45 protein-coding genes and 1 pseudogene (2 of these 46 running past the window's edge) are annotated in these 57671 nt (G+C 51.7%); 24 read left to right on the top strand and 22 right to left on the bottom strand.

Features of this window, described 5'->3' with window-relative positions:
- The 8 genes and pseudogenes from folM to B4923_RS09970 form a co-directional block, all read left to right on the top strand.
- Positions 1-101 carry the end of a dihydromonapterin reductase gene (gene folM, locus B4923_RS09935; RefSeq protein ID WP_425428612.1) on the top strand. It extends 625 nt beyond the left edge of the window, so the window shows 101 of its 726 coding nt (coding positions 626-726); the start codon falls outside the window, past its left edge; its stop codon occupies positions 99-101.
- A gap of 151 nt (positions 102-252) precedes the next feature.
- Positions 253-987 carry a two-component system response regulator RstA gene (gene rstA / locus B4923_RS09940; protein WP_109054258.1) on the top strand — a complete coding sequence of 245 codons (735 nt, stop codon included), beginning with the start codon at positions 253-255 and terminating at the stop codon, positions 985-987.
- Positions 984-2294 carry a two-component system sensor histidine kinase RstB gene (gene rstB / locus B4923_RS09945; RefSeq protein ID WP_109054187.1) on the top strand — a complete coding sequence of 437 codons (1311 nt, stop codon included), beginning with the start codon at positions 984-986 and terminating at the stop codon, positions 2292-2294. The genes rstA and rstB overlap by 4 nt, the downstream gene beginning before the upstream one ends.
- A gap of 197 nt (positions 2295-2491) precedes the next feature.
- A pseudogene (gene asr / locus B4923_RS09950) lies at positions 2492-2740 on the top strand (acid resistance repetitive basic protein Asr); the annotation flags it as partial.
- 368 nt (positions 2741-3108) lie between these two features.
- On the top strand, positions 3109-3936 hold the full coding sequence (locus B4923_RS09955; RefSeq protein WP_109054189.1) for a trypsin-like serine peptidase: 828 nt from the start codon (positions 3109-3111) through the stop codon (positions 3934-3936).
- Between the two features lie 163 nt (positions 3937-4099).
- Entirely contained in the window at positions 4100-5869 is a 1770-nt protein-coding gene (locus B4923_RS09960; RefSeq protein WP_109054190.1) for a sensor domain-containing phosphodiesterase, read from the top strand.
- A gap of 59 nt (positions 5870-5928) precedes the next feature.
- The gene (locus B4923_RS09965) at positions 5929-6756 is read left to right on the top strand and encodes an EcsC family protein (RefSeq protein ID WP_109054191.1); all 828 of its coding nucleotides are present in this window, start codon (positions 5929-5931) and stop codon (positions 6754-6756) included.
- A gap of 118 nt (positions 6757-6874) precedes the next feature.
- Positions 6875-7354 (top strand): Hcp family type VI secretion system effector, encoded by a 480-nt coding sequence (locus B4923_RS09970; RefSeq protein ID WP_109054192.1) that lies wholly within the window; start codon positions 6875-6877, stop codon positions 7352-7354.
- On the opposite strand, the gene B4923_RS09975 is transcribed toward B4923_RS09970, so the two are convergent.
- The 3 genes from B4923_RS09975 to hrpA form a co-directional block, all read right to left on the bottom strand.
- On the bottom strand, positions 7351-7764 hold the full coding sequence (locus B4923_RS09975; RefSeq protein ID WP_109054193.1) for a hypothetical protein: 414 nt from the start codon (positions 7762-7764) through the stop codon (positions 7351-7353). The genes B4923_RS09970 and B4923_RS09975 overlap by 4 nt on opposite strands.
- A gap of 10 nt (positions 7765-7774) precedes the next feature.
- Positions 7775-8482, bottom strand: a complete 708-nt coding sequence (locus B4923_RS09980; protein WP_109054194.1) for a hypothetical protein — start codon at positions 8480-8482, stop codon at positions 7775-7777.
- A 176-nt stretch (positions 8483-8658) separates the two neighbouring features.
- On the bottom strand, positions 8659-12543 hold the full coding sequence (hrpA, locus tag B4923_RS09985) for an ATP-dependent RNA helicase HrpA (RefSeq protein WP_109054195.1): 3885 nt from the start codon (positions 12541-12543) through the stop codon (positions 8659-8661).
- A 280-nt stretch (positions 12544-12823) separates the two neighbouring features.
- Here hrpA and B4923_RS09990 point away from each other — a divergent pair, with 280 nt between their 5' ends.
- Positions 12824-13429 carry an FMN-dependent NADH-azoreductase gene (locus tag B4923_RS09990; protein ID WP_109054196.1) on the top strand — a complete coding sequence of 202 codons (606 nt, stop codon included), beginning with the start codon at positions 12824-12826 and terminating at the stop codon, positions 13427-13429.
- A gap of 67 nt (positions 13430-13496) precedes the next feature.
- Here B4923_RS09990 and B4923_RS09995 read toward each other — a convergent pair whose 3' ends face one another.
- Both B4923_RS09995 and B4923_RS10000 read right to left on the bottom strand, forming a co-directional pair.
- Positions 13497-13730, bottom strand: coding sequence for a YnbE family lipoprotein (locus tag B4923_RS09995; RefSeq protein WP_245929543.1), 234 nt, complete (start codon positions 13728-13730; stop codon positions 13497-13499).
- Between the two features lie 15 nt (positions 13731-13745).
- Positions 13746-16334, bottom strand: a complete 2589-nt coding sequence (locus tag B4923_RS10000; RefSeq protein ID WP_109054197.1) for a YdbH family protein — start codon at positions 16332-16334, stop codon at positions 13746-13748.
- 357 nt (positions 16335-16691) lie between these two features.
- On the opposite strand from B4923_RS10000, the gene B4923_RS10005 reads away from it, so the two are divergent.
- The 3 genes from B4923_RS10005 (at position 16692) to B4923_RS10015 (ending at position 21282) form a co-directional block, all read left to right on the top strand.
- Positions 16692-18245 (top strand): methyl-accepting chemotaxis protein, encoded by a 1554-nt coding sequence (locus B4923_RS10005; RefSeq protein ID WP_109054198.1) that lies wholly within the window; start codon positions 16692-16694, stop codon positions 18243-18245.
- Between the two features lie 387 nt (positions 18246-18632).
- Positions 18633-20186, top strand: a complete 1554-nt coding sequence (locus B4923_RS10010) for a methyl-accepting chemotaxis protein (RefSeq protein WP_109054199.1) — start codon at positions 18633-18635, stop codon at positions 20184-20186.
- Positions 20187-20289: 103 nt separating this feature from the next.
- Complete coding sequence (locus tag B4923_RS10015; protein ID WP_109054200.1) at positions 20290-21282, top strand: 2-hydroxyacid dehydrogenase; 993 nt, start codon at positions 20290-20292, stop codon at positions 21280-21282.
- A gap of 125 nt (positions 21283-21407) precedes the next feature.
- On the opposite strand, the gene B4923_RS10020 is transcribed toward B4923_RS10015, so the two are convergent.
- On the bottom strand, positions 21408-21701 hold the full coding sequence (locus B4923_RS10020) for a putative hemolysin (RefSeq protein ID WP_109054201.1): 294 nt from the start codon (positions 21699-21701) through the stop codon (positions 21408-21410).
- Between the two features lie 315 nt (positions 21702-22016).
- Here B4923_RS10020 and ttcA point away from each other — a divergent pair, with 315 nt between their 5' ends.
- Positions 22017-22952, top strand: a complete 936-nt coding sequence (gene ttcA, locus B4923_RS10025; RefSeq protein WP_109054202.1) for a tRNA 2-thiocytidine(32) synthetase TtcA — start codon at positions 22017-22019, stop codon at positions 22950-22952.
- 280 nt (positions 22953-23232) lie between these two features.
- Here the strand turns inward: ttcA and zntB are convergent, their stop codons facing one another.
- Together zntB and B4923_RS10040 are read right to left on the bottom strand one after the other, a co-directional pair.
- On the bottom strand, positions 23233-24216 hold the full coding sequence (gene zntB, locus B4923_RS10035; protein WP_109054204.1) for a zinc transporter ZntB: 984 nt from the start codon (positions 24214-24216) through the stop codon (positions 23233-23235).
- Positions 24217-24223: 7 nt separating this feature from the next.
- Positions 24224-25840: a peptide ABC transporter substrate-binding protein gene (locus B4923_RS10040; protein WP_109054205.1), complete on the bottom strand. Its 1617-nt coding sequence runs from the start codon at positions 25838-25840 to the stop codon at positions 24224-24226.
- 236 nt (positions 25841-26076) lie between these two features.
- Between B4923_RS10040 and mpaA the strand changes: the two genes are divergently transcribed.
- Complete coding sequence (gene mpaA, locus B4923_RS10045) at positions 26077-26796, top strand: murein tripeptide amidase MpaA (RefSeq protein WP_109054206.1); 720 nt, start codon at positions 26077-26079, stop codon at positions 26794-26796.
- Positions 26797-26989: 193 nt separating this feature from the next.
- Positions 26990-27493, top strand: a complete 504-nt coding sequence (tpx, locus tag B4923_RS10050; protein WP_109054207.1) for a thiol peroxidase — start codon at positions 26990-26992, stop codon at positions 27491-27493.
- A gap of 77 nt (positions 27494-27570) precedes the next feature.
- Here tpx and tyrR read toward each other — a convergent pair whose 3' ends face one another.
- The 7 genes from tyrR to pspA all read right to left on the bottom strand — a co-directional run bounded on the left by tyrR (position 27571) and on the right by pspA (position 36135).
- Complete coding sequence (tyrR, locus tag B4923_RS10055) at positions 27571-29139, bottom strand: transcriptional regulator TyrR (protein WP_109054208.1); 1569 nt, start codon at positions 29137-29139, stop codon at positions 27571-27573.
- Between the two features lie 132 nt (positions 29140-29271).
- On the bottom strand, positions 29272-30315 hold the full coding sequence (locus B4923_RS10060) for a YcjF family protein (protein ID WP_109054209.1): 1044 nt from the start codon (positions 30313-30315) through the stop codon (positions 29272-29274).
- Positions 30312-31709 carry a YcjX family GTP-binding protein gene (locus B4923_RS10065; protein WP_109054210.1) on the bottom strand — a complete coding sequence of 466 codons (1398 nt, stop codon included), beginning with the start codon at positions 31707-31709 and terminating at the stop codon, positions 30312-30314. Before B4923_RS10065 ends, B4923_RS10060 begins: the two co-directional genes overlap by 4 nt.
- Positions 31710-31746: 37 nt before the next feature.
- Entirely contained in the window at positions 31747-34554 is a 2808-nt protein-coding gene (locus tag B4923_RS10070) for a DUF2339 domain-containing protein (RefSeq protein ID WP_109054211.1), read from the bottom strand.
- 251 nt (positions 34555-34805) lie between these two features.
- On the bottom strand, positions 34806-35171 hold the full coding sequence (pspC, locus tag B4923_RS10075; protein WP_109054212.1) for an envelope stress response membrane protein PspC: 366 nt from the start codon (positions 35169-35171) through the stop codon (positions 34806-34808).
- Positions 35171-35398, bottom strand: coding sequence for an envelope stress response membrane protein PspB (gene pspB / locus B4923_RS10080; protein WP_109054213.1), 228 nt, complete (start codon positions 35396-35398; stop codon positions 35171-35173). The genes pspC and pspB overlap by 1 nt, the downstream gene beginning before the upstream one ends.
- 71 nt (positions 35399-35469) lie before the next feature.
- On the bottom strand, positions 35470-36135 hold the full coding sequence (gene pspA, locus B4923_RS10085; protein WP_109054214.1) for a phage shock protein PspA: 666 nt from the start codon (positions 36133-36135) through the stop codon (positions 35470-35472).
- Between the two features lie 240 nt (positions 36136-36375).
- On the opposite strand from pspA, the gene pspF reads away from it, so the two are divergent.
- Positions 36376-37377, top strand: coding sequence for a phage shock protein operon transcriptional activator (gene pspF / locus B4923_RS10090; RefSeq protein ID WP_109054215.1), 1002 nt, complete (start codon positions 36376-36378; stop codon positions 37375-37377).
- Between the two features lie 295 nt (positions 37378-37672).
- On the opposite strand, the gene B4923_RS10095 is transcribed toward pspF, so the two are convergent.
- On the bottom strand, positions 37673-38530 hold the full coding sequence (locus B4923_RS10095) for a hypothetical protein (protein ID WP_109054216.1): 858 nt from the start codon (positions 38528-38530) through the stop codon (positions 37673-37675).
- A 232-nt stretch (positions 38531-38762) separates the two neighbouring features.
- Between B4923_RS10095 and sapA the strand changes: the two genes are divergently transcribed.
- From sapA to fabI, 6 genes are all read left to right on the top strand, one after another.
- Positions 38763-40457, top strand: a complete 1695-nt coding sequence (gene sapA, locus B4923_RS10100; RefSeq protein ID WP_109054217.1) for an ABC transporter substrate-binding protein SapA — start codon at positions 38763-38765, stop codon at positions 40455-40457.
- Positions 40454-41419, top strand: coding sequence for a putrescine export ABC transporter permease SapB (gene sapB / locus B4923_RS10105; protein WP_109054218.1), 966 nt, complete (start codon positions 40454-40456; stop codon positions 41417-41419). Before sapA ends, sapB begins: the two co-directional genes overlap by 4 nt.
- Positions 41406-42296: a putrescine export ABC transporter permease SapC gene (sapC, locus tag B4923_RS10110; protein ID WP_109054219.1), complete on the top strand. Its 891-nt coding sequence runs from the start codon at positions 41406-41408 to the stop codon at positions 42294-42296. The genes sapB and sapC overlap by 14 nt, the downstream gene beginning before the upstream one ends.
- A 16-nt stretch (positions 42297-42312) precedes the next feature.
- Positions 42313-43305, top strand: coding sequence for a putrescine export ABC transporter ATP-binding protein SapD (gene sapD, locus B4923_RS10115; RefSeq protein ID WP_109054220.1), 993 nt, complete (start codon positions 42313-42315; stop codon positions 43303-43305).
- Positions 43305-44120, top strand: coding sequence for a putrescine export ABC transporter ATP-binding protein SapF (gene sapF, locus B4923_RS10120; protein ID WP_109054221.1), 816 nt, complete (start codon positions 43305-43307; stop codon positions 44118-44120). Before sapD ends, sapF begins: the two co-directional genes overlap by 1 nt.
- A 144-nt stretch (positions 44121-44264) precedes the next feature.
- On the top strand, positions 44265-45053 hold the full coding sequence (gene fabI / locus B4923_RS10125; RefSeq protein WP_109054222.1) for an enoyl-ACP reductase FabI: 789 nt from the start codon (positions 44265-44267) through the stop codon (positions 45051-45053).
- Between the two features lie 81 nt (positions 45054-45134).
- On the opposite strand, the gene B4923_RS10130 is transcribed toward fabI, so the two are convergent.
- The 4 genes from B4923_RS10130 to B4923_RS10145 all read right to left on the bottom strand — a co-directional run bounded on the left by B4923_RS10130 (position 45135) and on the right by B4923_RS10145 (position 53232).
- The gene (locus tag B4923_RS10130; RefSeq protein ID WP_109054223.1) at positions 45135-46103 is read right to left on the bottom strand and encodes an FAD:protein FMN transferase; all 969 of its coding nucleotides are present in this window, start codon (positions 46101-46103) and stop codon (positions 45135-45137) included.
- Positions 46104-46212: 109 nt separating this feature from the next.
- Positions 46213-49038, bottom strand: coding sequence for a flavocytochrome c (locus tag B4923_RS10135; RefSeq protein WP_109054224.1), 2826 nt, complete (start codon positions 49036-49038; stop codon positions 46213-46215).
- 480 nt (positions 49039-49518) lie between these two features.
- On the bottom strand, positions 49519-51885 hold the full coding sequence (locus tag B4923_RS10140; RefSeq protein WP_109054225.1) for a glycoside hydrolase family 31 protein: 2367 nt from the start codon (positions 51883-51885) through the stop codon (positions 49519-49521).
- Positions 51886-51924: 39 nt separating this feature from the next.
- Positions 51925-53232: an MFS transporter gene (locus B4923_RS10145; protein WP_109054226.1), complete on the bottom strand. Its 1308-nt coding sequence runs from the start codon at positions 53230-53232 to the stop codon at positions 51925-51927.
- Between the two features lie 318 nt (positions 53233-53550).
- Here B4923_RS10145 and B4923_RS10150 point away from each other — a divergent pair, with 318 nt between their 5' ends.
- The gene (locus B4923_RS10150; protein ID WP_109054227.1) at positions 53551-54621 is read left to right on the top strand and encodes a LacI family DNA-binding transcriptional regulator; all 1071 of its coding nucleotides are present in this window, start codon (positions 53551-53553) and stop codon (positions 54619-54621) included.
- Here the strand turns inward: B4923_RS10150 and B4923_RS10155 are convergent.
- Complete coding sequence (locus B4923_RS10155; protein WP_109054228.1) at positions 54612-55526, bottom strand: LysR family transcriptional regulator; 915 nt, start codon at positions 55524-55526, stop codon at positions 54612-54614. The two genes, B4923_RS10150 and B4923_RS10155, sit on opposite strands and share 10 nt — an antisense overlap.
- 142 nt (positions 55527-55668) lie before the next feature.
- Here B4923_RS10155 and B4923_RS10160 point away from each other — a divergent pair, with 142 nt between their 5' ends.
- Positions 55669-56415 carry a GntR family transcriptional regulator gene (locus tag B4923_RS10160; protein WP_211313939.1) on the top strand — a complete coding sequence of 249 codons (747 nt, stop codon included), beginning with the start codon at positions 55669-55671 and terminating at the stop codon, positions 56413-56415.
- A 14-nt stretch (positions 56416-56429) separates the two neighbouring features.
- Here the strand turns inward: B4923_RS10160 and B4923_RS10165 are convergent, their stop codons facing one another.
- Positions 56430-57671, bottom strand: partial view of a 6-phospho-alpha-glucosidase gene (locus B4923_RS10165; protein ID WP_109054230.1) — the 3' portion only. Its footprint extends 84 nt past the window's final position; 1242 of the gene's 1326 nt are visible here — the last part of the coding sequence; the start codon falls outside the window, past its right edge — the gene reads right to left on this strand; the stop codon is at positions 56430-56432.

Here is a 57671-nt window from a genome sequence, read left to right on the forward strand (position 1 = left end):
CCGGCGAAGGTGAAATCGTCCGGTTGGTAAATTACCTGCTTGCCAGCCATTACCTGACCGGAAAGACGATCGGGTTGGATGGGGGGCGATCGCTGCGCTGACAGGGCCGCGGCGGTATTCCCAGAGAACGCAGATGTCTTCCAGAACGGTCAGTTCGCCAACGCCTTAACACCCGTTTACGCTTCCCCGCTAGTGCCAACGGGTTGATGGGATTATGCTGATACGGATTGTATTTATCACGATATGGATACCATGCAGAAGATTGTTTTTGTGGAAGACGATGGGGAAGTCGGCAAGCTGATTGCCGCTTATCTGGGAAAACACGACATTGATGTTCAGGTTGAACCTCGCGGCGATAACGCGCTGGCGTTTATCGCGCGGCAACAGCCCGATCTGGTGTTACTGGATATCATGCTGCCCGGAAAAGATGGCATGACCATTTGCCGGGAATTACGTCCACAATACAGCGGCCCGATCGTTCTGCTCACCTCATTGGACAGTGACATGAACCATATTCTGGCGCTGGAGATGGGCGCTGACGATTATATTCTGAAAACCACGCCCCCCGCTGTTTTACTCGCCCGCCTGCGCTTACACTTCCGTCAGTATGCCGTTACGCCACAGGCCGCTATAGAGAACACGGCTGCACCGTTACAGGTTCACAAACCGTTGCATTTTGGTTTGCTGTGTATCGATCCGGTAAACCGCGAGGTGACGCTGGGTGAAGAAAATATCGCATTGTCCACCGCTGACTTTGATCTGCTCTGGCAGTTGTCCACCCATGCCGGACACATTATGGACCGCGACGCGCTGCTGAAAAACCTGCGTGGCGTCAGCTATGACGGTATGGATCGCAGTATTGACGTTGCCATTTCACGACTGCGGAAAAAATTGTACGACAATCCGCTGGAACCGTTTCGTATCAAGACCGTGCGTAATAAAGGCTACCTGTTTGCCCCCAATACCTGGGAGAGCGCTACACCATGAAAAAGCTGTTTATCCAGTTTTTTCTGTTACTGTTCGCCTGTTTCGTGGTGATGACGTTGCTGGTTGGGCTGGTGTATAAAGTCACGGCAGAGCGTGCGGGACGACAATCCATGGACGACCTGATGAAGAGTTCGCTCTATTTGATCCGCAACGAGTTAAGGACCATTCCCCCCCGCGACTGGCATAAGACCATCGACCAGTTGGATTTGAATCTATCATTCAAGCTGCAAATTGAACCGCTGAATAAATACTCGCTGCTCCCCAAAACCAGGCAACGTCTTAATCAGGGTGAAATCGTGGCGCTCGAAGATGAATATACCTTTATCCAACGCATTCCTCGCAGTCACTATGTGTTGGCCGTCGGTCCCATTCCCTATCTGTTTTTCCTGCACGAAATGCGCCTGCTGGATCTGATGCTGGTGATGCTCATTGGCCTGTCGCTGGCTTTGCCGGTATTTTTGTGGATGCGCCCGCACTGGAAAGCGATGTTGAAGCTGGAAAATGCGGCGCAACGTCTGGGAGACGGTCACCTCGAAGAACGAACCCACTTTGATAATACCTCCAGCCTGTTCCGACTCGGGGTCGCTTTTAATCTGATGGCGGATAACCTGAATCAGCTGATCGCCAGTAAAAAACAGCTGATTGACAATATTGCCCATGAACTGCGTACGCCGCTGGTACGCCTGCGTTATCGGCTTGCGATGAGTGACAATCTGACGGATGAAGAGCAGCAGGCGTTGAATCGGGATATTGGTCAGCTTGAAGCGCTGATTGACGAACTGCTTACCTATGCCCGACTGGACCGTCATCAAGTCACCTTGCATCTCGCCGAGATCGACTTTCCCGTTTGGTTGCAAGCCAAAATTGATGACTTCCGACTGATCCATCCGGATAAAACCATTACGCTGGATATGCCCCTGATGGAAGGCGTTGGCGCGCTTGATCTGCGGCTGATGGAGCGGGTATTGAATAATCTCGTCAATAACGGGTTACGCTTTTGCCACCGCCGGCTGCATATCAGCCTATTGCAGAGCCATGACCAAACGACCTGTTTACAGGTTGAGGATGACGGCCCGGGGATCGCGCCGGAGAGCCGCGATCATATTTTTGAACCTTTTGTTCGTCTTGACGCAGGGATAGAAAACAGCAGCGGCGGTTGCGGATTGGGGCTGGCGATCGTACACGCCATCGCTCGCGCTTATGAGGGCACCATTACGGTTGACGGCAGCCCGCTTGGCGGCGCCCGTTTTCGCTTCTGCTGGCCGAGAAAAACTGTCGCCGCGACGGCGTTGCCGCTCTCCCGCTAATTCCCGGACGGGCGCGCAATCAGTATCACCGTTGCAGGACTGCGAACCGCATCCATATCATGTTGATATCCCTGTTGTACATTTGGTTACATGCCGAAACCAATCACTCACGGAAGCTTTTCACGTTTTTCCTTATGCTCACTTCACCGACCCAAATCCGGGTCACGACATGTGAATGAGATAACGAGGAAATGATGATGAATAAAGTATTAGTGACGATTGCAGGTGCGGCTCTGGGTCTGTCCTCTGTAGCATTTGCAGCTGACACCACAACCAGCGCCCCTGCACAGGCGTCAGCGACGGCAACAACGGCTGCCCACGCCAAAGCTGACCATGCGAAAAAACATGTGAAGAAGGCCAAACCTGCGGTGCAAAAAGCCCAGGCGGCTAAAAAGCATGTGAAGAAAGCTAAGCCTGCGAACCCCGCGACCACCAAGCCGGCTGCCTGATAAAAGATTCGCCGCGTCCCCGCCATAACAGAGAGTCCAACTGATGTAACGAGCGCCAGACTCCCTGTTACCCGGCGAAAAACGAATTGCGTTTCAGATAACAATCAAACACCCGATCTTCCGGGTGTTTATTTTATGGGATATCGGATGATGCTGCGTCGCTACTCATTTGAAATCTTGTTATCCCTCGTGCTTCTCTGTGGATGCATTGCCCTGCTCTTTTTTCTGTAACCCTTTGGGTTAACCCTCGTTTTACCTTGAAAACTACCGTCATACCTCACCGCGTCAAGGCAAAATGCAGCTATAGTTATTTCACTTAACCTGTTTGGCAACTCCCTGACTTTTAACGTAAGGCACAATATTACATGCGCATATCAGTCGGATTGTTATGTTCATTATTCCTTATCGCATCCTCCAGCGGGGCAGAAACCGCCGCCACCGAGGCAGAAAAGCAGCAACAGCTTTTGTTTTTTAATCATGATGATAGAGATCGCGTGACCGATATCTCCCAGTGGCCGTGGCAAGCTATCGGCCAACTGGAAACCGCCAGTGGCAATCTGTGTACCGCAACATTGATCTCTCCCCATCTTGCCCTGACCGCCGGACATTGTGTATTAATCCCCCCCGAGGGACAGCCGGATAAGCCTGTCGCGCTGCGCTTTCTGGCAACAGAGGATGGCTGGCGCTATGAAACCAAAGAAATTGAAGCACTGGTGAATAAGAAACTCAGCAAACAGCTGAAAGTCGATGGTGACGGTTGGATCGTTCCTGATGCCGCTGCGCCATGGGACTATGCGCTGATCCGGTTAAAACAGACACCGCCTGGCATTGTTCCGATCCCCATGTGGCAAGGTAATCGTCAATCGTTGATCGAGGCATTACACCAAAACCGGCAGCGAGTGACGCAGGCGGGTTACCCCGAAGACCATCAGGATGCGCTGTATCGCCATCAGGATTGTCTGGTTACCGGCTGGGTTCAGCCTGCGGTGTTATCACACCAATGTGATACGCTGCCCGGCGACAGCGGTTCTCCGCTCATGCTGCACACGGCGTCCGAATGGATATTAATCGGTATTCAGAGCTCGGCGCCCGCGGCCAGCGATCGTCACCGAGCCGACAACCGCGCCGTCTCAGTGACGGCCATCCGTCAGCAACTGGAAACGCTGGTAAAAGAGACCGGAGCAGCTCGCTGACATCTTATCTCTATGTCGCAACGGAACTATTTCCTCTTTGATTAAGCTTCCCTCTGCGGGGCAATGTCTATTCTCCGCAATCTATTAGGCATCGTTTATCGTTACTGTGCTTAAATATAATGTAATGAGTAGCGCAGGCCATTTTGCGAAATAAAGAGGTGACATGTTAAAACATCTAAGTCGTGATGAAAAAAAACGCATGCAGACTCTCGATGCACTCAATAATCTTGATATATCTCAAGATGATATACTTAATAAAATTACCGCTATGACATGTCAGTTGCTAAAAATGCCAACGGCATTGGTCACGATAAGCGGTACAAAGAAACAGCATATTAAGGCCAAGACTAATTTCGCCTTAACCGAAATGGAAAAAGTCGGGTCGTTCGATCATTTTGCTGTGCAGACCGGCAATATATTGATTTGTGAGGATGCGTTACAGGATGAACGTTTTAAAGACAGCCCTTATGTCACCCGTTCACCACAGATTCGCTTTTACGCGGGAATACCACTCATTACAGAAGAAGGTTATTCCATCGGTACACTTTGCGTAATTGATTACATCCCTCGAAAATTCAGCAAAACACAGCTACACACGCTTAGAGACTTGGCCGCGATTGTTATGGCATTAGTTGAATATCGTAACGCAATCGGGCTGGTTGATGCGGTAACCATGCTGCCAAACCGCCAGCGGCTGATAGAGGATATCAGCCACATGACGGATATCCATGAAAACTACCTGCTGGTACTGATTGATAGCATTGATATTTCTTACGCCTATGAAATGGGGCGATCGCTCGGTATGCCGACCGTAGAAAGCATATTGAGAGATATCGGCATGTTTCTGCGCCTGACCTTTCACACTCATGAGAGCGTTTACTGTGCGGCCGTAGGTCGTTTCGCGTTACTGATAAAAGCCGATATGAAAACACAGGTGCTTGAAGAGCTGGTTTCCTGCGCCACTCGTATTCAGGACAGCATTACCAGTCATGTGCCATTAAAATTAGAACTGTTTGTTGGCTATACCGAGTTCCAGATCCCCGTGGATGATCCACAGCGTATTCTGCGCGAATCCATGAGTGCATTGCATGACGCCATCAATAACAATGTCCATTATCGTGCTTACAATGCAGACAGTGATAAAACCCAGCAATTGGCTTTCACCCTGCTGAACGAATTGTCTGACCTGTTAAAGCATGATAAGCCCGGCTTGTATCTGGTTTATCAACCCAAATTGAATATTGAAAATAATACAGTGGTTGGCGCTGAAGCGTTGCTTCGTTGGCATCATCCCAAGTTCGGTGAAATCTATCCAGATCAATTTATTCCGCTGGCAGAAGGCACCACATTGATGCGTCCGCTGACGGAGTGGGTTATTAAACAGACGGCCAAACAGCTAAAAATCTGGCGTCAGGCAGGAATTTTATTTCCCGTATCGATTAATATTGCCGCCAGTAATTTTGCTGAAGAGAACTTTATTGAACATTTAATGAATACTCTTAATAGCTACGATTTAACTGCGGGTGATATTCAAATTGAATGTGTGGAAACACAAAAAATAATCGAAAGTTCGGAAACGCTTGCCACTATTTTGGCGTTAAAACAGCATGGATTTGTTATTGCTATTGACGACTTTGGCGCGGGTTACAGCAATTTAAATTATCTGAGAAATATTCCGGCAACAATTATCAAACTGGATAAGTTGCTGATAAAAGATATTAAAACCGATGAGAATAGTCGGATTATTGTCGAGTCCATCATCAGTATGCTGCATAAACTCAATTATTCGGTACTGGCTGAAGGTGTTGAGAATAAAGAAACGCTCGATTATCTGTCTCAATTTGGTTGCGATGAAGTTCAGGGCTATTACTTTTCCCGACCCGTTTTACCTAACGCGTTCACCGCCTGGTTAGCGCGCCATGAAACTCGGTAAAGATCGTGTGGTTCATGCCATAAAAATACCGTAGCGACCATCAGGACTTTAAATACATTATGACCATTTTTGATAATCAACAGGACCTGGACGATATTCGGCAAGCCATTGCATTGCTGGAAGCGCCTTCAATCACTATTCAGTTGGCGAATTTAGTGGGAGGGCCAATTGAATGGAGCTTGTCTAAACTTCCTGGATTTGTAAAAAACAAAGTGCAGGATGTGGTTCATGCCGCGCTGCATAAATCGGTCGATGCCGCCTTGTATACGCTGGATGACGCGCCAAAGCGCGCCTCATCGCCGAAGACCCATAAGCTGGCCGCGGCAACATCAGGCGCGGTCAGTGGCTTTTTCGGTGCAGCAGGATTGATGGTCGAATTGCCTGTCAGCACCACGATCATGATGCGATCCGTTGCAGACATCGCCCGCAGCGAAGGTTTCTCGCTGGCCGATTTTTCAGTCAAGGCGGCCTGTGTAGAAGTATTCGCGCTAGGTGGCAAGAGTAAAAACGATGACGCTGCCGACTCAGCCTATTACGCTTCACGCGCGGTTCTTGCCGATATCACGAAACATACCACCCGTGAACTGGTAGATCTCGCCAGCAAGAAAGGCGCGGAAAAAGCCTCGGCAAGGATCACCACGTCACAGGCCGGCAGGACGTTGGCCAAGCTGATCGACGCCGTTGCGACGCGGCTGGGCATTACCATCACGGAAAAAATGGCCGCCCAAATCGTTCCGGTCATCGGCGCCGCCAGCGGCGCGGCAATCAACACCCTGTTCATTCATCATTATCAGAACATGGCGCGAGGCCATTTCATCATCAAACGGCTGGAGCAAAAATATGGTGAAGAAGAGATCAAGTCGGCATATGTGCGGTTAAAAGACTAAAATGGCCAGAGATTATCTCTGGAACCGATTGATTATGTGTTGAAATTGTATAGTATCGGTTTAACAAGCAAGGTAAGTTGATTTTTATTTTTTCTAAAGATGCTATAGAGGGATTAATATGGCTAATATTATTTACATGACGGTAAATGGAAAAAAACAAGGACTAATTTCTGCTGGGTGTTCAACTTTTGACTCAATAGGTAATCGATATCAGATCGGCCATGAAGATGAGATATTTACTCTCGCATTTAGACATACAATAACGAGAGATCAAAATGTAAAACATAATCCAGTTGAAATAATTAAGTTAGTGGATAAATTATCACCATTACTGGGTGTTTCTATATCTGAAAATGAAATACTGGAATGCATTTTTGATTTCTATAGAAGCTCGGCGGAAGGGGCGTTGAAAAAATATTATACAATAAAACTGAACAGTGCGTCTATCGCAAATCTTTCAGTGGATTATCCCCACTCTTTGACTCATGCAGATAAACAACCTCACGAGGTTGTTTTATTTTATTATAAAGATATTATCTGGACAAACCATGCAACAGGAACATCAGGTTATAGTATATGGGAGGATAGAATATATTAATAATTAATCAATTCATGAACAGCATTGATTAAGTTATCCATTGATGGGATATCGATGCCAGATATCCCATGCACATAAACGTCGGAGCGAATATCAGTATATATAGTAAATGTAACATAGTATGTGCCAAGTTCGTTTTTCCCAAATATGAGCTTTAGCATCCCCTCATCTGGAGAAAATAGATATATTGATTCATCGCCACTAGCTTTCAACTTCAACAATTGTGTATGTAATTCAATGAGGTCACATACAAAACACCCCCATTTTGCATTAAAATCAAGCCCCTTTGATTTTATCTCAACATACATATCCAACCAACTATCATATGGTGTATCCTCTGCTCCTTTATTTTTAATTTTTTCAACAGGATATATGCGAAAATCGGTATCATTGTCTTGAATGTGAATCATAAATCCTCCATCATTTATATAAAAAATGGGTTATTGTCCAGTTGCTTTCATCAACAATAACTTCTAGATTATACTCCTTATTTTCATATAAATTTCTATATTTATCATATCTTGAACGCTTTATTTTTATATCATATTTTTTTAATATCACGCCAGATTTTCCCTCAATATCTTTACTTCGTTTCCCATATCTGATAGCTTTTTCTAAAATATAGACAGGGACATATCTTCCAGGCTCTCTCATATGTACTGCCGTTGCAGTTGTGAATTTTATTTTCTTAGGTGACAACCCAATTTTAAGCCGTCCCTTTAATGAGGAAATAATATGGTCGCCTATTTTTACTGATATGCTTTTTGTTGTCCCATTTTTTGTTATTAGTTTGATTATATTGTCGCCATATTTAACTGATTTAAATATGAACAGTCCTAAAAAGACAATATCAAACGGATCTATCAGTGGTGATTCCAAAGGTAGCTCGTGGAGAGTGACAAATTTACCATCTATGTCATAGATATCATAAACCCCTCCTCTGGATGGCCCTATATACCCTATACACATTCCCGTATCTTCATCTATAATTGGTGAAGTGTGTGGTGGCAAAGGACTTTCAGGAACTATTGAGAAATAGTCGTTAGCACTAAGAGGTGATTTAAAATCATATATCCGTCCTGAGTTCTCAAAATCTAAATATCCATTTTTCTCTAAAAAAGCATCCATAGTGTATCCTCTTAATACTGAAATATGGAGAAAATAGCTCCCATTAGTGTTTTATAGTTTCAGGTTAAGGTTTACTGCGTCCACGTGCGGATTTCTCCGAAAATTAATATAGAGCAAAGAGGAATAATCAACAACCTTATTTAAAAATAAGGTTGGCACATGAGTTAAGTTACCCACTACCCCGTCTGCTCCATCGCCTGTAGTATCCGTTTTTCTGAAATGGGAAATGGCGTTCCTAACTGCTGAGCAAAGTAGCTCACGCGCAGTTCTTCAATCATCCAACGGATCGCTTTTACCTCATCATCGTCACGCCGTTCGGCTGGCAGCTTATTCCACCATTGCAGCCAGGCCTGCTGCACCTGCTCCACCTTCAGCATCTGGGCCCGATCGCGGTGGGCGTCCTGCGCCAGTTTTTCCAGCCGGCGCTCAATCGCCTGCAAATAACGCAGTACATCAGGCAGTCGATGCCAGCCATTGTCGGTAACGAAACCGCGGAACACCAGCCCATTGATCTGGTTTTTAATATCACTCAGCGCCAGCGCCATCGTCATATCAATGCGCCCTTTCAAGCGCTTGTTGATAGCAAACACCGTCGTCAGGATCTGTTCCACCTGTTTGGCGATATCCACCACCGTATCGTTAAGTTCCGCGCGCACTTTTTCATGCAATTTCTGGAAGGCGTCTTCCTGCCACACCGGACCGCCAAATTCGCTAATCAACTTATCGACGGCACAGGCGATACAGTCATCAATCAGATCGAGCACTTTACCGTAAGGATTGAAGTACAGCCCCAGCTTTGCCTTATTGGGTAACTTCTCATGCAGGTACTTGATTGGCGAGGGAATATTCAGCAGCAGCAAACGCCGTAGCCCCTGACGCATCACCTGCTGTTGCTGATGGGGCGTATCAAACAGACGAATCGCCACACTGTCCTTTTCATCCACCAGCGCCGGATAGGCTTTTACCGAGTAACCGCCCCGCTTTTGCTCATAGCAATCGGGCAGAGAACCAAAACTCCAGACGTGCAGGTTGTGCTGTTCCAACCCGTCATCCGCCACGGCGGAAAGCGTCTGCTGAACTTTATCTTTCAGTTGATCTTTCAGCGCATTCAGGTCTTTCCCTTCACGCAACAGGCGATTTTTTTCGTCCACCACGCGGAACGTCACTTTCAGATGATCGGGCACCTGTTCCCATTGCCACTCGTCACGCGGCACGGTGACCCCCGTCATCAACCGCAATTCACGCTCCAGCGACTCCAGCAGGCCTTTTTCCAACGGCGTCGCTCGCGCCAGAAACGCTTCGGCATAATTGGGGGCCGGAACAAAGTTACGGCGCATCGGTTTCGGCAACGATTTGATCAAGGCGATCACCAGTTCACGACGCACGCCGGGAATTTGCCATTCAAATCCCTCATCATGCACCTGATTGAGGATCGGCAACGGAATATGGATCGTCACGCCATCGGCGTCCGTCCCCGGTTCAAACTGATAAGACAGGCGCAGCTTCAGGTTACCCTGATGCCAGAAATTCGGATAATCCAGCGCGCTAATCTTGTCCGCGCCTTCTTTGATCAGCATACTTTTTTCAAAGTTCAGCAGATCGGCATTCTGACGGCTGGCCGTTTTCCACCATTTGTCAAAATGACGGGCGGAGATAATATCGTGCGGCAAACGGCGATCGTAAAAGGCAAACAGCGTTTCATCGTCCACCAGAATGTCGCGGCGACGCGATTTATTCTCCAGTTCCTCGACTTCGGCCAGCAATTTCAGGTTGGCGCGAAAAAACGCATGCTGCGTTTGCCAGTCGCCTTCCACCAGCGCGTGGCGAATGAATAATTCACGCGCCAGTACGGGATCGATCTGGCTGTAATTCACTTTACGCGCCGCCACAATCGGCAAGCCGAACAGCGTGACTTTTTCCTGCGCCATCACCGTTCCCTGCGCTTTTTCCCAGTGCGGATCACTATAGCTGCGCTTGATCAGGTGTTGGGCCAGCGGCTCAATCCATTCGGGCTCAATGCGGGCCGCGATACGTCCCCACAACCGGCTGGTTTCCACCAGTTCGGCCACCATCGTCCATTTAGGCGGTTTTTTAAACAAGCCTGAACCGGGGAAGATAGCGAAACGCGCGTTGCGCGCTCCGCTGAACTCCTGTTTTTCGACATCTTTCTGACCGATGTGCGACAGCAACCCCGTCAGCAACGCGCAGTGAATACTGCGATAATCGGCAGGCTCGCTGTTTACGGGTATCCCCAGTTCTTTCACCACCTGACGCAGTTGCGTGTAGATATCCTGCCATTCGCGCACGCGCAGATAGTTCAGATAATCACTGCGACACAGCCGGCGGAACTGGCTGGAAGAGAGTGCTTTTTGTTGTTCGCGCAGATAGTCCCACAAATTGACGAACGCCAGAAAGTCGGAGTCTTTATCGGCGAAACGCCGATGTTTTTCGTCTGACGCCTGTTTTTTATCCAACGGCCGCTCGCGGGGATCCTGAATGGACAGTGCGGCAGTCATCACCATCACTTCACGCACACAGCTCGTATTGCGGGCTTCCAGCACCATTCGCGCCAGACGGGGATCGATAGGCAGTTGCGCCAACTGGCGCCCCTGCGGCGTCAGGTGGTAATGACCATTTTCCGCCAGTTGAATCGCGCCCAGTTCTTCCAGCAGCCGCACGCCATCCTGAATGTTACGTTTATCCGGCGCCTCAACAAACGGAAACGCCGCGATATCCCCCAATCCCAGCGCCGTCATCTGCAAAATAACGGACGCCAGATTGGTGCGCAGAATTTCCGGATCGGTAAATTCCGGGCGCGACAGGAAATCCTGCTCGGAGTAGAGACGAATGCAGATCCCGGCAGCAACGCGGCCACAGCGCCCTTTACGCTGATTGGCCGACGCCTGGGAAATGGCCTCAATCGGCAGGCGCTGTACCTTGGTTCGAAAGCTATAGCGGCTAATACGCGCCGTTCCGGGATCAATCACATAGCGAATTCCCGGCACCGTCAGCGACGTTTCAGCCACGTTGGTCGCCAGCACAATACGTCGCCCGTGATGTGACTGAAATACCCGGTTCTGCTCCTGATTGGACAGCCGGGCATACAGCGGCAGGATTTCGGTATGCGGTAAATTCAGTTTGGTCAACGCATCGGCGGTATCGCGGATTTCCCGCTCACCGCTCATAAAAATCAGAATATCGCCCGGCCCTTCCCGGCCCAGTTCATCTACCGCATCAAAGATGGCCTGAAGCTGATCGCGATCGCTGTCCGCGGCCTCTTCCACCACCGGCCGATACCGTACATCCACCGGGTAGGTGCGCCCGGACACTTCAATGATTGGCGCATTATCAAAATGGCGGGAAAAGCGTTGGGGATCGATCGTCGCGGAGGTAATGATGACTTTTAAATCAGGACGCTTCGGCAGAAGCTGGCGTAAATATCCCAGAATGAAATCAATGTTCAGGCTGCGCTCGTGCGCTTCATCGATAATCAGGGTGTCATACTGCATTAACAACCGATCCTGCTGAATTTCAGCCAGCAGAATGCCGTCGGTCATCAGTTTGACCAGCGTATTATCCCCCACCTGATCGTTAAAACGGACTTTATACCCCACGCAGCCGCCCAACGGCGTTTCCAGTTCGGCCGCGATGCGATCGGCCACCGTTCTGGCCGCCAGCCGACGCGGCTGAGTATGGCCGATTAAGCCGCGCACGCCGCGGCCCAACTCAAGACAAATCTTCGGAAGCTGCGTGGTTTTCCCCGAACCGGTTTCCCCCGCCACGATGATGACCTGATGCTCGCGCAATGCATTCAGAATAGCGTCTTTCTTCTGGCTGACAGGCAACTGTTCGGGATAATGAATAGCCGGGCAGCCAGCACGCCGATTGTCCACTTTCTGGCGCGCGGCGGCGATCTCCCCCTCAATTTCCTGAGCAATCGCCGCCTGAGCCTGTGGGTTGCCAACTTTTGCCGCCCCCTGTAAACGACGGCGCAGGCGTTGCTGATCGCGGAGCATTAACTCACTTAACTGCGTAGATAATGCGTTGAGCGGTGATTTCACGTGGCTATTCCTTAATACTTTTTTCATGTTACGGGCTTTTCCGGGCGATAACCCCTGTCTGCGCCCTGATTCCAGTCGCTTAAACCGGAATATTTTCCGGCGTGCATGGTAGCACAACACCCGCCGGGGCTCTAACCACGCCAGCGTCCCCTTATTCAATAAAATCGAACAAAGCGCTCGAATATTTGCACTTTCAACCCCTATGGCGCGCGCATAAGATGAAACACATCAAAAGACGCCACAATATGTGTCCGACTTCAATCAACGTAAGGAATTGGCAATGAGCAAAGTTTTGATTCTGAAATCAAGCATCCTGGCAGATTTTTCTCAGTCCAGCCAACTGGCCGACTATTTCAGCGCCGAGTGGCAAGCCGCTCACCCTGCTGACAGCATTACCGTTCGTGATTTAGCCGCCCAGCCGATCCCCGTGCTTGATGGTGAACTGGTTGGCGCTCTGCGTCCTTCCGACGCACCGCTGACGCCTCGTCAACAGGAAGCTTTAACGCTGTCTGATGCGCTGATTGCCGAGTTGCAGGCACATGACGTTATCGTTATCGCCGCGCCGATGTACAACTTTAACATCCCGACGCAGCTGAAAAACTACTTCGACCTGATTGCCCGCGCTGGCGTGACATTCCGCTATACCGAGCAAGGTCCTGAAGGTCTGGTGAAAGGTAAACGCGCCATCGTACTGACCAGCCGTGGGGGTATCCACAAGGGTACGCCGACCGATTTGCTGGAACCCTACCTGCGCGTGTTCCTGGGTTTCATCGGTATCACCGATCTTGAGTTTGTTTTCGCTGAGGGTATTGCTTACGGCCCGGATGTCGCCAAAAAAGCGGCTGAAGATGCAAAAGCACAACTGTCCCAGTTTGCCGCTGCGTAATCGCGTTTAACCACCGTTAACTCATCATTAACGACTACCCTGTTATTAATTTTGTGCTTTGGAAGTCTTATTGCGCGCCTTCAGGCGCGCTTTTCTTTATCTCTTCACCCGCGGCGTTATCTGATTTTTCCAGTAATTGCGTGGCCTCTTTATCCGCCCGGATATGAATTTCATGCTCAATCTTGACGTTCATATTGATCGTAATCGGTTCTTTAGGCGCGGCCACTTCAATACGCGGCACACAGCCCGCCAGCAAAAATACCGCACAGACACCCGCCGGCATAACACCATCATGCTTCATGGCTCTACCCTGAATTTATTCATTCGCCCGTTGCTCCAACGTATCCTGCAAATTATCGCCAAAACGTAAACTCCGCCACAGCTGGAAAATATTCTCCTGATGACGGTAGTTGAGAGTGACTTGCCTATCCGCACTTAACTGCGGGTTTTTCCCCTGAATCTGCGAAACCAGCGTCAGTTCGCCCTGATTACTCAATTCCACTGTGGCATAGGAGCGCCCAATTTCCAGATAACGCATCCAGTTAATCGCTGCGCCGCTGGCCAGATTTTTACTCTCCAGCTCGTCAGCCAGCAGTTTATCCAGCCGAAGCGTCAGAAAACGATCGTTGGTGAAGCGCCCTCCCTGAATCAGCATGTCAGGGTGGTTAAAATTCAGTGGAAGCACACCGCTCACCCGTCCCGACATCGCAAACTGTTTCAACTTCAACGCCGTTATCAGTTCGCTGAGCTCCACGCTTTTCACGGTGAACAGCGCATCTTCCCGCTGCGGCCACTGCATGGCCGAAAGGCTGATATGCCCGCCCAATACGTCCATCTCCGCCTGCGATATCGTCAACGGCGATTTTTCGCTGTACGGATAAAATCCCCGCAGATCAACGCGGATATCCGTCATCTGGAACAGGTTATCCAGCATAGCAATTCGCAACGTGACGGGTTGTTTGATGCCGAGTTCCCAACGCTGATTTTTCAGCCGGTAAGGCAGCGCAAAATTGACACCGCCGACTTCGCCGTCCTGCAACCATAGTCCGCCGTTGCTCACAACCCAATGCCCGCCGGCGCTGAATCCCTCTCCCTGCGCCGCGGAAAACGCGGCCTGCGCATGGAACTGTCCTGAACGAATATTCATTTTCAGTTTCGGCGATAGCAACGGCTGAAAAACGGTTAATGGCTGACGTGGCCACCAGGCATTGCCGCGTAAACGTTCGCCATCCCAGCGCCCGCGCAGGGACACCGGACCAATATTTTGCGCCTGTAGTTGTCCTTTTATCAGAAAGTCATTGGGGTCCTGCCCTTGCAGGCTGAGCGTCATCAACGTTGGAGGAAGATAGCCGCCGTTGCTGAAATCGACTTTTTCTGATGCCAGCTGTAACGCGCCCTGGAAATATTCCCCTGAACGGGCGCGCTGCCAGCGTAAAGGCTCAACAATCGTCAGGCGTGGTTGGTGAACCGTCACCAGTCCGTAACCAAGCTGATCCAATCCGCTCGACAATTGGCTCACTTCGATGAGCGAATCCTGCCAGAGACCTCGTCCCGCCACATCCCATTTCCCTTTTAGCGGCGGCAGTTGCCCGCTTCCCCAATATCGCCACTGCCACTGCCCTTTGTCGGGCCAGAAATCCTGCGCTTGTCCATCCAGATGCAGGTTGAATCGACCCCAGTACGTATGATGCGCCTTGACGATGGCCTGCAACCGTCCGTTCACCCCGGTTGAGTTGATTCGCACGCCGGCTAACGGCCAACGAGCTTCCTCAAGCCGGGCCTGCGGTCCCAGCGGGCCCCAGGCTCGCAGCAGCGCCCCGGGTAAAATCGATAGCTCCGGATTTAATAAAGAACCTTGCAAAACGCCCGGCAGCGATGCCGTTAAAGACAAGTCAGACAGGTTGGCCTGACCGGTTAACTGAAAACGCAATTCACTGTTGATCAGTCCAAGATGACCCGGCCCCAATACCAGAACGGCGTTGGCCTTACCGTTATGCCCCTGCGTCAACATGTTCATGCGCGCATCAATGCGCGTTTTTTCCAGTCCTTGCCGCCAGTTTTGCAACGTAAGTGAAATCCGTCCCGACAGCGGTTGTGCGGCGTAAGGCCAGCGCCAGACACCGTTATTCACCTGTATCTGCTCTGCGGTTAACTGCCATGGCAGCGAGACCAGCGGCTCATTATCGCCTTCCGCCTGTAGCGAAAGCTCTCCTTGCTGGTGCCGCCAGCTTAGCCGCATGGATACCGGCTCGGGCGTTTGTCCGGTAACCAGTTGACCGTTCAGCACGCCCTGCACCGGCGCCTGCGTTAGCGTATCCGCCAGGTCAATCTCGCCGCTCAATTGCAAACGAACGTCCCCCGCCGGCGTCGCCAGCATGCCTTCGCGTAAAATCAGGTGCTGCTGGTTCAGTTCCGTCTGAAACGCCAGTTGATCGCCTTGATAATGCAGCGTCTGTCGTTGGTTGCCATCGGTACTGAACTGCGCTCGCCCGGCGTAATCCTGCCAGGGTTGAAGCGTCAATTTTTCAATCGTGACATCCGCGGCCGGCAGACGCTTTTGCCACTGCGCCAGTCGTATGGGCGTCGTGTTGTCGTCAGATGCCAGAAGCGGCAGGCAATCGCTATTCAACGTGGCGGCATCGATATCGATCGTCCATCGTCCGGACTGCCGATACAGCTTGATATTCTGCACATCAAGCAGCGTACATTCGCCCGCACTCAGCCGGATGCCATCGCTTTGCAGCCCCCGCTCATACCAAACCGGCGATGAACGCAGCGTCAAAGACATTTCTGCGGGTAACCAGATCCCCGCAATGCGTGGCAACCACTGTGGCATAGTCCGCCACGACACGAATAACAGCAGGAGTACCAGTGCCGCGCCGGGTAATGCGTATTTTTTAATCATTAATAGAAATTATGCATTCGATGAGATCCCGCCCAAACCTGCGCCGTTTTCGGTTGCTTATGTTCTATACATTTTTTGCTCATTACGTTAACAGGTAGACTCCTTTCAGCTCACACTTGGCGCCAAAGGCGATACTTTTTTGTTACCATTTTATGATAATGTCGTTACTTATCGTTATTTTTTGTAATGTGTTTGCGCATATTCTTTCTGTCAACGTGCCGTGGATCTCGTGTGTTGCTTACAACTAGCGAGCCCCAGACAGGGACGAATAAGACAGCAACGCATCAGCAACGAGAAAGATGACAGGTATATTCATGTTAAATCAGTATCTGGATACAGCATATAAAGGATTGCTCCATGCGTAAGAACCTTCCCGTCAGTACCTACCAATACCCGCTGCATGAAAAAACCAAGCTGATGTCGGTCACCACCCCGGATAGCCACATTACTTACGCAAACAAAGATTTCATTCAGGTCAGCGGCTACCACCTGGAAGAACTGATGAATCAACCGCATAATATAATCCGACACCCGGATATGCCACCATCGGCCTTCTCTGATATGTGGAAAACGCTGCAAGCGGGTCACATCTGGACCGGCATTGTGAAAAACCGGCGCAAGAATGGCGATCACTACTGGGTCAAATCCAGTACTACCCCATTGAAAAAAGAAGGTCAATTGACCGGATACATGTCGGTGCGAACACCGGCCACGCCGGATGAAATCCAACAGGCGAAAGCACTCTACGCCGCGGTCAATGAAGGCAAACTGAAACACCGCGCGTTCCATCATGGTCTGCTGGTTTATACTGGCCCTCTGCGACTGCTAAGTATATTTAAAACCATGCCGCTACGCTGGCGCATCCGCAGTTATTGTTTACTGTTCGGCCTGATCCCCCTGATTGCCGCCTATTCCATAATGGCAACGGCCCCGCTAGCCGCTCTGCTGTTTCCGCTGTTAATCGCCTGCGGTTTTATCAGTTGCGAACTGCTGGTACGCCATGTTGCACACCCGATTGAGCAGATTCTTTCTCAGGCTATGCGTTCTGCCGCAGGTCAGGCCGACAACCTGACGCAACTCAATCGTGTGGATGAGATCGGCATGCTGATGCGTGCGGTGAATCAGTCCGGCATGAACTTCCGTACCTTTGTGGATGATGTCAGCAGTAACCTGCTCGAATTGAAAACCGCCTGTAATGAAATCGCCCAGGGCAATCAAATACTGGCTAACTGCTGTGAGCAAACAGAGGAAAACCTGCAACAGACCGCCGCATCGGTCGAACAGTTGACCGCCACCATCAAAAGTAATGCCGATGCCTCTGTACAAGCGTCAAAATACACGCGCGATGTCAATCAGGCCGTCAATTCCGGAGAGCAGGCCGTCAATCAGGTTTCCAGCACGATGGAAACCATCACGCGTTCCAGTGAGCGCATTACCGATATCATTAATGTGCTGGATAACCTGGCCTTTCAGACCAATATTCTGGCGGTGAATGCCGCGGTAGAAGCGGCTCACGCCGGCGAACAGGGGAAAAGTTTTGCCGTGGTGGCCAGCGAAGTTCGTTCTTTAGCCCAACGCAGCGCGTCCTCATCCAGCGATATTTCATCCATTATCGATGAAACGCTAAGCAGCATTCGCGTCGGTGAAGAACTGGTCTCACACACGCACAAGTCCATGAGCAACATTTTGCTTCAGGTGCAGAATGTGACCCATCTGATGAACGAGATCAGTCTGGCGACGCAGGAGCAATCTCAGGGCGTCGAATTGATCAACGATGCCGTGAATAAAATCGACGAACTGACACATCAAAATACCGCACTTGCCAGCCAATCCAACTCGGCGACCGGACACTTACAGCAGCAGATCTCCAGTATGGCTCAGGCTGTCTCGGTATTCAGCATTTCGCGTTAGCCTCTCCCGCGGGTACATGTTGTTGTGTACCCGTACCATGCAAATTTTCATCGCTATAATATACTTTGTGTCACGCAAATCTTGACTACGATGCCGTAAGCGTTTAGCGGAATAGCAGACCGGTTGCAGCCAACGCATCTGCAACTTGACGTATAACGGGTAGAGATAAAGGTCATTCAACTTGCAATATTGATGGTAAATCAAATGCACTCAGGTGATCTTCTTCACCCATTAAATTCATCTGTTCTATTTGCAAGTTATTTTTATAAGTTGATTCGCTAATTATTTCCCGGAATTAGCCGTTAATTAATTATGTACATTCCATTTTTTAACAAATTGATTTAACAAACCTCACTTCCATGCTTGCTTATACTGAAGGATTGATAAATGCGTAAGAATTACCCCGTCAGTGATATCCAGTATTTATTAGATGAGAAAGCAAAGCTGATGTCGGTAACCACTCCGGCCAGTCACATTACCTATGCAAATGACGACTTTATTGATGCCAGTGGCTACACTTTTGATGAGATTCTCAATCAACCGCATAACATTGTGCGTCATCCCGACATGCCGCCACCGGTTTTCGCCGATATGTGGTCAACGCTGAAAGCGGGCCGCATCTGGACTGCCGTCGTCAAGAACCGGCGCAAAAATGGCGATTACTACTGGGTTAAAGCCAGTTCCACCCCCTTGATGAAGGAAGGCAAAGTCACAGGTTATATGTCGGTCCGCACCCGTGTTTCTCAACAGGAAATCCGGCAGGCTGAAACGCTTTACCATGAAATAAATGAAAATAAACTAAAGTACCAACGTTTATATCAGGGTCTGCTGATTTATAAAGGCCCGCTGAAACTGCTCAGTCTGTTTAAAATAATCCCTGTCCGCTGGCGGATTAGAAGTTACATTTATTTCTTTATGCTATTTGTTTTATCTATTCTGCTGACCACGCTTCCGTTGACAACGCCGGTATTAATTTTCGCGTTAGCCATATTAGGCGGTGCTTTCATAACCAGTGAATTACTGGTTACGCATCTGGCAAGACCGCTGGAAAAAATTCTGCATCAGGCCATCAACTCCGCTTCCGGGCAGGCGGATAATAACTTCCAGCTTGATCGTGTTGATGAAGTCGGCATGTTATTACGCGCGGTTAATCAGTCTGGCATGAACTTCCGCACTTTTGTCGATGATGTAAATAGCAAACTGGCTGAACTGCGCCATGCCTGTGGCGAGATTGCCACAGACAACCATACGCTCAGCCAGCGCTGTGACGATACGGCCCAAAGTCTGCAAAATACCGCATCGTCGATGGAGCAACTCACCGCGACGATCAAAAGCAATGCCTCAGCCTCGCAGTTGGCGACACGCTGTGCGGAAGATGCCAATGTGGCTGTCGATGCCGGAGAAAAAGCCGTTAATCAGGTAACCGACACAATGGTGATGATGACCCACTCCAGTAAAGAGATCACCGATATTATCAATGTATTGGATAATCTGGCGTTCCAGACCAACATCCTCGCGCTGAATGCCGCCGTGGAAGCCGCCCATGCGGGCGAACAGGGCAAAAGTTTTGCGGTGGTTGCCGGTGAAGTGCGTACACTGGCGCAACGGAGCGCGCAGGCAGCGAAAGACATCGCGGGGATTATCGAAACCACGATTGCCAACATCAATACCAGCGACAAACTGGTGAACCATACCAGCCAGTCGATGGATAACATTCTGGCTCAGGTGCAGCAAGTCACCCAGTTGGTAAATCAAATCAGCCTGGCGACCCATGAACAATCGCAAGGGCTGGGACACATTAATGATGCGGTTAACAACATTGATGAACTGACGCGCCAGAACACCATACTGGCCAGCAACTCCAGTGCGGCCATCAGCTGCCTGGAACGGCAAATCGCCACCATGTCGGAAGCGGTTTCCGTATTCAGCATTCCTCGTTAATTTACCCGGCCTTGCGCAAACCGTTATTGCTTTGTCAGGTAACGGTTTGTCTCCGTAATATTTTCTGATAGCTTAATCTAAGGATTTTTCGGAGACATACGTGATGAAACTGGCAATCTACAGCACCAAGCAATACGACCGTAAATATTTAGAGCAGGTTAATCAAAAGTTTGGCTATGAGCTTGAATTTTTTGATTTCATGCTGACATCACGCACGGCAAAAACTGCGGCTGGCTGTCAGGCGGTATGCATTTTCGTCAATGACGACGGTAGTCGTGAAGTGTTGACTGAACTGGCACAACTGGGGGTGAAAACGCTGGCGCTGCGCTGCGCCGGTTTCAACAACGTCGATCTGGACGCGGCCAAAGAACTGGGTATCAAGGTGGTGCGCGTTCCGGCTTATTCACCGGAAGCGGTTGCCGAACACGCAGTCGGATTAATGCTGTGCCTTAACCGCCGCATCCACCGCGCTTACCAACGCACCCGTGACGCCAACTTCTCACTGGAAGGGCTGATTGGTTTCAATATGCACAATCGCACTGCCGGCATTATCGGTACGGGGAAAATCGGCATTGCCACCATGCGTATTCTGAAGGGTTTCGGTATGCGTCTGCTGGCATTCGATCCCTACCCTAACCCACAGGCGCTGGAACTGGGTGCGGAATATGTGGATCTGAAAACACTTTATGCCCGTTCCGATGTGATATCCCTGCACTGCCCGCTCACACCGGAAAACCATCACCTGCTCAATCAGGCGGCATTTTCACAAATGAAAGATGGCGTGATGATTGTCAACACCAGCCGTGGCGGATTAATTGATTCCCAGGCCGCGATTGATGCGCTGAAACAACAGAAAATTGGTGCGCTGGGTATGGACGTTTATGAGAATGAACGGGATCTGTTCTTTGCTGATAAATCGAATGACGTGATTCAGGACGATATTTTCCGTCGCCTATCCGCGTGCCATAACGTTCTGTTTACCGGACACCAGGCATTCCTGACAGAGGAAGCCTTAATAAGCATTTCTCAGACTACGCTACAGAACCTGAAAGAAATCAGCCAGGGCGAGCCCTGCGCGAATTTGCTGAATCCTTGATACGGACACATGCGCATTGGTGAATCATTTTCACCAATGCCTCTTCAGAAAGGCTGATTATCTGAAGGAACCGGAAAATGAAGATGAAATATCAATGATGCAACATCGCTATGTTGTTGCATCTGTCAGCCCGCCGGGCAGGTTCCATTCATCACCGCTCGTTCATCGCAACGCTTGCCATTCGCCAACTGGCAGGTCCCCACGCTGGCTCCGTCCAACTGTCTGGAGACGGCCATCGTTCCGCCAATCAATGTACAGTTGACATCCAACGGGGTGCTGCTTTTCAGCAACACAATCGAGCTTTTATTCTCTTCATTTAGTGCTGGCTCCTGCTTATCGATCGCCGTATTTTTTTCACCATTACTGCAACCCGCCAATAACAGTACAGCCGCAGTAAATAGCCATTGATACGATTTCATTATCTGACTCCATATCATGTGAAATGACATAGCCCGGCACAGGGCTATGTGCCGAACGAGACCTGATATATTTCAAGATGGAGAATATATTTACCACACCTTATTTTGCGGTCACACCAATAAATGCCCAAATGTGACAAAAGATCAATAGGGCACGTCGGTATGGGCTTTTGAATAAATGCGCTCATCCATCGGGCAGTTGTGGAATAGCGCCGTAATCCGTACCATACACGTCAATATTATGCAGATATCATCCAATGCATGCCGTAAACCATTTTGCCCCAGTGGTGCCCCTTTCAAAGAGCACATGTAAAAATGTCAGAGAAACAAGAAATTAATCCCAAACAACAATACAGCCTTAACAAGCTTCAGAAGCGCCTGCGTCGCAACGTCGGGGAAGCTATTGCCGATTTCAATATGATTGAGGAAGGCGACCGTATCATGGTTTGTCTGTCCGGCGGCAAGGACAGCTTCACTATGCTGGAAATTTTGCGCAACCTGCAACAGAGCGCGCCCGTCAATTTCTCGCTGGTAGCCGTTAATCTGGATCAAAAGCAGCCCGGTTTTCCTGAACATGTTCTGCCGCAGTACCTTGATAGTATTGGTGTTGAATACAAGATCGTGGAAGAAAATACTTATGGCATCGTGAAAGAAAAAATTCCAGAAGGGAAAACGACCTGTTCACTGTGCTCGCGCCTGCGTCGCGGAATTCTGTATCGCACGGCCACCGAACTGGGAGCGACGAAAATTGCACTCGGCCACCATCGTGACGATATTTTGCAGACGCTGTTCCTCAATATGTTCTACGGCGGAAAATTGAAAGGAATGCCGCCGAAACTGATGAGTGACGATGGCAAACATGTGGTGATTCGCCCATTGGCCTACTGCCGAGAGAAAGATATCGAACGCTTTGCCGAAGCGCGTCAATATCCCATCATTCCCTGCAATCTCTGCGGCTCACAACCCAATCTGCAACGCCAGGTGATCAAAGATATGCTGCGCGACTGGGATAAACGTTATCCCGGCCGCATCGAAACGATGTTCAGCGCGATGCAGAACGTCGTACCTTCCCATCTCGCCGACTATGCGCTGTTTGATTTTAAAAGCATTCATCATGACAGCGAAGTGGTTGACGGTGGCGATCTGGCTTTCGATCGCGAGGAACTGCCGCTGCAACCCGTTGGCTGGCAGCCAGAAGAGGAAGAAGAGACTCAGCCGTTGGCCCGCCTCGACATACTGGAAATAAAATAAATAAAGGAGGCGGAAACCAGGCCGGGTACTGAACAAAAAGCACAAAAAAATGCCGACGATATCGTCGGCATGGTGTGAATCAATTGTGCTATGCAGTAATTCAAAAAAGGAAGTAAGACAATATGGAGCGCAACGCCCATCGCTTGACGTTGCATTCACCTGCAAGAAGAATAGTGCCGTACTGTAATGTGAAAAATGTTGATATTGCTCAATTTAGACGTGAATTTTCAACCACCCCGGGAAGTCTGTGATAACACGCGCAATAACCATTCGTTGGGATTCATAACCATTTACTGCGTTTTAACCACCATGCAACGCCACCAACCAATACTACCAACATCAGGCAGAACATGCCGAATCCCAGCCGGGAGTCTCCTCCCGGAATTCCCCCCAGATTGACGCCAAACAGCCCGGTCAAAAAGGTCGTCGGCAGAAAAACCATCGCTAACAGCGACATAGTATAGGTTCTTCGGTTCATCGCATCTGTCATCTGGGCGGTAATTTCGTCCGACAATACGGTAGTACGTGCAATACTGGAATCCAAATCTTCCAGTCCACGTCCCAGTCTGTCGGCAATTTCCTGCATTCGGCGCCGATCGTCGTCCTGCATCCAGGGCAACCTTTCCCCGGAAAGGCGCGAAAACACATCACGCTGCGGAGTCATATAGCGTCGTAGTACAATCAACTGTTTGCGAATCAATGCCAGTTCGCCCCGCGGCGGTATTTTTTGCTCCAGTAAGTCTTCTTCCAGATCGATAATTTTCTCATGTAAATCATCAATAAATTCACTGGTATGATCGGTGAGCGACTCCGCGATCGACACCAGCCAGCTCCCACAGTCTGTCGGCCCATGCCCCTCTTTGAGATCGGTCAACACTTCATCAATGGCCAACACTTTACGCCGCCGGGTCGAAATAATGAGCTTATCGGTAATGAAAACCCGGATCGCCACCAGTTGATCCGGACGTGAATCTGCATTCAGGTTGATGCTGCGCAGGGTAATCATCGTCCCATCGCCCAGCCGGGTCACTCTGGGGCGAACACTCTCGCCGGCCAACGCATCGCGCACGCTGTCCGGCACCAGATGGGTTTCATTCAACCAGCTGGCGCTGGCGGGCAAGGTCGAATCCAGGTGCAGCCAGCAAGGCTGCTCACTGCTGGCGACATCACGATCGCCGATAGGCGCCACTCCGCCTTGTCCATCCAGTTGATAGGCATAAACAGCGCCAGAATGTTGCAACGTTTTTCCTTCAAACGATTCCATATTGGTCTCAGTGTTTCACGATATAAAGCGAGTGGCTGTATGCGACATCTTCAGGATTGGTGATTGGATAGCCTTTTACCCAGGGCTTAATCAAGCGTCCGTTAGTGTATTGATAAATGGGGGCAATAGGCGCTTCTTCCATCAGGATGTTCTCCGCCCGATTGTAATCCGCATTCAATATTTTGGCATCGGTTTGGTTGCCGGCCTCATCCAGCAAACGATCATAATCGGCGTTTTTAAACCGCGCGATATTCCCGCTGTGATGCGACGTTAATAACGACAGAAACGTAGAGGCCTCATTATAGTCCCCAACCCACGATGCCCTGATAACGTCAAAGTTACCGCTGTTACGACTGTCGATATAGGTTTGCCACTCCTGATTAGATAAACGAACCTCCACCCCCAACTTCGTTTTCCACATGGACGCAACGGCAATGGCAATTTTCTGGTGGCTTTCCGAGGTATTGTACAGCAGCGACAGTTTCATCGGCTTCCCGGGGCCATAGCCTGCCGCCGCCATCAGCGCTTTTGCCTGCGCATCCAGTTCAGCCTGAGTATATTGCTGTAACACGCTCTCTGTCGGCGTAAATCCGGCGGTAACATCCGGCGTGAAGTGATAGGCCGGTTTCTCGCCGGTCCCCAGAACCTTTTCCGCAATGATTTTCCGGTCGATGGCATAAGACAAGGCCTTACGCACCCGCGCGTCATTCGTTGGTGCGCGTTGAGTATTGAAGGCGTAATAGTAGGTTCCCAGTTGATCAGGGGTATAGACCTGACCGGGTAGTTCCTTCAGCAGTTTTTGATACAGGTTTTTAGGAAAGGATTCGGTGATATCAATATCGCCGGAAAGGTAACGTTTTGTCGCGCTTGATTCCTGATTGATGGGAACAAACGTCACTTTAGTTAACGCCGTATTGCCATGATCCCAATAATATTCATTTGGCGCCAACACCAGCTTTTCATTAACGACCCGCTGTTCCAGTTTGAACGCGCCGTTACCGACCAGATTACCCGGCTTGGTCCAGTCATTGCCGTATTTCTCGATCGTTGCCTGATGGACCGGAAAGAGACTGAAGTTGGCCAACAGGCTGACAAAGTAAGGCACCGGTCTGCCAAGCTGTACTTTGAGCGTATGGTCATTAATTGCCGTCACGCCGAGTTTATCGACTGACATTTTACCGTCGATAATCTGTTCGGCGTTCAGTATCCCCGCCAGACGGGCGAACCAGGCAAAGGGCGATGAGTTTTCCGGGGCGACTAACCGCCGCCAGCTATAAACAAAATCCTTTGCCGTGACCGGATCGCCATTTGACCAACGCGCATTTTCACGCAGGGTGAACGTGAAAGTACGGTTATCATTGGTTTGCCAGCGCAGAGCGACGCCGGGCACAATGTTGCCGTTCGCATCCTGATTGACCAGCCCTTCAAATAAATCACGCGCCACCTGCGCTTCCGGCAAACCGACGGCTTTTATCGGGTCCAGAGAAGCGGGTTCATCTTTGATATGACGCACAATTTCCTGTTTTTCGGCTAATACGGTTCCTGCCGGAACCTGCGCCGCACCGGCGCTACCTGCCAATATTGCGAGAAGCACGGCATAGCGAGCGGAATGACCATTTTGCATGATGACTTGACCCTTACCGATTAAAACGCCCGTCCGTGCGCATGAATATAATGAAATAACTAAAAAACATAATAGCCAATAAACGGCTCATGCATCTACTTGTAACCACATGTACTTATCAATACCGGTACTTGTCACGTTCCGGCTGAGAATTTCATCCCGTTGTATCACGGGTGCTATTTTCCTCCTCAGTCGCTATGATGAAAATTGGTCAATAGCAACCATGGGCTGATGAAATGGACAACCACACCATCCCTTTACGGGCTCGTCATCAACGGGGCAATCTGTCTTCTCTGGGGGAACCCTATGGCAAGTCATTGTTGGGCGCGCCCCTGCTCTACTTCCCCGCCGAATTGCCACAGGCGGGGAGCGGACTGATCGTTGCCGGTACGCATGGTGATGAAACCGCCGCGGTGATCGCCCTGTCCTGCGCTTTGCGCACGCTGTTTCCCGGCCAACGCCGTCATCACGTGGTGTTGGCCGTTAATCCCGATGGCTGTCAGTTGGGCCTGCGCGCCAACGCCAACGGCGTCGATCTCAATCGCAACTTTCCCGCGGGTAACTGGCAACCGGGGCAGACGCATTACCGCTGGAACTGCGCGGCCGATGAGCGGGATGTGGTGCTGTCCACTGGAAATACGCCGGCTTCAGAACCGGAAACAAAAGCACTGTGTGAACTTATCACGAAACTTAATCCGGCCTGGGTTGTCTCTTTTCATGAGCCTTTGGCTTGTATTGATGATCCGAAAAATTCCGAATTCGGGCAATGGCTGGCGCGGCAATTTGATTTACCGTTGGTCACCAGCGTGGGCTACGAAACGCCAGGATCGTTTGGCAGTTGGTGTGCCGATCGGGGGTTGCCGTGCATTACGGCGGAGCTGCCGCCGATTTCAGCGGATGCCGCGATTGAGGGTTATCTGAATGCCATGACCGCATTGTTGAGCCGTAATTTTTGATGATGAGCCGTCGCCAAAGCGACGTTAAAAAACGCTCCCGGCGTTTTTTTATGACGGGCTATCCTTGCCCGTCACCCTACAGGCCGTCGCTGATGCGACGTTAAAAAACGCTCCCGGCGTTTTTTTATATCAATGTTGCTAATGTTGCCCTAAACTGGGCTCGTGTTAACAACCTGTAATTAAGGACGCATACATGTCACAGAACGTACACTTTCAAGGCAATCCAGTACCGCTATCAGGGACGTTTCCCGCGAAGGGAAGCAAAGCTCCGGCTTTTACACTGGTTGGCAAAGACCTGTCAGACATCGCGCTCAGCAACTATGCTGGCAAACGTAAAATCCTGAACATTTTCCCCAGCATTGATACCGGCGTTTGTGCCACGTCCGTGCGTAAATTCAACCAATTGGGTTCTGAACTGGATAACACCGTTGTTCTGTGTATCTCTTCCGACCTGCCGTTCGCACAATCCCGTTTTTGTGGCGCGGAAGGGCTGAACAACGTGGTGGTGCTGTCCACGCTACGTGGTGCCGAGTTTAAAGAAGCCTACGGTGTCGCCATTGCCGATGGCGCGTTGAAAGGCCTGACCGCCCGCGCGGTGGTTGTTCTGGATGAGAACGACAACGTATTGCACAGCGAACTGGTGAACGAAATCACTACCGAACCCGATTATGATGCGGCGCTGGCGGTACTAAAGTAATTTCATGAAAAACATGGGGCGCGTGTTTAAATGTCGCCTGATGTAAAAAAACGGCTGCACAAGTGCAGCCGTTTTTCTTATTCATCATCCTCGCCCGCCGCTTTGCGGTGACTCAGCCCATATTCCCGCAGTTTATTGGCAATCGCCGTATGCGATACACCAAGGCGTTTAGCCAGTTTGCGTGTGCTGGGATAGGTTTGATACAGGCGGGTTAACACGGCACGTTCAAAACGTTTGCTGATATCGTCCAGCGAACCATCCAGCATTTCCTCACTGTGTGGAATATCGACCGAGAAAGCCGGCAGATCGAGATCCTGCATACGCAGCTCATAGCCTTCCAACTGCGTCAGAGCCCGATAGATGGTGTTTTTTAACTGACGCACATTGCCCGGCCAACCATACTGCGGCAAAAACTGTTGCAAGTCAGCAGCCAATCTTGGGCGAGGAATACCCTGCTCATCGGCAAAACGTGCGACGAACAGCTCGGTCAACGGCATGATGTCAGTCGGACGCTCACGTAGCGGCGGTAATGTAAGCGTCAGCACATTCAGACGATAGTAGAGATCTTCCCTGAATTCACCGCGCTGCACCATTTCCAGCAGGTTCTTCTGCGTCGCACAAATCACCCGGACATCCACGTGCATTTCATGATCTTCCCCCACACGGCGGAACGTTCCGTCATTCAGGAAACGCAGCAGCTTGGTTTGCATCTGTGCCGACATTTCTCCGACTTCATCCAGCAGCACCGACCCGCCGTTTGCCTGCTCGAAAAAGCCCTTCTTGCCTTCAAGCGCATTGGGATAAGCCCCCGGCGCATGGCCGTACAATTCACTTTCCATCACTTCATCAGGCAGCGATGCACAGTTCAACGCCAGGAACGGCTGCTTGCCCCGTGGCCCGCGTAAATGGCAAGCGCGAGCCAGCATATCTTTACCGGTTCCCGTGTCACCGACAATCAGCAACGGCGCATCCAGCATCGCCAGCTTACGCGCCTGCTCGACGACCTGCCGCATTTTGGGACTGACTGCGACAATATGTGCGAATTCATTGTCATCATTCACCGACAAATCCTGCAATTGCCGCCCCATCCGCGCCGCGGATTTCAGCATCACCAGCGCGCCGGCCGTGGTCATTTTGCCTTCGTCATCCTCCAGATGTATCGGCGTCATTTCCAGGAGAAAATCTTGCCCGCGGATCACCACGCGTTCCGTCACCGTCATGCTGCTGCGTTCCAGCCAATCCGTAACGTTATATCCCGGTATCAATGCGCCAATGGTCAGATTACGAATATTCTCGGCAGTCTGATCAAACAGCGTCAACGCTGCCGGATTAAACAGTTCGATCTTCCCGCGCATATCAAGCGAAAACACCGGCTCCGGCATCGATTCCAGCAGGGCGTTTACCGCGCGGTGCTCTCGTTCCGAGGGCATGAAGGCCACGGTACGGACATCACTGACGCCTTCAATCCGGCGAATTTCCGCCATCAATACGCGAAAGGCATCGAAATCCAGCGAGGCAAAATTAAGATAAATACGACCGATTGGCGCAATCTCAATGCCTCGCAGATCGAGATGGCGCACCGCCAGAAGATCCAACAATTCGCGGGTCAGACCGATACGGTCTTCACAAAAAACTTCCAGACGCATCAACGACTACCTTCTTCAACAGGTGCGACAAGGCTAATAGAGAGTAATAATACGCTTTCGTCTTGCACGGATGAAGTGAAGTGGCAGCAAAAGTTGACAGTCATGAAATATTTTTCCGGATCGACCATGGTGTTACCGCGTTTTTTGCAAGATTGTTTTCACTTGTCCAATCAGTTCCCGACGGAAATCACCCAGACGCGGTTTATCATCCAGCCAGGGAAGCGGACGACACAGTTCCATCGCCTTGATGCCCAGTCGCGCGGTAAGCAGGCCCGCCCCGATGCCCTGCGCCGCTCGGGCAGAGAGACGCGCCGCCAGATCCTGTGACATCCAGTCCATACCGATTTCCCGGACCAGTTCAGATGCCCCGGCAAACGCAATATTCAGCAATACCAGACGAAACAAACGGATGCGGCTGAAATAACCTAATTCAATACCGTAGAGCGTAGCGATCCGGTTGATCAACCGCAGATTGCGCCAGGCGATAAACGCCATATCCACCAGCGCCAGCGGGCTGACAGCGATCATCAGCGTGGACTCCGCCGCCGAACGGCTGATTTCCCGCCGGGCCTGACTGTCCAGCACCGGTTGAACCAGCCGGGCATACAGTTCAACCACTTCCCGATCGTTGTGAGTTTCGTGCAAGGACGCCTGCCAACGCTGCATCGCCGGATGCCCGTTATCCAGCCCGGCCTGTCGCGCCAGTTTTTCACAAAATTCGCGCCCTCGCCCAACGCCATGGCTATGCAGCAAATCCCGGGCGACATCGCGCTCTTCGGCCCGTTCACGCAATCGGTAAAGGCGCCGCCACTCAACGGCCAGCGAACCTACGCCTGCCGCCACAATCAGACTGCCCGCCGCAATGCCGCCCAGTGCGATCCAATCCTGCTGTATCCAGGCGTTATGCAACGACTGAACTCCCTGAGCCACGGCGCTGACGCCAAATAGCGTCAGGCCCGCCATGACCATCCGCCGCCACAGGCTGCGCTTCGGCCGCAGCGCCGCGCTGACAACTTCCTCGGCAATCCCCTCTTCCGGCACTTCCTCTTCACGGCTGACGGGAGCAAAACGTTCTGCCTGCTGCTCGTCAAACGCCACATTGGCACGTAACTGCGGTTGAGGTTCCGCCGGCGAAGCTTTGTCAAACGTCATTCGCGGTTTCAGTGGTTCATTCATCGCAATTTATCTCCCAATAAAAACTCCATTACCGTATCCAGTCGGATATGCGGCAACGGGGTGTCCACCGTCATTTCACGCGGACGAAACTCATCAAAATGGAATCCCTGCTCCTGCCAGAATGCTGCGCCAGGCAAGCGGGGAGGCACTTCCCCCGGATACACTGTTAACGGCTGACCATCGCTCAGACGGTTTCCCTTCAACGCCGGAATTTTTTGCCCCTGATGATCCACAACCCCACTCTGGGTGGACTGAATCGACGCAATCCCCGCGCAATCCATGCTGATCCCTTCAAAGGCGGCATTCTGCCAGGCCTCCTGCACCAGTTGCTGCAACAGTGAGACCAGATTGGCGTGCTGATCGGCAGTAATGTGATCGGATTTACTGGCAGCAAACATCAATTTGTCGATGCACGGCGAAAACAGACGTCGGAATAGCGTGCGTTTGCCATAGTGAAAACTTTGCATCAGCTGGGTCAGCGCCAGCCGCATATCGTTAAAAGCATGAATGCCGCTGTTCAGCGGTTGCAGACAGTCCACCAGCACAATCTGGCGGTCGAAACGGATAAAGTGATGTTTATAAAATCCTTTCACCACCGACTGGCAATAATACTCAAAGCGTTGACGCAGCATCCCCATGTTGGTTTTGGCATCCGCCTGCGCCAGCCTGGCTTCTCCCCATTTATCAACCTGCGGCCATGGGAAAAATTGCAAAACCGGCGCGCCGGCCAGATCGCCCGGTAGCACAAAGCGTCCCGGCTGAATGAAATGCAGACCTTCCTGTTTGCAACGCAGCAGGTAGTCCGTATAGGCCTGTGCAATGGCGGCCAGTTGGTTTTCATCAGCGGGCGCCAGCGGATCCAGCTTCTCGCACAGCGTCAGCCAGGGTCTGGCCCACTCGGCGCGTTCGCCTTGCAGCAGGCCGGACATCTGGTGCGACCAGCTGAGATACGTTTGCTCCAGCAACGGCAGATCCAATAGCCATTCTCCCGGATAATCCACAATTTCCAGATACAGCGTCGATGTATCTTTAAAATGCCGTAGCAGAGAATCATTAGAGCGATAGCGCAGTGCCAGGCGAATTTCACTCACGCCGCGCGTCGGCGTCGGCCAGTCCGGCGGCGAACCGTAGAGCGCCGCCATCCCTTCATCATAGGCAAAACGGGGAACGCCGAGATCGCGCTGCGGCACTCGCTTGGCCCCCAGCAATCGGCCTTCCCGCACGGCGGAAAACATCGGTAAATGCGCCCCGCTGTGTACGTTCAGCAGTTGATTGACAAACGCGGTAATAAAGGCGGTTTTACCGCTGCGGCTGAGTCCGGTAACGGCCAGACGTAAATGGCGATCCACACTGCGGTTAACCAGTGAGTTTAATTCGTTTTGTAATCGCTTCATTGGATAAAACCTGTCTCCTTGTTAGCGTAAAGAGCAGCTACTGACTCATCGCTTTTTTGGGCGGTAGCGGTGCGAAATACCCCACAATCAGAATAAGTATGGCGACGCCGATAAATGCGATCGCGCGGGCCAGTCCGCCGCCGCCGGCGCTATCCACCAGAAACAGTTTGATAATGGTCAGAGCCAGCAACAGCGCCCCCATAATCCAGCCGCCGCGCTGCTGACGTCGGGTCGACCATACCATGCAAACCAGCGCGGCAAGCGTCCACAGCAGCGCAAAGGTGGTCTGAACCAGACGGGAATCCCACAGCCAGTCGACCGACCACGGGATCTGCGCGTACCAGGCCAGCGCCCGGAGCAACAAGCCGTTGAGCAACCAAATGATCAAACCCCAGAGCGCCAGACGACACCGGCTTTTCCATGCGCTGCTCTGCGCCGAAGCCGATATCGCGCGTCGATACCATAGCGCTAACGCCGTTACTCCCAAAAACAGGCTGATTTCCAATGGATTCAGGAACGGCACATACGGCCACGTCAGCGAACCCCATTGTATCTGCCCATCCAGCAGATTGGCGTTCGCCAATAACGTGAACAGCGTCGCTACCAACGGCACCAGTCCGGTTTGATTATATAACGTCGCCCAGCGCGTCAGTGGCCACAGTCGGTGACGCGCCGGCAGCACCAGCGCCAATATGATTGCCGACAACAGTATGACGGTCAGTATCGGCGCGCCCTCTTCCACATCGGCTGGGATCCGGGAATACCAATACTGATCGGCCATCAGGAAAAGCCATCCAATCACCATCCAGAATAAAACAAGATGGAAGACGCGCTCTGCCAGACGGGGGATATCGCCTGTTTCACGGTAAAGCAACCGGTAAGCGACGGTAAAACTGCCGAGCCAGCACGCCCACACCGCGATCTGCTCTCCGCCATTCAACAAGGAGAACTGGCGATAATCGGCAAAAACAAGCTGCTGTAATACCGCCAGCAGCATAAAACCCCATAGCAACCAGGCGCTATGCCGCAATACCGGCCATTTCAACCGTCTTCCCGTTTCGTTCCAAAGCAAACCGGATACGGCAAACAACAGCAGGAACAGCGGACTTTGCAGTAATGCCTGTGTACGCCACGGCGGCATAAACTCGCTGCCATGCCAGAATGCATCGGTATACGCCGTCATCGCCCGTTCGACGATATAAACGAGCCAAATCAGCCACGCCATCAGCCCGAGAATGAAAAACCCCCGGCTAAATCTATTCCTGTGGCCATCCACCTGACGATAACGCGACCAGCACAGGCTGGCGCACAGTGAGGCGACGGCCAGAATCCCGAAAGTGAAAAAGGTGAAGAAAAACGATGCCGACTGCAACTCACCGGTTATGGCGGCGTATGCCACCGACGCGGCACCCAACAACAGCACGGCGGAACCACTCCGCCCCATGCGGCGCTGATTTTGATGCAGACCCGCCCACAGAATGCACAGCCCTTCCAGCATCCATATTAGCGCGGTCGATTGCCCGGTGAGGCTTAACGGCACCGCCAACGTTAGAAAACAGCCGCCCAGCGCGAAGGCAAACAGCCCCAGACGCGGCAGGCGCTTGCGTGTCAACCAGCCTAATACCAGATAGCCAAGTCCATATGCCAGCGCCGAACCGGCCGGACCATATTCCCAATGTCCGGTAATAAGATACTGCATGCCAAAACCGATCAACGGCGGGGCAAACAGCAGTACGCCATCTACGACCTGCTTGCCTACCGACTGATGTCGCAGCGAGAACAGCAGTGCGCCAACGCCAAACAGCAGAATATTGGCGATCAGAAACAGCTGACTGCTCAGGTAAAAATCTTGCTGATAATATTTCGCGCCCCAAATGGCCGCGACGCCAAAAGTAAATATCAGCCCCAGCAGATTCAATTCGCGCCAGGACTGACGGGCGCTTATCGCCAGAATCCCCAGCGACAGCAGCAGGTAGTACGAAAACAACACCACATGGTTGCCTCCTCCCTGCGACAGCAAGATCGGCGCCAGATAGCCGCCAATGCTGGCCAGCATGGCCAGACTTAACGAACGCTGTATGACCGCCAGCCCGACACTGGCTGCGCAGACCAGCAGCAATAGTGTGAACGCCAGCAGATAAGGCAGCAACAGATATAGCCGGAAAGCGCCAAATATCGTGATATACAGCGCCCCGACCGCGCCGCCTTGCAATATAAGGGCGTACAGCCGTTGCTTATGACGCAGACGCCAGCCAAAGGCCAGCAGTCCGCCGCTAATCAGCGCGGCGACGCCCAGCCGCCATTGAATCGATAGCATGTCGCGTTCAATGGTGTACCTCATCAGGTAGGCCAGACCAAAAAACAGCAATAAAATGCCGATTTTTGCCAGCGGATTACCTTGCAGCAGCCAACCGGCCAGCGAAGAAAGGATGCCTGAATGTTTTTCGACCGAGATCATCTCCCCATCCCGGGGCGCGGTATCTTGATGCGGCGACGGATCGACGGTTGTGAGTTGGTCGCTTCTTTGTGACACCGTCACTTTATTGGGATTGTCGTTATTTTCCCCGCTCACATCGGGTTCAACCTGCGTGTCTACGGTGTCCGCAGATGCTGGCGCGCGAACGGACGATGCCGGTAAAGTCGGAGTAACCGTTGGATTCAGGCGGTTTACCTGAGCAGTAAGCCGAGCCAGGCTCGCCTGTAGCTGAGCGACCGTTTGCTCTAACTGGACATTCCATTGCTGAAGGCGCGCGCTACGCTTAAACACGATCGCTACTGCGACAGGCATCACGATGAGGTAGGCCAGCACAAGCACGATACCGATCAGAAGCGTTGTATCATCCATGAAGCACCTTATTAATCATATATGAGAGGAATGATGCGGTTTTACAGGAAATGACGGTGACTCACAAATCCGGTACTGATTTCAAATCTAGTACAGAATCACCCGGTGAAAAGAAAAGCGGCATTGTTTTATCAAAGTGGCGTTGTTTTACCATAAACGACTTTACCATAAACGACTTTATCATAAACAACGTGTCATAAACGACGTCGATGTGACCCGATAACATCAACGCCGTATGACATGTATGATGCTTACAGTTGGCGAAAGCGGCTCTGGACGCCAAACGTCTCTGAGGTGACGTAGCGCTCAATACTGCGCAGCCGCTGTTCACTGGCTTTCAGTGTCGCGTCAGCATCGTTCAGTAATTGCCCCGGCGTGCGAAACGACGATTCTTGTTCATGGTAGCGTGCCGCAGGCATGGGATCGAGTATAAAACTCAGCACGATATAAGCCACTATGGTGAAAAAGAACAGGCCGAAAAACATCGATAACACCACAATGACCCGCACCAGTTTTACCGGTACGTCAAAATAGTGAGCCAGCCCGGCACACACGCCTTTGAGCATGCCTTCTTCCGGTATGCGATATAACGTTTTACCTGACCATGTATTCTTCATTACGATTTTCTCCAATCCGGGTATTCTGCATCCAGAATTTCCTCCAGCGTCTGAATTCGCTCGCGCATGCGGCGGGCGTCTTCCGTCAGTTGCGTCAGACGCTGCATGTCGCTTTGTCCGAGTTGAGCATTGTTTTGCTTACGCTGACTGTAATGTAGCCAAAGCCATATCGGTGCCACAAACAACATGAAAATGGTCAGCGGTATGGCAAGAAACAAAGCACTCATCGTGTCTCCTTAATGATTATGTTCACCGGTTTTAATACGGCTATCGCCAACCCTGACGATAGCCAGTCCGGTTATTCTGCTGGTTTAACTTTAGCTTTAAGTGCAGCCAGTTGCGCGCTGATTTCATCATCTGCTTTCAACTCGGCGAACTGCTGATCCAGCGATTTCTGTTTCCCCAGTCCGATACTTTCCGCTTCCGCCTCCATCGTATCAATCCGGCGTTCAAACTGTTCAAAACGCGCCATGGCCTCATCCAGCTTGCCGCTGTCCAGTTGGCGACGCACATCGCGGGACGAAGAGGCGGCCTGATGACGCAGCGTTAATGCCTGCTGGCGCGCGCGGGTCTCCGTCAGTTTGTTTTCCAACTCGCCGATTTCGCGTTTCATGCGATCCAGCGTTTCATCAACACTTTCCGCTTCACGCTGTAGCGTCACGATCAAATCGGTCAGTTTCTGTTTCTCAATCAGCGCGGCACGCGCCAGATCATCTTTGTCTTTTCTCAACGCCAGTTCGGCCTTATCCTGCCATTGCGCCTGCTGAGACTGAGCCTGATCAATACGACGGGCAATCTGTTTCTTTTCTGCCAGCGCCCGTGCGGAGGTAGAACGAACCTCAACCAGCGTGTCTTCCATTTCCTGAATCATCAGCCGAACCAACTTCTGTGGATCTTCCGCTTTATCCAGCAATGAATTGATGTTGGCGTTAACGATGTCGGCAAAACGAGAAAAAATACCCATAATCCAATCCTCTTAATGATTTCCGGCGTCTGTATTACGCCTGATTTATGATCGCGACCAGTCATTGCCCGATTGCGATATCACTGTTGCTCTTCAATAAAGACATATCAATAAGCGTGCCAATGTTTATCCATTTATAACCTATTGAAAATAAAGCACGAATAATTTTGACTATTTTCCAATACCCGCTAAATTAGTCAAATACGCTAACTGTTAGTAAAAATTACACGGTGCAACGCGATGGGACAGGAAAAAGAGAACTTACTGGGGGAAGCCAACAACTTTATTGAAGTGCTGGAACAGGTTTCACAGCTAGCGCAGCTCAATAAACCCGTGCTGGTGATTGGCGAGCGCGGCACCGGTAAAGAGCTGATTGCCAGTCGGTTACACTACCTCTCGCCCCGTTGGCAAGGGCCATTTGTTTCGCTGAACTGCGCGGCCTTAAATGAGAATCTGCTGGATTCCGAGCTATTCGGTCATGAAGCCGGGGCGTTTACCGGGGCGCAAAAGCGTCATCTGGGTCGGTTCGAGCGCGCCGATGGCGGGACGTTGTTTCTGGATGAGTTGGCTACCGCGCCGATGCTGGTACAGGAAAAGCTGCTGCGGGTGATCGAATATGGCGTGCTGGAGCGCGTCGGCGGCGGGCAGGCCCTACAGGTCGATGTACGGTTGATCTGCGCCACCAATGATGACCTGCCTGCGTTGGCCGCCAGTGGAAAATTCCGTGCCGACCTGCTGGATCGACTGGCATTCGACGTGGTCCAGCTACCGCCATTGCGAGAACGTCAGCAAGATATCATGTTGTTGGCGGAGCATTTTGCGATTCAGATGTGCCGTGAACTGCGATTACCGCTCTTTCCCGGTTTCACTCCGCGCGCCCGCGAGACACTACTGAACTATGGCTGGCCGGGTAACATCCGTGAACTGAAAAATGTTGTGGAACGCTCCGTTTACCGTCATGGCAGCAGCGACAGCGCGCTGGATACCATTATTCTCAACCCGTTTCAGAAATCGGCATCGGCTAGTCCGGTGTCCCCCGCGTCGGCACATCGCCTTGAGGATGAATTGCCGGATTTACCGCTGGATATGAAACAATGGCAACTCACTCAGGAAAAAGCGCTTATCGAACGGGCATTAAATCAGGCGCGCTTTAATCAGCGTAAGGCCGCGGAACTGCTGGGGCTAACCTATCATCAGCTACGTGGCTTATTGAAAAAACATGCCATCACAATCAATGAATGAAAAAACCAGAAATTATCTTAAAATTATTGATTTTATTAATTATTTTATATGAAAGGGAAATAAAACCAGGCATTCGGCGCGCAAAAAAAAAAGCCAGCACGCAGGCTGGCTAAAATAATACTGGAAGCAATGTGAGCAATGTCGTGCTCTCCTTCAGTGCCTGCATAGAAGCAACTGCTGAAGTGCGAAAATGATGATAATGGTTATCAGTATCATCTGTAAAGCACTTTGTTGAGAATTTTTCTCATTTCCATACGAAGTATGGGGTTCCTCCTGCTTTTTCCACATTGCTCTTTTATCGTTTTTTTAGCGTCCGCGGCGCGTATTTTTGCACGAAATCGTCCCAGTGATCGGCCAGCAACCCCAAATGCTGCAACTCGGTATCCAGCGTTGGTGCGGAACGGCCGCTGTTTCTCAGCATCATTTCAAACTGATCGAGCATATCGACAACACTGCACGCGCTGCCGGCGATCGATAACACCCGGGACATTTCGACCTGAGACGGATATGTCCCCTGTTTCAACGCCTCAATATCACTCTGCACCGCGTCGGCATATTTTTCGTCGCCCAAACCGGAAGCAAGCAAAAACTCCGCGTTAGCCGCCCCCAGCCGTATACTGTCTCGCCGCGACACCAGCTCACTAATGTAGTTATCAATTATTTCTGCCGCCTGGGACTGATACGCTTCGATGATAAACCTCACTTTGATGAAAGTGAGCATCTCTTTCTTCATGGCTATATCGAAAGCCTCTATCATTCCCGTCTTTTCATCGTTCAGCGAACTTGAAAAGGCATCGTGTATGGCATTGGCAAGTTCCGTAACCGGGGCTTTCGTTCCTTCTATCGCTAAAATAAAAAAGGAAATGGCCAGCTCAGAGACATCATCCAACGAAGCGGAAAGCGAGGTATCTTTTATCTGTTTTATCTTCTCATTTTTCGCGTTAATTTCTTCTTCGGTTAACACCGGTAGTGGATTACGCTGATCCCTGCCAGCTTCATTCTCGATGCAACCCGTATTTTCATCTGAAAATTCAATGGCCTCGAATGTTGCCATGACCGCGTCGGCGTTTAAATCTGTGGAGAGTTCGGTAACATTTTCCGTCTCACGCGAAAATTCGATGTCAAAGGTACGATGGGGCCTGGTGCTGTCCATCCAGAATCACTCCATTTTTCAGACAAAGTCTTAGCTATAACGGCACCTTTCCCGCATAACTTAGCCCGTTATCCGTCATTATGATGATAAAATGCTTCCACCATGATCCAGGACAATAATTCGCAATAAGCAATATCATCGGTTGGAAAGTCGCCAGATGCATACAACACAGTGGGGAGGACGGTGAGAGTGCGGTACACTCTGTGTATTACGCCTTGACTGAAAAACCCGTATGTCTGGAAAATTTTGTTTTGCACTGGCATTCGTCTGGCTGGCTTTGCCGGCGCTGGCGGCTCCGCCCTCTCCGCTTACGCCTGCAACACCGCTGGAGTCTATTCGCCAAAGCGGTTTCGTTTATTGCGTGAATGACGTGCTGAACACGTTCAACCCACAGATGGCGCGCAGCGGCGTCACCATTGATACACTGGCGGCGCAGCTGTACGATCGCTTGCTGGACGTCGATCCCTATACTTACCGCCTGATGCCGGAACTCGCTCAGCGTTGGGAAGTGCTGGACAATGGCTCCGCCTACCGGTTTTATCTGCATCATAACGTGCCGTTCCAAACCACGGCCTGGTTCAGTCCGACCCGCAATATGAATGCCGATGACGTGGTATTCAGTTTTCAACGCATGCTGGATAAAAAACACCCTTATCATGATATCAACGGCGGCGACTATCCCTATTTCGACAGTCTACAGTTTGCCGATTCAGTACAAAGCATTCGTAAACTGGGTGAATATACGGTAGAGATCCGCCTCAACAGCCCGGACGCGTCTTTCCTGTGGCATCTGGCCACGCATTATGCGCCGATCCTGTCTGCCGAATATGCACAAGCGCTGGCAAAAAACGACAAACAGGAATTGATCGATCGGGAGCCCGTGGGAACCGGCCCGTATCGGCTCAACGAATACCGCAACGGACAATATATCCGTCTGACACGCAATGACGCCTACTGGCGTGGTCAGCCCCGAATGTCGCAGGTCGTCGTTGATCTGGGAACCGGGGGCACGGGCCGATTATCCAAACTGTTGACCGGCGAATGTGATGTGCTTGCCTACCCCGCCGCCAGCCAGTTGACCATCCTGCGGAACGATCCCCGTCTGCGGCTATCGCTGCGTCCCGGAATGAATGTCGCTTATCTCGCATTTAACGTGCGCAAACCCCCGCTGGACAACCGCCGGGTTCGTGAAGCGATCGCGCTGGCGATTAACAATGACCGACTCATGCAGTCCATTTATTACGGCACCGCGGAAACGGCCGCATCGATCCTGCCGCGCGCATCCTGGGCGTATGACAATGAATCGCAGATAACCGAATACAATCCGGAAAAATCCCGCCGGATTTTGCAGGATTTAGGCATGACCGGCCTCAGCCTGCGCCTGTGGGTGCCCAGCGCATCGCAATCCTATAACCCCAGTCCGCTGAAAACCGCCGAACTGATTCAGGCCGATCTGGCGCAGGTCGGCATACAGGTCACCATCGTGCCGGTGGAAGGCCGTTTTCAGGAAGCAAGGCTGATGGAACAAAGCCACGACTTAACGCTGGCCGGCTGGGCAACCGACAGTAATGACCCGGACAGTTTTTTCCGTCCGCTGTTAAGCTGTGCGGCTATTCGTTCCCAGACCAACTATGCTCACTGGTGTGACCCGACGTTTGATGAAGTGTTGCAAAATGCCTTGTCTTCACAGCAACTGTCAAAACGTATTGAATATTATCAACAGGCGCAGCAGATCCTGGCGAAGCAGCTTCCCGTGTTGCCGCTCGCCTCCTCACTGCGTTTGCTGGCCTATCGTTACGATATGAAAGGCCTGGTGCTCAGCCCGTTCGGTAACGCCTCCTTTGCGGGCGTGTTCCGGGAGCCGCCTCAGGCCGAGAAGCCACAAACACCTTCTTCACAGGAAGCCGTTGAAGGAGAACAACCGTGATTATCTTTACGCTGCGTCGGCTGGTGTTGTTGCTGGTGACGCTGTTCCTGCTAACGCTGGTGGGATTCAGCCTGAGCTACTACACGCCGAATGCCCCGCTCAATGGCGCGGCACTGTTTGACGCTTATCGATTTTATCTTTCCAGCCTGTTACAGGCCGATTTCGGCCGTTCCAGCATCAATGGTCAGGCGATTAGCGAGCAGTTGAAAGACGTCTTCCCTGCCACAATCGAACTCTGCTTATTGGCATTTATACTGTCGTTGATGATCGGCATCCCGCTGGGCATCACCGCTGGCGTGATGCAGAACCGCGGACCGGATATCGTGATCAGTACGCTGGCGCTCATCGGCTTTTCGCTGCCGGTTTTCTGGCTGGCGCTGCTGTTCACGCTGTTTTTCTCTCTGTATCTCGGCTGGTTGCCGGTTTCCGGGCGTTTCGATCTGCTCTATCAGGTCAAGTCCGTCACCGGGTTTGCGCTGATTGACGCCTGGCTGTCTGATTCGCCGTATCGCGTTGAAATGATGATCAGCGCGATTCGCCACCTGATTCTTCCCATCACCGTACTCGCCGTGGGGCCGACAACCGAAGTGATCCGATTGATGCGCGTCAGCACCACCGAAGTGATTGGCAAAAACTATATCAAGGCCGCCGCCACCCGCGGTTTATCAAAGCTGACCATCATTCGTCGTCATGTACTGCACAACGCGCTGCCGCCGATTATGCCCAAACTGGGGTTGCAGTTTTCCACCATGCTGACGCTCACCATCATTACTGAGGTCGTGTTTAGCTGGCCGGGATTGGGACGCTGGCTGGTCAACGCCATTCGCCAGCAGGATTACGCGGCTATTTCGGCAGGCGTGATGGTGGTCGGTTCGATGGTCATCACCGTTAATGTCCTGTCTGATATCTGGGGAGCGATGACAAACCCGCTGAAGCATAAGGAATGGTATGCCCTTCGATAACGTTTACAGCGAAAAACGCTTACCCAGCCGGCTGGGAGACACCTGGCGGGTATTCTATCGGGATACGCTGGCGATGATCGGCTTTTACAGCTTTCTCATCCTGCTCGGCCTGTGCCTGTTTGGAAAATTACTGACGCCTTATGAAGTGGACCAGCAGTTTCTCGGTTATCAGCTGCTGCCCCCGTCCTGGTCGCACTATGGCGAGGTCTCTTTCTTCCTCGGTACTGACGATCTGGGCCGCGATCAGCTTAGCCGTCTGCTCAGCGGTGCGGCGCCAACGGTAGGATCGGCATTGATTGTCACCTATGCCGCGGCGCTATTTGGCATCGTACTGGGCGTCATTGCCGGCGTGACCCACGGCCTGCGCTCCGCGATGCTCAACCATATTCTTGATACGCTGTTATCCATCCCCTCGTTGCTGCTGGCGATTGTGGTGATTGCGTTTATCGGCCCCCAGCTCGAACACGCGATGCTGGCTGTCTGGCTGGCGCTGTTGCCCCGCATGGTGCGAACAATCTATAGCGCCGTGCATGATGAGATGAATAAAGAGTATGTCATCGCCGCCCGGCTGGATGGCGCTTCAACCCGCTATATTATCTGGTATGTTGTTTTGCCCAATATTGCCGCGCTGCTGGCTTCAGAGTTCACACGCGCATTGTCTATTGCCATTTTGGATATTGCCGCATTAGGTTTTCTCGATCTGGGCGCACAGCTTCCTACCACGGAATGGGGGGCGATGCTCGGCAATTCGCTGGAGCTGGTGTATGCCGCGCCGTGGACCGTCATGTTGCCCGGCGGCGCCATTGCCCTGAGCGTATTGATCGTTAACCTGCTTGGGGATGGCATTCGCCGCGCCCTGATCGCAGAAACGGAATAATGGCGGAGACGAAATTATGCCACTACTTGATATTCGTAATCTGACCATCGAATTCCTGACCTCGGACGGCGCAGTCAAAGCCGTTGACCGGGTCAGCATGACGCTGAACGAAGGGGAAATCCGCGGGCTGGTGGGCGAGTCAGGCTCAGGTAAAAGTTTGATTGCCAAAGCCATCTGCGGGATTACCAAAGATAACTGGCGGGTGACGGCCGACCGTTTCCGTTTTGACGATATCGACCTGCTGCAACTGTCGGCGCGCGAACGGCGCAAGCTGGTGGGACATAACGTCTCTATGATTTTTCAGGAACCGCAGTCCTGTCTCGATCCGTCCGAAAGCATTGGGCGACAACTGCTACAAGCCGTCCCCGGCTGGACATACAAAGGCCGCTGGTGGCAGCGCTTCAACTGGCGTAAACGCCGGGCTATCGAGCTGCTGCACCGTGTCGGCATTAAAGATCACAAAGACATTATGGGCAGCTATCCCTACGAACTGAGCGACGGTGAATGCCAGAAAGTGATGATCGCCATTGCGCTGGCGAACCAGCCTCGTCTGCTGATTGCCGATGAACCCACCAACGCGATGGAATCGACCACGCAGGCGCAGATTTTCCGTTTGCTGTCGCGCCTGAATCAGAATAACAACACCACCATTCTGCTGATTAGCCACGACCTGCAAACCATGAGCAAATGGGCCGACAGAATCAATGTGCTGTACTGCGGCCAGACGGTGGAAAGCGCGACCAGCGAAGACCTGATTACCGCGCCGCACCACCCATATACGCAGGCGTTGATTCGGGCGATGCCGGATTTTGGCCGCTCATTACCCCATAAAAGTCGTCTGAATACGCTGCCGGGAGCGATCCCTTCGCTGGAACATTTGCCGGTAGGTTGCCGTCTGGGGCCTCGCTGCCCTTATTCACAGAAACAATGTATGCAAACGCCACTGCTGCTTTCCGTTAAAAACCATTTGTACGCCTGCCACTTTCCGCTCAACATGGAGGAATCCTGATGGTTGAAATGCTGTTTGAGGCGCGTAATCTGACCAAGACATTTCGTTATCGGACGGGGTTATTTCGCCGTCAGCATGTTGAAGCGGTGAAATCGGTCAGCTTTACCCTGCGTGAACGCCAGACGCTGGCGATTATCGGTGAAAACGGTTCGGGGAAATCGACGCTGGCCAAAATGTTGTCGGGCATGATCCCGCCGACGTCAGGCGAGTTGCTGATCGACGATCATCCTTTGCTTTATGGTGATTATCGCTACCGCAGCCAACGTATCCGGATGATTTTTCAGGATGCGGGCAATGCGCTCAATCCGCGCCAGCGAATTGGTCAACTGTTGGACGTGCCGCTGCGGTTGAATACCGATCTCAGCGCGGAAGCGCGTGAAAAAGCCATCAACCAAACGCTACAACAGGTTGGGCTGCGTCCTGACCACGCCTACTACTACCCGCATGCGCTGGCTCCCGGTCAGAAACAGCGTGTCGGTCTGGCCCGCGCGCTGATTCTGCAACCTAAAGTCATCGTCGCGGATGAAGCGCTGGCCTCGCTGGATATGTCTATGCGGTCACAAATTATCAATCTGATGCTGGAACTCCAGGAAAAGCACGGTATCTCTTATATTTATGTCACCCAGCATCTGGGGATGATGAAGCACATCAGCGATCAGATTCTGGTGATGCACGCCGGTGAGGTGGTCGAACGCGGCAGTACCGCGGAAGTGCTGGCTTCGCCGCTTCACGACCTGACCAAACGCCTGATAGCCAGCCACTTTGGTGAGGCGCTGAGCGCCGATGCCTGGCGACGCGATGGCGCGCAATTTTGAGTATGAAGGACGGCGAAACTGCTCGGAGTACCCCAATCGGCTTCAGGCATGGTAGAATCGCCCGGTTTATTCATCTCGATCATCATTAACTGCTTATTTTAATTGCTGATGATCGCAGCAACAATGATCACAAGGATTACTGCTATGGGTTTTCTTACCGGTAAGCGCATTCTGGTAACTGGTGTTGCCAGTAACCGCTCCATTGCATTCGGTATCGCGCAGGCGATGCACCGCGAAGGTGCTGAACTGGCGTTCACGTATCAGAACGATAAACTGAAATCTCGCGTTGAAGGCTTCGCCAGCGAACTGGGATCAAACATTGTCCTGCCATGTGATGTCGCGGAAGATGCAAGCATTGAAGCGCTGTTTGTTGAACTGGCTAAAGTATGGCCGAACTTTGATGGCTTTGTTCACTCCATCGCTTATGCGCCGGGCGATCAGCTTGACGGTGACTATGTTGATGCCGTCACCCGCGAAGGTTTTGGCGTTGCTCACGATATCAGTTCTTACAGCTTCGTTGCGATGGCGAAAGCCTGTCGTAAAATGCTGAACCCGAATTCAGCGCTGGTTACCCTGACCTATCTGGGCGCAGAACGTGCCATCCCCAACTACAACGTCATGGGTCTGGCAAAAGCCTCTCTGGAAGCGAACGTTCGCTACATGGCAAATGCCATGGGCGCGCAGGGCGTGCGTGTTAACGCCATTTCCGCCGGCCCGATCCGTACACTGGCCGCATCCGGCATTAAAAACTTCAAGAAGATGCTGTCTCACTGTGAAGCCGTTACGCCAATCCGCCGTGTTGTGACCATCGAGGACGTCGGTAACTCCGCCGCCTTCCTGTGTTCCGATCTGGCCGCCGGGATCTCTGGCGAAGTTCTGCATGTCGATGGCGGTTTCAATATCGCCGCGATGAACGAGCTGGAACTGGATTAACAGGCTCTTCTGCCGTCTATGCCCCACCTCGCATGTGGGGCATTGTTTTTCTCTATCCCCTATCGTGTGCTTGCGCTCCGCCTAACCGGCACGGGTGAGTACATACGTATCGTCCAGTTGTTCAAAATCATAATGACGCTGAGAAGAGAGGATAATCTCTTTCTTTTTGGTGACAAAAATTGCTTCTATTTCCGGTTTGCTGCGTAAATAGTCAATGCCGGCCTCCATCCCCATGCCATAAAGCAAGGTGGTGTAAATATCACCGTCGATGGAGTCGTCCGAGATAATGGTGACGCTATGCAGTTCATTATCCAGCGGATATCCGGTTTCCGGATTTAAAATATGGTGATACACCTGACCATCAACGGTAAAAAAACGCTCATAAATACCGGAAGTCACCACAGACTTATTAATCACCCGAATCACGCCAAGCAAACTGCCTCTGCCCGCGAATGGCTTTTGCAACCCCACGCACCATTGGCCCTGCGGCAATGAACGGCCGATAGCCAGTACATTGCCGCCAAGATTGATCACCGCGTGATCAACGCCGTGCTGATACAGCAAATCTCTGATGAGATCCGCCATGTATCCCTTGGCGATAGCGCCCAAATCGATTTCCATTCCCGCGCTTTGCAGCAAAACGGCGCCGTCATCCTCGTTAAGCATGATGCGTTCGGGACGGGTCAACTCAAGCGCCCGCGCGATTTTTCCCGCATCAGGCACCGCACAACCGCTGAACCCTATTTTCCACAGTTTCACCACAGGGCCGATGGCAACATTAAAGCAACTGCCCTCCATCAGGCTGACCGCCTTAGCCTGTTTGATAAGACTAAAGACAACAGGACTGACCGTCTCGTAATTTTGCCCCGCCGCATGATTAATACGCATCACTTCTGACTGCGGACGATTGACGGTCAAACGATCTTCAAGCTGTTTGATGTAGTGAAATACCCGTTTAACCAACATTTCATCATGAACAAACAGATTCAATACGATCGGACTGCCCATCAGGTGCGCGGTATAGGAATAGATATCGTTTACAGATTTCATGATAAATAAATCAACGTGGCAGGGATGATTGCCGCATGGGAGGAAAGAACGTATCAGCGAGGCGCCCCTTCGGGCGCGCCCCCTGTTTTACGATTAAGGCGTGCAAACGTCACGATGCGGCTCTGAGCGGGACTTCCGTCTCCTCAAAATCCGCCGACGATTGCGCATAGCCAGCCGCCTGCATACCGGCTCGAATACCGAAAATAATGATATCCGCCACGGCATTCCCGCCAATGCGGTTGGCGCCATGAATCCCGCCGACCACCTCACCAGCGGCGTAGGCGCCGGAAATGACCTGTTTACGGCCATTCAGAACTTCGGAACTGGAATTGATCGTCACGCCCCCCATGGTATGGTGAACGCCGGGCGCAACTTTGATGGCATAAAAAGGCGCACAGTCGAGCGGATCGCGCATACCGGTGGTTCTGCCGAAATCGTCGTCGCGCTTGCGGTTGACGAAAACATTGTATCTGTCGATTGTCTGTTGCAACGTCGCCAGATCGATCTCCAGCTTTTCCGCCAGTTCCGCGATATCCTCACCGCGCACGGTTAATCCTTGCGATACGTATTCCTCCACCGCTTTGTTTCGGCTGCGCACCCGTTGATCGAACAGAATATAGGCGTACTTTTCCGGCAGGCCAACAATGGCCGAGGAGACCTTGTCGCGGGTAGCCAATTCATTGAAGAATCTTTCGCCCCGCGCTGAAATCAGAATGGCGCCGCCACCGCGGATAGATTCAGAGATTAAATAAGAGGTGGTCTGTTCTACCGTCGGATGCGTTTGGATTTCGCCCATATCAACGGTATCCGCGCCTATTTTCTCCAACAGGCGAATGCCGCCGCCGGTTGCGCCCCTGTGGTTCGTCGTCACGAAGCCATCCAAATCCGGCCGGTATTTAACCACCATCGACGCATTGGCGCTGAATCCGCCCGTCGCGACGATAACGGCTTTTGCCGGAATGGTTTTCTCTTCGTTCTCATCATTAATAATACGAACGCCCGTTACCTTGCCATGTTCCTGAAGAATTTCCGTCACCGCGGTATCCAGCATGACATCAATATTCAGTTTATTGATATTTTTCACCAGACCGCTAATCAAGTAACCGCCGACCGCCGCGCCACTGGCAGGCCGATGGGTTCTGTCAACGCTCATCCCGCCGGTGGTGGTAATGTCGCTCAGCTCAATATCATGTTCGGCAAGCCAGTCAATCGCCACGGCAGCATGCTCAACGAAATATTTCACCAGCGATGGATTATTTTTGTGCTTACCGCTTTTCAGCGTTTCGTTGTAGAAAAGCGCCGCACTATCCTCGATACCTTTGATTTTTTGGAAAACCGTCCCGGCCGCATTCATGCCGGCCGATGCCTTGATGGTATTGCCGCCGATAGACGGCATCTTTTCGATGATGATGACGTTGGCGCCCGCTTCACTGGCCTGAATCGCTGCCGCCAGCCCCGCGCCGCCGCTGCCAATAACCACCACATCGACCTCCCGAGCCGCATCAGGATTACCGCCCTCATCTAAAATGGCTTCCTTGCAGGATTTTACCATCGCTTTGGTAACGGCTTTTTTAATCGCTTCACTTTGCGTTGTCGCACCGGTTACCGCATCGACATGCGGGGTATTGGCGTCTAAAATCCGGCGCTTGATTACGTCAAAACTGATTAACAGCGATGCATCAATTCCGGCGTTATCCTCCAGCTCAATATTTTTGATCCGATCGGACGCAAAGCTGACAGTCATCCTCAGCTCGCCGTTTTCATCCTGCAATTTTTCCTGGTACACCCCGGCTTTGAATTTCTTCCCTGTTAAATTCACCTCCCGAATCATCGCTTCGACTAACGAAAAACGCCATAAGGGTTCGGGGATCATTAATGCTTCGCGTCTATCGCTATCAATATAAAGCTCGATATTTTGCTGCCCGGCAATCCGATCGGTCCAGTCAGGATACGCAATGCAGCCTCTGCCGACAGCGATCAGGTCATAGCCATTTTCCAGCGCCGTTTCCGCATCCGCTTTATTCACAATATCACCAACGCCGATTACCGGGATTTTGGCAAGTATTGGCGATCGCCGGGCGATATATTTTTTAATCAACGGGGTAGGATCATCAACATCAACCAATGACGGACGCAGAATATTCCCCATAGAAAAGTGGACATAATCCAACCCTTTCTCCGCCAATTTTTCTAACAGATATAACGTATCGTCAAAACGAATACCGGGTACTTCTATTTCTTCCGGGGAGAAGCGATAACCGATAATAAACGACCGATCCGCATATTTATTTACCATTTCATGAGTGATGTTCAGAATAGCCAAAGGGAATTTAGCCCGATTCTCTCGACTTCCGCCCCATTTATCGGTGCGTTGATTTGAATTGGGGGAATAGAATTGCTGAATCAGATAAGTATTGGCGCCGTGAATTTCCACGCCGTCAAAACCGGCCTGAATGGCCCGGTATACCGCATCGCCAAATTTCCTGATCATCCCCTCGACATCGTCGCCCGTCAGCGCGATCGGCGTTACCGCCCCGGATCTGGGGGCCGCCAGCGCGCTGGGGGCGACCGGAGCGGCACCGCCGATAAACCGGGGCTCCACCATCCGTCCTCCGTGATAAATCTGCAACACCGCTTTCGAGCCCTTTGCTTTAATCACAGCCGCGATCCTGGCCAGCCCCGCGATTTTATCGTCTTTATCGATGCCTATCGCACCGGGGAAAGCCAGCCCCTTATCGTCAATAAAACAGCATTCCACTATCACCGTACCGATACTGCCCGCCCGGTATTCATAATATTCGATTAGTTCTTTGGTCACGCTGCCGTCGAAGAACCCGCTACAGGTGGTCATCGGCGCCATGAATACTCTATTTTTCAGCGTGACGCCGTTGGGTAATGTGAAAGATTTTAACAACCGAAGGTTAATATCCGTCATGGTGAACACTCCACTTTAAAATAAAAAACTTTGCTTAAAAATAAATCACAATAAAGCCATGGTCTTTTTTTTATTTGTTCTACGCTCTAAAATGACGGGCATATTGGCTCATGTTATTACTTACTGAGTATGTGTTTTTTTTAATGTAATAATACGTTTTTTTAATATTTTAACTGCCGGATATAAATACAAATAATAAGGTTATTGGCGATAACTGTTTTTAATATTAACATTACACCCTGTTATTAACATCTCCGTATCCTGCGGAGAAATTAAATCATAATTAATTAAGCTTTATATAACAGATGGTGGAATGAACAGGCGATGGCGATGATTTGGCGGCGGTAATCATGCGGGCATTATCGTCCGCGATGCTTTTAATACTACCTATTGTGGGGTATTACGTCTGGCTGATGGGGTTTCGTTACCTCACGGCAGGACAGCCCGTCGCAACGGGCCGTCCTGGTCGTTTCTCTTTTTCTATTCGCGTTCAAACACCGTGGTACGCACGCCGTTGACGTACAGAGTACGGCATTCTCCGGCTGGCAGGCGAATGTCCGCTTGTCGCCATGCGGGTTGGAATTGGCCTGCCGAAGTAAAGTTGACATCAATACGCTGACTGTCGCTGCGGATTTCCCAACGTAGCCACAGCGCTTTACCCTGTTGCCATCCCCAGGTTTCACCATCGTCTTCAAACAGCAAGCCGCTATCTTTACCCGTACCAACCGGCGGGAACAGCAAAAACTCCCGGCGATCGTCCTCGGTATGGCTGACAAATGCGGTGCGCCCCGACAGCGGAAGCATCGCCCCTGCCCGCACCAGCAAGGGAAGGCGCTCCAGCGGCGCTTCAAGCGTCACGGTTTGTCCCCCCATGAACCACTGACCGGAGTAAAAGTCATACCATCCCGACTCGTTGGCGGGCAGATACACCGTTCTTTGCCGTTGCGCCGGTTCAACCACGCTGGCGACCAGAACATCCCGGCCCAGCATGAAGTCGTCCGTTTCTGCAAACGTCGCTTCATCCTGCTCGTGATCAAGAAACGTTGGTCGCAGCATCGGCTCGTCGTCAGCGCTGGCCTGCCACAGCAGCGTATAGAAATACGGCAACATACGGTAGCGAAGTTCAATCGCACTGCGCACTGCCGGGGTGACGGACGGATACATCCACGGTTCGTTGACCGTTTGATCGTCATTCCAGGAGTGAATGGTAAAACGCGGGTGCATCACCCCATTCTGAACCCAGCGAACAAACAGTTCCGCATCTGGCTTATCGCCGGAAAAACCGCCCACATCATGCCCGACATTGTACAAACCAGACAGACTCATCCCTACGCCCATACGGATGTTGTAGCGCAGCGTCTGCCAACTAGTACGGTTATCACCGCTCCAGGTCTGAACATAGCGTTGCATACCGGCACAGCCGGAGCGGGAAATCAGATAAGGACGTAGCGCGGGAGCAAACCGTTGCTGTGCTTCCATCGATGCCCGCATCATCAGCAGCGGCATCAACGGCCGGATATGCTTAATCGGGATGGGGTCGCCAAAACCATGACAGCGCGCTTCGCCATCCCAGACTTCATATTCATTATTGTCGTTCCAGGTCGAATCAATCCCTTTTTGCAACAATTGGCTGGTCACATTGTCTTGCCACCAGGCCACGGTCTCCGGATTGGTGAAATCAAGGTGCGACCCTTCATCATCCCAAAAGCTTGAACGTTCCGGGGCATCCGACTCCGAGTCATGGATGAATAACCCCAGCGCCTCTACTTCCTCATATCGGGGATGGTCCTGCAACAGACAAGGTTTGATATTCGCCGCCAGCTTCAGACCCGCATCATGGAAAGCCTGAGACATCACTTCCGGCTGTGGCACCTTGTCATAATTCCAGTTAAAGACGTAGCGCTTGTTGTTGATGGAGGTATAGCCGGAAGAAAGCTGAAAAGAATCACACGGAATATCATGCTCGCGGCATAAAGCGATAAATTTCATCAACTGCTGCTGCGCATCGGGCGCATCCGTATAATGCATCGTGGAACCGCTGTAACCCAGGCTCCACTTAGGACCGAACAGCGTTTTACCCGTGAGGCGCACAAAGGCTTTTGTCACGTCCAGTACGCGCGGCCCGATAAACAGATAGTAATCCAGGTCTCCGGCCTCGGCCTGATAACGCCGATAAGCCTGATGGTAGTTATCAATTTCGTTCCCCAGATCCAGCCACGTACTGCTCAGATTGTCATAAAACAGACCAAAGCTGACATCGTTACGCCGGGTAATGGTGAACGGGATATGTTTATATAAAGGATCGGTCGCCGCGGCGTTATACCCCATCGCATCCAGGTTTCTGAATTCAAAGCGGCGCCCGGTGCGCTCAAGATCGCCCGCCTTTTCGCCCAGACCATAATAGCGTTCCGTTGGGAAACGGCGCTGATAGTGCGCCACGCCATCACCATGAGGATTAAGCAGATAGGCGCTGGTCGCCCGATCGGCGGCCAACATCTGCCATGCTCCGCGCTCATCAAGATATTCCCACGACAGCCACAGCGGCTGATGGATCGTCACTCGCAGACGATCCGTGCTGACGCGTAATCCGCCTTCATGCTCCTCCAGCGAAAAACCCGGCAGGCTGAACCCGTCACAGCTTTCCCGGTTGCGCCCGGCAAAGGGAACATCCTGTTGCGGCGCAATGCTCCAGGTCTGTTTTAATTGCAGATCCCCGTTCTGTTTGATCAACACCCGCCCCAGCCCTGATTCTAAAATGTACAGGCGAAAAATGTGCTTCTCATCAACGAGCAGTTCGACATATTCCGGGGTTTGATGGTGAAACACCCAATTTTTCAGCGTTTTCATACAGCGTCCTTTTCAGGAATGATTTAAGCAAAAGTGAAATTACAGCGACCGCGTTTTCTGGCGACGTTCAGCAATAAAAGCAATCAGGAAAACCGCGCCGATCAGATCGAAAAATCCCATGGCGACAAACAGCGGATTGAAACCAATTTTGTCCGCCGTTACGCCAATCAGCAAAGAAAACAAGAAACTGGCGATCCAGGCGAAGGAGCCTCGCATGCCGTTTACCGTCGCCATTTGCCCTTTATCGAATGACTCCACCACCAGCGCGCTGAGCATGCAGGAAATCACCTGATGACCAAATCCGCCGATCGAAATGAGCAGAATCGCCATCCACGGATCTTTGGTAATGGCAACCAATGCCAGCGATAACATAAGAAAGGCCCCGGTAACCGAACTGGCAACAATCGAATTGACGCGAGAACAGCCAAACAGGCGTACATATACCCGGGTCAGATAACCGCTCGCGACGCTGCCCAGATCGGCGGCCAGGAAAGGCAACCAGGCAAACATGGCAATCTGTTTTAAATCCATGCCGCGCTCGTTGGCCAAATAGAGCGGTACCCAGAAGCTCAATACCGCCCACGCAGGCTCCGCCATGAACGCCGGGATGGCGATACCGTAAAAGCGTTTATTTTTCGATACGGTTTTCAGCGCAGTGAAAAATGGCAGTTTAACCGGCGGCAGTTCGTTGTCCTGACGGATAAAGTCCAGCTCATCACGGCTCAGATTGGGGTGCTTCTCAGGATCATGGTAAAACGTCCACCACAGGATGACCCAGAGCATCGCCAGGCCGCCGGTGAACATGAAGGCCCCCTGCCAGCCGAAGTTGACATGCGCAATAACGATAATGGGTGGAGCCAACATCGCCCCGATGGAGAAACCAACCCCGGCCCAGCCCGCCGCAACCGGACGTTCTTTCTTGGGAAACCATTCCCCCAGCGTTTTAGCGTTAGCCGGCGTGGCCGCAGCCTCGGAGGCCCCCATGAAGAAGCGCAATATCGCCAGATGCAACCAGCTTCCGGCCCCGGCATGCAACATACACATCAATGCCCAAATGATTGCGCAGATAAGGAAGCCGACCTTCAGACCGATGACGTCAATCAACCAGCCACAAAGCGGCTGAAAAATGGTATAGGCCAGTTGGAATGCGCCAACAATCCAGGAGTATTGTTCCGTTGTAATGCCCAGACTGGTTTTCAGTTCAGGAGCAAGTATACCCAGCGAGTTACGGGTGATGTAGTTGACCGTCACCCCCAGTAAAAACAACGCCAGCATCCACCAGCGCAGATTTTTTAATTTCCATTTTCCCTTTGTCATCGGTGATGACTGATTGATATCAAGACTCATAATGAACGCCTTTTAGGAGGTATAATTATATTGGTCTGACATGTTTGAAAGAATTCGATATTTTTCACTCTTCAATACATGTGTGTTTTTTCATCTATTTGTATTTACTAGATTTTAATTAAATCCATCAACTATCATTGGTAAAAATTGGTTTACCAAAAAAGACTAGAACAATTAAAAACGCCGTGATACTCACTTTTTTGCAAAAATTTTCATGGTAAGTTCATAAGTAAACCAAATAACATCACCTGGCCTGTTTCAGTAACGTTTAGTGGTCATGAAAATTTTGTCATTTGTTAAGTTGAACGAGATCACAAAATGAAAAGAAACCTGAAGATACGTGAAATTGCGGCGCAGACGGGGTTTTCAATCAGTACGGTATCGCGCGTTTTGTCAGGCAAATCCAATACCAGCGAAGCGGCGAAATCACGGATTCTCGCTTGCGCCCGGCAGTACGGCGTATTAAACCATCTGGCGACCGGTCGCTTGTTACTGAATAGCCTGACGATTTTCGCTCCGCAGCGAGCTTTTGACGTCCGGTCTGACATCTTTTACCACAAGGTGATACAGAGCATTATTGATGCGCTGGCCCCCCATGAAGTCCGCGTGCGCTACTGCGGCTTAGACGAAAACGACAGCGATGTGCCGCTGTTTCTGGAAAAAATGAGCGATCCCGAGACAGAAGCCGCGATGTTGATCGGCATTGACGATCCCTATATCCATGCGCTGGCCGCCGATATAGGCAAGCCTTGTATTCTGATTAATTGTCTCGACCGAAAAATGAAGCTATCCGGCGTCGCACCCGCTCATCAGTTGATTGGCGAACTTTCGGTGAACTATCTGTTCGAGCAGGGACACCGTGATATTTTGACCCTGCTCTGCTTACGTCGCTATACCATGGAATTACGCCTGGCTGGGATTCGTGACGCCTACCAGAGCCACAATCTGCCGTTTTCCGATCAATACCATCTTCTGGCGCTGAGAAATTTCAGCATCGCCGAAGCCGAACAGAGAGTGACCGCGTTTCTGGCCGAGTGTCCGGCAGAACAAAAACCGACGGCTATTCTGGCGGGAGGGGATTTTATCGCGGTTGGCGCGGTCAATGCGCTCAATCAGGCTGGCTTACGCGTTCCACAGGATATCTCGGTCATGAGCATGGATGGCTTCAATCTGGCGACCATTCATGACATTCCTTTGACCTCGGTGCATGTGCCACGCGAAGATCTGGGCGAAGAAGCCGTTCGGTTACTGCAATACCAACTGATGCGCCCGGACGCGCCCACGGGCAACCTGCTGCTGAACGGCAAGCTGGTTATCCGCGACTCCGTCCGGCGTCTTCGTCCCAGTAAAACCCACGCGCCGGTACAAGATGACCACCTCTACGACTGAGGATTATCCTTCCGGATCAGCCACGCTTGTGCCGCCGCAAAGAAATTCTGCGCCAGCGGCGTCGCGCGGCCAGCCTGCGCCACGACCACGGCCGCATGTCGGCGCATGGGCGGTAAGGTAATCGGCCTCATGTTCAGGGCTGGCGTCATATCAGGGATCAGGCTCCCACGCGGAACAACGCCGCAGCCTAGTCCGACAAAAACACTTTGCATCAATTGCAGAATCGAGGTGCTTTCTACCTTGACCCACAGCGAGATCCCCGTTTCCCGGCAATGACCATCCAGATAACGACGAAAATAGCGGCTCGGCTCCGCCAGACATAACGGCAGATCGACCAGATCGTTCAATACCAGCGGCGAGTTGCCGACCATCTGCGGGAAATACCGTGGGTGGAACAGCAGATCAACCCCCTGTTCCGTCAACGGCGCAACCTGAAAGTGCAACTCCTGTAATGTCGACAGCTCAAAAAAGCCGATACCGACATCCACAGCGTGTGCATTCAATGCTTCCAGCAGCCGATCGGCGCTGAACAGGGATATTTGGAAATCCAACTGCGGATAGATTTCATTCACCGCCGCCAGCAGGCGGGACAGCGCAATACTGCTTTGGGGAACCGAGCCAATGCGCAATATGCCGCTCACGCCACGTTTCAACGACGCGACTTCCCGTTTTAACCCCTGATAGACGGAAACAATTTCTCGCGCCCAGAACAGCACCCGTTCGCCTTCGGCGGTAAATCCTTCAAAATTATTCCCCCGGTTGATCAGCGCCAGATCCAATTCACGTTCCAGGTTTTTTAATCGCATCGAGAGCGTCGGCTGACTAACGAAACTGGCTTCGGCCGCTCGCCCGAAATGGCGTTCTTTCTCCAGATTACAGAGGTAAATAAGCTGTTTAATATCCATAGCCGCAGACCATAATGATGTGAATCATCAGTATATCACCGCCTCGCGCTTTGACCGTACGTCACCAGCCGCCAACCGGTTGTATAGATAACTGCCCGGCTATACTATTGACGTAATCTAAAGACTTCGGGGAAGAAACCTGATGATCGATAAGCACTCTTTTATCCCGTTCTATCTGCAAATTGAGCAGATTCTGAGCCGGCAGATTCGCGATCGCACGCTGAAGCCCGGCGATCCGTTGCCGACGGAAGCCGAAATGTGCGAGCAATATCAGGTCTCCCGCATGACGGCGAGAAAAGCGGTGGATTATCTGGTCCGGCAAGGACTGGTAGAGCGTTTTCGCGGACGCGGCACCTTTGTTGCCCGACCGGATACGCGCATCAAGGTACAGCTGCCACTCGATCAACATCTGACTTCCAGCGAGGTGGCCAGCGCGGTCCATCGCCCTATCGTTAACCAACTGCTGCATTTTTCCCGACAGCCGGCCAGTCGCGACATCGCCAGCCAGCTACAGCTGGCTGAAAACGCCAATATTTATTACATGGTGCGCCTGAGGCTGATTGACGGAATCCCCTTTGTTTATGAACAATCCTGGATGAACAGCGAACGGTTCCCCGATCTCAGTGAGCACGACCTTAGCCAGTCAAAATACGCCTATCTCAAATCCAAAGGATACGATGCGGTGGGCAGCCATAAGCAAATCTTTGCCGAACTGCCTTCGTCAGAGGTTCGGGAAGCGCTGGGGCTGGCGCGCGATGAACCCGTTCTGCGCGCCAGCGTCATCGCATTCTTTGCCGGTCAGATCCCTTTTGAACTGTCGAACGTCTACTACAATCAACGCCATTACACTTTCACGCTGGATGCCCCGCTACGCCCGCTGATGGGGTGACGACAACTCATTCATCACTTCAGCTCCGGCCAATAGCCTTTATTCGCGTCGATCAGCGCATCCAGCACCTGACGGGCTTTTTTGGCATCGACCACCAGACGATTGAGCGTCAGCGCCTGCAAGGCTTTGGTGTAAGAACCTTCAAACCAGGCTTCGACAGTCAGGCGTTCATAGGCAAACTGCTGCTCAATCATCCCTTTGTAGAATGTGGGAATATTTCCCACGCCATAAGGCCGTGGCCCGTTGATCCCCAGGGTCGCCGCGACTTCCACCATCGCCGTATCGTCCAGATTGTTGACCAATCCGTTATTTTCCACGATCACCACGAAAATCCGGTGTTGGTTATAGGCAATAGATTCCGCCACTTCAACAATCATGTCGCCGTGCGCATCGTTGTGTACCACGCTGGCATCCTTTGTCGTACCGGCTTTCACGGCCTCGCGGCAGGTTTCAAATACCCGCTTTTCACGGCCCGCCATTACCTCATTGGCGCGGGTGAAATTCGGGTCCAGCTTGCTGAGCTTATATTCCGGGTACAGGTAATATTGCAGATAGGTATTGGGCAGGTAGTCAGGAAAATCGTGCAGCATATCGGCCACCACCGCATAGGTATCCAGCCATGAGCGATCGCGCTGTTCCGCATCCGCGGGTTTGAACCCCTGACGGCTGATGATTGCCTTCAACTGCGGCAGCAAATCGACACCCTGACGATCGTATAGGTGGGTAAACCAGCCAAAGTGATTCAAGCCAAAATAGACCGGCTCGAACTCATCGACACGGCGCTCCAGCAAACGGGCATAGGAACGCAGCAGATTGACCGGCTGATCGCAGATATTAAGAATTCGCCGGTCATGAGGAAACTTTACCCGCAACGCATCGGCCACGATCGCCGCTGGATTGGTATAATTCAGAATCCAGGCATCCGGAGAACGGGTACGCACCTGCTGCACCAGTTCAATCATGTCGCCGATAGATCGCATGCCGTAGGCAAAACCGCCGGGACCGCAGGTTTCCTGCCCGATCACGCCCAGCGACAGCGGGATTTTTTCATCCTTTTCCCGCATTTCATAGCCGCCGGTACGCATCTGGCAAAACACAAAATCCATCCCGGCAAAGGCTTCATCCACATCCGTGGTGTAGGAAAAATCCAGCTCCGGGTACTCTTCACTGAATAACAGGCGGGCGAAATCACCGATCACCGCCTGACGCTCCGCATTAACATCAAACATCACCAGCCGCTGCAAAGGAAACGTCGC

Source organism: Brenneria roseae subsp. americana (assembly GCF_003115815.1).
In the GTDB taxonomy this organism is placed as follows: domain Bacteria; phylum Pseudomonadota; class Gammaproteobacteria; order Enterobacterales; family Enterobacteriaceae; genus Brenneria; species Brenneria roseae.

What these genes read in the sequence shown, in the direction of transcription:
- rstB (WP_109054187.1), top strand. Translation starts at nt 984, where the DNA reads ATGAAAAAGCTGTTTATCCAGTTTTTTCTGTTACTGTTCGCCTGTTTC.
- B4923_RS09975 (WP_109054193.1), bottom strand. Translation starts at nt 7,764, where the DNA reads ATGATTCACATTCAAGACAATGATACCGATTTTCGCATATATCCTGTT.
- B4923_RS09995 (WP_245929543.1), bottom strand. Translation starts at nt 13,730, where the DNA reads ATGAAGCATGATGGTGTTATGCCGGCGGGTGTCTGTGCGGTATTTTTG.
- B4923_RS09990 (WP_109054196.1), top strand. Translation starts at nt 12,824, where the DNA reads ATGAGCAAAGTTTTGATTCTGAAATCAAGCATCCTGGCAGATTTTTCT.
- ttcA (WP_109054202.1), top strand. Translation starts at nt 22,017, where the DNA reads ATGTCAGAGAAACAAGAAATTAATCCCAAACAACAATACAGCCTTAAC.
- B4923_RS10015 (WP_109054200.1), top strand. Translation starts at nt 20,290, where the DNA reads ATGAAACTGGCAATCTACAGCACCAAGCAATACGACCGTAAATATTTA.
- B4923_RS10160 (WP_211313939.1), top strand. Translation starts at nt 55,669, where the DNA reads ATGATCGATAAGCACTCTTTTATCCCGTTCTATCTGCAAATTGAGCAG.
- B4923_RS10135 (WP_109054224.1), bottom strand. Translation starts at nt 49,038, where the DNA reads ATGACGGATATTAACCTTCGGTTGTTAAAATCTTTCACATTACCCAAC.
- B4923_RS09980 (WP_109054194.1), bottom strand. Translation starts at nt 8,482, where the DNA reads ATGGATGCTTTTTTAGAGAAAAATGGATATTTAGATTTTGAGAACTCA.
- pspB (WP_109054213.1), bottom strand. Translation starts at nt 35,398, where the DNA reads ATGAGTGCTTTGTTTCTTGCCATACCGCTGACCATTTTCATGTTGTTT.
- B4923_RS10070 (WP_109054211.1), bottom strand. Translation starts at nt 34,554, where the DNA reads ATGGATGATACAACGCTTCTGATCGGTATCGTGCTTGTGCTGGCCTAC.
- B4923_RS10005 (WP_109054198.1), top strand. Translation starts at nt 16,692, where the DNA reads ATGCGTAAGAACCTTCCCGTCAGTACCTACCAATACCCGCTGCATGAA.
- tyrR (WP_109054208.1), bottom strand. Translation starts at nt 29,139, where the DNA reads ATGCGTCTGGAAGTTTTTTGTGAAGACCGTATCGGTCTGACCCGCGAA.
- B4923_RS10095 (WP_109054216.1), bottom strand. Translation starts at nt 38,530, where the DNA reads ATGGACAGCACCAGGCCCCATCGTACCTTTGACATCGAATTTTCGCGT.
- pspC (WP_109054212.1), bottom strand. Translation starts at nt 35,171, where the DNA reads ATGAAGAATACATGGTCAGGTAAAACGTTATATCGCATACCGGAAGAA.
- B4923_RS09960 (WP_109054190.1), top strand. Translation starts at nt 4,100, where the DNA reads ATGTTAAAACATCTAAGTCGTGATGAAAAAAAACGCATGCAGACTCTC.
- pspA (WP_109054214.1), bottom strand. Translation starts at nt 36,135, where the DNA reads ATGGGTATTTTTTCTCGTTTTGCCGACATCGTTAACGCCAACATCAAT.
- B4923_RS09955 (WP_109054189.1), top strand. Translation starts at nt 3,109, where the DNA reads ATGCGCATATCAGTCGGATTGTTATGTTCATTATTCCTTATCGCATCC.
- B4923_RS10010 (WP_109054199.1), top strand. Translation starts at nt 18,633, where the DNA reads ATGCGTAAGAATTACCCCGTCAGTGATATCCAGTATTTATTAGATGAG.
- B4923_RS10155 (WP_109054228.1), bottom strand. Translation starts at nt 55,526, where the DNA reads ATGGATATTAAACAGCTTATTTACCTCTGTAATCTGGAGAAAGAACGC.
- B4923_RS10065 (WP_109054210.1), bottom strand. Translation starts at nt 31,709, where the DNA reads ATGAAGCGATTACAAAACGAATTAAACTCACTGGTTAACCGCAGTGTG.
- B4923_RS10145 (WP_109054226.1), bottom strand. Translation starts at nt 53,232, where the DNA reads ATGAGTCTTGATATCAATCAGTCATCACCGATGACAAAGGGAAAATGG.
- B4923_RS10020 (WP_109054201.1), bottom strand. Translation starts at nt 21,701, where the DNA reads ATGAAATCGTATCAATGGCTATTTACTGCGGCTGTACTGTTATTGGCG.
- sapD (WP_109054220.1), top strand. Translation starts at nt 42,313, where the DNA reads ATGCCACTACTTGATATTCGTAATCTGACCATCGAATTCCTGACCTCG.
- B4923_RS09965 (WP_109054191.1), top strand. Translation starts at nt 5,929, where the DNA reads ATGACCATTTTTGATAATCAACAGGACCTGGACGATATTCGGCAAGCC.
- B4923_RS09970 (WP_109054192.1), top strand. Translation starts at nt 6,875, where the DNA reads ATGGCTAATATTATTTACATGACGGTAAATGGAAAAAAACAAGGACTA.
- sapF (WP_109054221.1), top strand. Translation starts at nt 43,305, where the DNA reads ATGGTTGAAATGCTGTTTGAGGCGCGTAATCTGACCAAGACATTTCGT.
- B4923_RS10150 (WP_109054227.1), top strand. Translation starts at nt 53,551, where the DNA reads ATGAAAAGAAACCTGAAGATACGTGAAATTGCGGCGCAGACGGGGTTT.
- sapA (WP_109054217.1), top strand. Translation starts at nt 38,763, where the DNA reads ATGTCTGGAAAATTTTGTTTTGCACTGGCATTCGTCTGGCTGGCTTTG.
- zntB (WP_109054204.1), bottom strand. Translation starts at nt 24,216, where the DNA reads ATGGAATCGTTTGAAGGAAAAACGTTGCAACATTCTGGCGCTGTTTAT.
- sapC (WP_109054219.1), top strand. Translation starts at nt 41,406, where the DNA reads ATGCCCTTCGATAACGTTTACAGCGAAAAACGCTTACCCAGCCGGCTG.
- mpaA (WP_109054206.1), top strand. Translation starts at nt 26,077, where the DNA reads ATGGACAACCACACCATCCCTTTACGGGCTCGTCATCAACGGGGCAAT.
- B4923_RS10000 (WP_109054197.1), bottom strand. Translation starts at nt 16,334, where the DNA reads ATGATTAAAAAATACGCATTACCCGGCGCGGCACTGGTACTCCTGCTG.
- rstA (WP_109054258.1), top strand. Translation starts at nt 253, where the DNA reads ATGCAGAAGATTGTTTTTGTGGAAGACGATGGGGAAGTCGGCAAGCTG.
- tpx (WP_109054207.1), top strand. Translation starts at nt 26,990, where the DNA reads ATGTCACAGAACGTACACTTTCAAGGCAATCCAGTACCGCTATCAGGG.
- B4923_RS10060 (WP_109054209.1), bottom strand. Translation starts at nt 30,315, where the DNA reads ATGAATGAACCACTGAAACCGCGAATGACGTTTGACAAAGCTTCGCCG.
- B4923_RS10140 (WP_109054225.1), bottom strand. Translation starts at nt 51,885, where the DNA reads ATGAAAACGCTGAAAAATTGGGTGTTTCACCATCAAACCCCGGAATAT.
- pspF (WP_109054215.1), top strand. Translation starts at nt 36,376, where the DNA reads ATGGGACAGGAAAAAGAGAACTTACTGGGGGAAGCCAACAACTTTATT.
- fabI (WP_109054222.1), top strand. Translation starts at nt 44,265, where the DNA reads ATGGGTTTTCTTACCGGTAAGCGCATTCTGGTAACTGGTGTTGCCAGT.
- B4923_RS10130 (WP_109054223.1), bottom strand. Translation starts at nt 46,103, where the DNA reads ATGAAATCTGTAAACGATATCTATTCCTATACCGCGCACCTGATGGGC.
- B4923_RS10040 (WP_109054205.1), bottom strand. Translation starts at nt 25,840, where the DNA reads ATGCAAAATGGTCATTCCGCTCGCTATGCCGTGCTTCTCGCAATATTG.